61 protein-coding genes, 3 tRNA genes and 1 pseudogene (1 of these 65 cut by a window edge) are annotated in these 55684 nt (G+C 55.7%); 15 read left to right on the plus strand and 50 right to left on the minus strand.

Annotated features, from left to right (window positions below; all coding sequences use genetic code 11):
* The 3 genes and pseudogenes from B3K78_RS11950 to B3K78_RS11960 form a co-directional block, all read left to right on the plus strand.
* Positions 1–286, plus strand: a pseudogene (locus B3K78_RS11950) (glycosyl transferase family protein); the annotation flags it as partial.
* A gap of 8 nt (positions 287–294) precedes the next feature.
* Positions 295–1386: a tRNA (uridine(54)-C5)-methyltransferase TrmA gene (trmA, locus tag B3K78_RS11955; RefSeq protein WP_286695655.1), complete on the plus strand. Its 1092-nt coding sequence runs from the start codon at positions 295–297 to the stop codon at positions 1384–1386.
* Between the two features lie 35 nt (positions 1387–1421).
* Entirely contained in the window at positions 1422–1703 is a 282-nt protein-coding gene (locus B3K78_RS11960; protein ID WP_204996428.1) for a 4a-hydroxytetrahydrobiopterin dehydratase, read from the plus strand.
* Positions 1704–1705: 2 nt separating this feature from the next.
* On the opposite strand, the gene B3K78_RS11965 is transcribed toward B3K78_RS11960, so the two are convergent.
* The 7 genes from B3K78_RS11965 to B3K78_RS11995 all read right to left on the minus strand — a co-directional run bounded on the left by B3K78_RS11965 (position 1706) and on the right by B3K78_RS11995 (position 6456).
* Positions 1706–2539, minus strand: coding sequence for a hypothetical protein (locus B3K78_RS11965; RefSeq protein WP_286695656.1), 834 nt, complete (start codon positions 2537–2539; stop codon positions 1706–1708).
* Positions 2540–2542: 3 nt separating this feature from the next.
* Positions 2543–3211 carry a dUTP diphosphatase gene (locus B3K78_RS11970; protein ID WP_372879480.1) on the minus strand — a complete coding sequence of 223 codons (669 nt, stop codon included), beginning with the start codon at positions 3209–3211 and terminating at the stop codon, positions 2543–2545.
* A 24-nt stretch (positions 3212–3235) separates the two neighbouring features.
* A complete protein-coding gene (locus B3K78_RS11975; RefSeq protein WP_027873816.1) occupies positions 3236–3475 on the minus strand; it encodes a hypothetical protein in 240 nt (79 codons plus the stop codon).
* An 8-nt stretch (positions 3476–3483) separates the two neighbouring features.
* Positions 3484–3819, minus strand: coding sequence for a hypothetical protein (locus B3K78_RS11980; protein WP_286695657.1), 336 nt, complete (start codon positions 3817–3819; stop codon positions 3484–3486).
* A 90-nt stretch (positions 3820–3909) separates the two neighbouring features.
* Positions 3910–4731: an NADPH-dependent 7-cyano-7-deazaguanine reductase QueF gene (gene queF, locus B3K78_RS11985; RefSeq protein ID WP_286695658.1), complete on the minus strand. Its 822-nt coding sequence runs from the start codon at positions 4729–4731 to the stop codon at positions 3910–3912.
* Between the two features lie 10 nt (positions 4732–4741).
* Entirely contained in the window at positions 4742–5515 is a 774-nt protein-coding gene (locus tag B3K78_RS11990) for an ABC transporter permease (RefSeq protein WP_027873819.1), read from the minus strand.
* Between the two features lie 26 nt (positions 5516–5541).
* Entirely contained in the window at positions 5542–6456 is a 915-nt protein-coding gene (locus tag B3K78_RS11995; RefSeq protein ID WP_204996424.1) for an ABC transporter ATP-binding protein, read from the minus strand.
* A 100-nt stretch (positions 6457–6556) separates the two neighbouring features.
* Between B3K78_RS11995 and B3K78_RS12000 the strand changes: the two genes are divergently transcribed.
* A complete protein-coding gene (locus tag B3K78_RS12000; protein ID WP_204996423.1) occupies positions 6557–6955 on the plus strand; it encodes a PA2817 family protein in 399 nt (132 codons plus the stop codon).
* Between the two features lie 85 nt (positions 6956–7040).
* Here B3K78_RS12000 and B3K78_RS12005 read toward each other — a convergent pair.
* The 4 genes from B3K78_RS12005 to msrB form a co-directional block, all read right to left on the minus strand.
* Positions 7041–7116: transfer RNA gene (locus B3K78_RS12005), tRNA-Gly, on the minus strand.
* A gap of 139 nt (positions 7117–7255) precedes the next feature.
* A tRNA-Glu gene (locus B3K78_RS12010) sits at positions 7256–7331 on the minus strand.
* Positions 7332–7506: 175 nt separating this feature from the next.
* Positions 7507–7582: transfer RNA gene (locus B3K78_RS12015), tRNA-Glu, on the minus strand.
* 159 nt (positions 7583–7741) lie between these two features.
* Positions 7742–8140: a peptide-methionine (R)-S-oxide reductase MsrB gene (gene msrB, locus B3K78_RS12020; protein ID WP_204996422.1), complete on the minus strand. Its 399-nt coding sequence runs from the start codon at positions 8138–8140 to the stop codon at positions 7742–7744.
* A gap of 103 nt (positions 8141–8243) precedes the next feature.
* On the opposite strand from msrB, the gene B3K78_RS12025 reads away from it, so the two are divergent.
* Positions 8244–9476 carry a pyridoxal phosphate-dependent aminotransferase gene (locus B3K78_RS12025; RefSeq protein WP_204996421.1) on the plus strand — a complete coding sequence of 411 codons (1233 nt, stop codon included), beginning with the start codon at positions 8244–8246 and terminating at the stop codon, positions 9474–9476.
* Here the strand turns inward: B3K78_RS12025 and B3K78_RS12030 are convergent.
* Complete coding sequence (locus B3K78_RS12030; protein WP_286695659.1) at positions 9469–10410, minus strand: class I SAM-dependent methyltransferase; 942 nt, start codon at positions 10408–10410, stop codon at positions 9469–9471. The two genes, B3K78_RS12025 and B3K78_RS12030, sit on opposite strands and share 8 nt — an antisense overlap.
* Positions 10411–10414: 4 nt before the next feature.
* Positions 10415–11548 (minus strand): ATP-NAD kinase family protein, encoded by a 1134-nt coding sequence (locus B3K78_RS12035; RefSeq protein WP_286695660.1) that lies wholly within the window; start codon positions 11546–11548, stop codon positions 10415–10417.
* A 137-nt stretch (positions 11549–11685) separates the two neighbouring features.
* Here B3K78_RS12035 and B3K78_RS12040 point away from each other — a divergent pair, with 137 nt between their 5' ends.
* Positions 11686–11886, plus strand: a complete 201-nt coding sequence (locus B3K78_RS12040) for a hypothetical protein (protein ID WP_286695661.1) — start codon at positions 11686–11688, stop codon at positions 11884–11886.
* On the opposite strand, the gene B3K78_RS12045 is transcribed toward B3K78_RS12040, so the two are convergent.
* Genes B3K78_RS12045 through B3K78_RS12060 form a run of 4 tightly spaced genes read right to left on the minus strand, consistent with a single transcriptional unit; the run spans position 11852 to position 14967 of the window.
* Positions 11852–12994 carry a 4-phosphoerythronate dehydrogenase gene (locus tag B3K78_RS12045; protein ID WP_286695662.1) on the minus strand — a complete coding sequence of 381 codons (1143 nt, stop codon included), beginning with the start codon at positions 12992–12994 and terminating at the stop codon, positions 11852–11854. The genes B3K78_RS12040 and B3K78_RS12045 overlap by 35 nt on opposite strands.
* Positions 12995–12996: 2 nt before the next feature.
* Entirely contained in the window at positions 12997–13896 is a 900-nt protein-coding gene (locus B3K78_RS12050; RefSeq protein WP_286695663.1) for a 5'-3' exonuclease, read from the minus strand.
* Positions 13893–14477 carry an elongation factor P hydroxylase gene (locus tag B3K78_RS12055; protein WP_286695664.1) on the minus strand — a complete coding sequence of 195 codons (585 nt, stop codon included), beginning with the start codon at positions 14475–14477 and terminating at the stop codon, positions 13893–13895. The genes B3K78_RS12050 and B3K78_RS12055 overlap by 4 nt, the downstream gene beginning before the upstream one ends.
* The gene (locus tag B3K78_RS12060; protein ID WP_286695665.1) at positions 14470–14967 is read right to left on the minus strand and encodes a gamma-glutamylcyclotransferase family protein; all 498 of its coding nucleotides are present in this window, start codon (positions 14965–14967) and stop codon (positions 14470–14472) included. The genes B3K78_RS12055 and B3K78_RS12060 overlap by 8 nt, the downstream gene beginning before the upstream one ends.
* A 123-nt stretch (positions 14968–15090) precedes the next feature.
* On the opposite strand from B3K78_RS12060, the gene B3K78_RS12065 reads away from it, so the two are divergent.
* The gene (locus B3K78_RS12065) at positions 15091–15771 is read left to right on the plus strand and encodes a hypothetical protein (protein WP_286695666.1); all 681 of its coding nucleotides are present in this window, start codon (positions 15091–15093) and stop codon (positions 15769–15771) included.
* On the opposite strand, the gene tusA is transcribed toward B3K78_RS12065, so the two are convergent.
* The 3 genes from tusA to B3K78_RS12080 form a co-directional block, all read right to left on the minus strand.
* The gene (tusA, locus tag B3K78_RS12070; protein WP_286695667.1) at positions 15761–16003 is read right to left on the minus strand and encodes a sulfurtransferase TusA; all 243 of its coding nucleotides are present in this window, start codon (positions 16001–16003) and stop codon (positions 15761–15763) included. The genes B3K78_RS12065 and tusA overlap by 11 nt on opposite strands.
* 74 nt (positions 16004–16077) lie before the next feature.
* The gene (locus tag B3K78_RS12075; protein WP_204996411.1) at positions 16078–16299 is read right to left on the minus strand and encodes a YheU family protein; all 222 of its coding nucleotides are present in this window, start codon (positions 16297–16299) and stop codon (positions 16078–16080) included.
* A 20-nt stretch (positions 16300–16319) separates the two neighbouring features.
* Positions 16320–16628 carry an MTH1187 family thiamine-binding protein gene (locus B3K78_RS12080; protein ID WP_286695668.1) on the minus strand — a complete coding sequence of 103 codons (309 nt, stop codon included), beginning with the start codon at positions 16626–16628 and terminating at the stop codon, positions 16320–16322.
* Positions 16629–16732: 104 nt separating this feature from the next.
* On the opposite strand from B3K78_RS12080, the gene B3K78_RS12085 reads away from it, so the two are divergent.
* Positions 16733–17254 carry a glycine cleavage system transcriptional repressor gene (locus tag B3K78_RS12085; RefSeq protein ID WP_286695669.1) on the plus strand — a complete coding sequence of 174 codons (522 nt, stop codon included), beginning with the start codon at positions 16733–16735 and terminating at the stop codon, positions 17252–17254.
* A gap of 10 nt (positions 17255–17264) precedes the next feature.
* Here B3K78_RS12085 and B3K78_RS12090 read toward each other — a convergent pair whose 3' ends face one another.
* The 5 genes from B3K78_RS12090 to prmB all read right to left on the minus strand — a co-directional run bounded on the left by B3K78_RS12090 (position 17265) and on the right by prmB (position 21287).
* Entirely contained in the window at positions 17265–17471 is a 207-nt protein-coding gene (locus tag B3K78_RS12090) for a hypothetical protein (protein WP_286695670.1), read from the minus strand.
* 20 nt (positions 17472–17491) lie between these two features.
* Positions 17492–17923, minus strand: a complete 432-nt coding sequence (locus B3K78_RS12095) for a hypothetical protein (protein ID WP_027873832.1) — start codon at positions 17921–17923, stop codon at positions 17492–17494.
* A gap of 62 nt (positions 17924–17985) precedes the next feature.
* Complete coding sequence (locus tag B3K78_RS12100; RefSeq protein ID WP_286695671.1) at positions 17986–19140, minus strand: MFS transporter; 1155 nt, start codon at positions 19138–19140, stop codon at positions 17986–17988.
* Between the two features lie 11 nt (positions 19141–19151).
* Positions 19152–20249 carry a chorismate synthase gene (gene aroC / locus B3K78_RS12105; protein ID WP_286695672.1) on the minus strand — a complete coding sequence of 366 codons (1098 nt, stop codon included), beginning with the start codon at positions 20247–20249 and terminating at the stop codon, positions 19152–19154.
* A gap of 126 nt (positions 20250–20375) precedes the next feature.
* Positions 20376–21287 (minus strand): 50S ribosomal protein L3 N(5)-glutamine methyltransferase, encoded by a 912-nt coding sequence (gene prmB, locus B3K78_RS12110; protein WP_286695673.1) that lies wholly within the window; start codon positions 21285–21287, stop codon positions 20376–20378.
* A 150-nt stretch (positions 21288–21437) separates the two neighbouring features.
* On the opposite strand from prmB, the gene folE reads away from it, so the two are divergent.
* Positions 21438–21977 (plus strand): GTP cyclohydrolase I FolE, encoded by a 540-nt coding sequence (gene folE, locus B3K78_RS12115; protein WP_286695674.1) that lies wholly within the window; start codon positions 21438–21440, stop codon positions 21975–21977.
* 160 nt (positions 21978–22137) lie between these two features.
* Positions 22138–23127 carry a 1-aminocyclopropane-1-carboxylate deaminase/D-cysteine desulfhydrase gene (locus tag B3K78_RS12120; RefSeq protein WP_286695675.1) on the plus strand — a complete coding sequence of 330 codons (990 nt, stop codon included), beginning with the start codon at positions 22138–22140 and terminating at the stop codon, positions 23125–23127.
* Between the two features lie 66 nt (positions 23128–23193).
* On the opposite strand, the gene B3K78_RS12125 is transcribed toward B3K78_RS12120, so the two are convergent.
* The 16 genes from B3K78_RS12125 to sdhC all read right to left on the minus strand — a co-directional run bounded on the left by B3K78_RS12125 (position 23194) and on the right by sdhC (position 42169).
* The gene (locus B3K78_RS12125; RefSeq protein WP_286695676.1) at positions 23194–23820 is read right to left on the minus strand and encodes a DUF2971 domain-containing protein; all 627 of its coding nucleotides are present in this window, start codon (positions 23818–23820) and stop codon (positions 23194–23196) included.
* A 150-nt stretch (positions 23821–23970) separates the two neighbouring features.
* Positions 23971–24834: an alpha/beta fold hydrolase gene (locus B3K78_RS12130; protein ID WP_286695677.1), complete on the minus strand. Its 864-nt coding sequence runs from the start codon at positions 24832–24834 to the stop codon at positions 23971–23973.
* A gap of 4 nt (positions 24835–24838) precedes the next feature.
* Positions 24839–25315, minus strand: coding sequence for a phosphohistidine phosphatase SixA (sixA, locus tag B3K78_RS12135; RefSeq protein ID WP_204996400.1), 477 nt, complete (start codon positions 25313–25315; stop codon positions 24839–24841).
* Positions 25315–26337 carry an NAD(P)H-dependent glycerol-3-phosphate dehydrogenase gene (locus tag B3K78_RS12140; RefSeq protein ID WP_286695678.1) on the minus strand — a complete coding sequence of 341 codons (1023 nt, stop codon included), beginning with the start codon at positions 26335–26337 and terminating at the stop codon, positions 25315–25317. Before B3K78_RS12140 ends, sixA begins: the two co-directional genes overlap by 1 nt.
* A 119-nt stretch (positions 26338–26456) precedes the next feature.
* On the minus strand, positions 26457–28358 hold the full coding sequence (gene htpG / locus B3K78_RS12145; RefSeq protein WP_286695679.1) for a molecular chaperone HtpG: 1902 nt from the start codon (positions 28356–28358) through the stop codon (positions 26457–26459).
* Positions 28359–28442: 84 nt separating this feature from the next.
* Positions 28443–30128: an acyl-CoA dehydrogenase family protein gene (locus B3K78_RS12150; RefSeq protein ID WP_286695680.1), complete on the minus strand. Its 1686-nt coding sequence runs from the start codon at positions 30126–30128 to the stop codon at positions 28443–28445.
* A gap of 8 nt (positions 30129–30136) precedes the next feature.
* Complete coding sequence (locus B3K78_RS12155) at positions 30137–30736, minus strand: TetR/AcrR family transcriptional regulator (RefSeq protein WP_286695681.1); 600 nt, start codon at positions 30734–30736, stop codon at positions 30137–30139.
* A 143-nt stretch (positions 30737–30879) separates the two neighbouring features.
* Complete coding sequence (gene sucD, locus B3K78_RS12160; protein ID WP_027873845.1) at positions 30880–31752, minus strand: succinate--CoA ligase subunit alpha; 873 nt, start codon at positions 31750–31752, stop codon at positions 30880–30882.
* Positions 31752–32918: an ADP-forming succinate--CoA ligase subunit beta gene (gene sucC / locus B3K78_RS12165; RefSeq protein WP_027873846.1), complete on the minus strand. Its 1167-nt coding sequence runs from the start codon at positions 32916–32918 to the stop codon at positions 31752–31754. The genes sucD and sucC overlap by 1 nt, the downstream gene beginning before the upstream one ends.
* Before the next feature lie 138 nt (positions 32919–33056).
* Positions 33057–34493 (minus strand): dihydrolipoyl dehydrogenase, encoded by a 1437-nt coding sequence (gene lpdA, locus B3K78_RS12170; RefSeq protein ID WP_204996394.1) that lies wholly within the window; start codon positions 34491–34493, stop codon positions 33057–33059.
* 53 nt (positions 34494–34546) lie between these two features.
* A complete protein-coding gene (gene odhB / locus B3K78_RS12175; protein WP_286695682.1) occupies positions 34547–35740 on the minus strand; it encodes a 2-oxoglutarate dehydrogenase complex dihydrolipoyllysine-residue succinyltransferase in 1194 nt (397 codons plus the stop codon).
* Positions 35741–35795: 55 nt separating this feature from the next.
* Entirely contained in the window at positions 35796–38630 is a 2835-nt protein-coding gene (locus B3K78_RS12180) for a 2-oxoglutarate dehydrogenase E1 component (protein WP_204996393.1), read from the minus strand.
* Between the two features lie 289 nt (positions 38631–38919).
* Positions 38920–39636 carry a succinate dehydrogenase iron-sulfur subunit gene (locus tag B3K78_RS12185; RefSeq protein ID WP_027873850.1) on the minus strand — a complete coding sequence of 239 codons (717 nt, stop codon included), beginning with the start codon at positions 39634–39636 and terminating at the stop codon, positions 38920–38922.
* Positions 39637–39653: 17 nt separating this feature from the next.
* Positions 39654–41426, minus strand: coding sequence for a succinate dehydrogenase flavoprotein subunit (gene sdhA, locus B3K78_RS12190; protein ID WP_027873851.1), 1773 nt, complete (start codon positions 41424–41426; stop codon positions 39654–39656).
* A gap of 3 nt (positions 41427–41429) precedes the next feature.
* Positions 41430–41801 carry a succinate dehydrogenase, hydrophobic membrane anchor protein gene (gene sdhD, locus B3K78_RS12195; RefSeq protein WP_036256246.1) on the minus strand — a complete coding sequence of 124 codons (372 nt, stop codon included), beginning with the start codon at positions 41799–41801 and terminating at the stop codon, positions 41430–41432.
* A complete protein-coding gene (gene sdhC / locus B3K78_RS12200) occupies positions 41795–42169 on the minus strand; it encodes a succinate dehydrogenase, cytochrome b556 subunit (protein ID WP_204996392.1) in 375 nt (124 codons plus the stop codon). Before sdhC ends, sdhD begins: the two co-directional genes overlap by 7 nt.
* A gap of 507 nt (positions 42170–42676) precedes the next feature.
* Here sdhC and gltA point away from each other — a divergent pair.
* The gene (gltA, locus tag B3K78_RS12205; protein ID WP_204996391.1) at positions 42677–43960 is read left to right on the plus strand and encodes a citrate synthase; all 1284 of its coding nucleotides are present in this window, start codon (positions 42677–42679) and stop codon (positions 43958–43960) included.
* A gap of 63 nt (positions 43961–44023) precedes the next feature.
* Here gltA and B3K78_RS12210 read toward each other — a convergent pair whose 3' ends face one another.
* Entirely contained in the window at positions 44024–44473 is a 450-nt protein-coding gene (locus B3K78_RS12210) for a hypothetical protein (RefSeq protein ID WP_286695683.1), read from the minus strand.
* Positions 44474–44602: 129 nt separating this feature from the next.
* On the opposite strand from B3K78_RS12210, the gene B3K78_RS12215 reads away from it, so the two are divergent.
* Together B3K78_RS12215 and B3K78_RS12220 are read left to right on the plus strand one after the other, a co-directional pair.
* Positions 44603–45376, plus strand: a complete 774-nt coding sequence (locus B3K78_RS12215; RefSeq protein ID WP_204996389.1) for a glucose 1-dehydrogenase — start codon at positions 44603–44605, stop codon at positions 45374–45376.
* 45 nt (positions 45377–45421) lie between these two features.
* Complete coding sequence (locus B3K78_RS12220) at positions 45422–45655, plus strand: DUF2789 domain-containing protein (RefSeq protein ID WP_286695684.1); 234 nt, start codon at positions 45422–45424, stop codon at positions 45653–45655.
* A 12-nt stretch (positions 45656–45667) separates the two neighbouring features.
* On the opposite strand, the gene B3K78_RS12225 is transcribed toward B3K78_RS12220, so the two are convergent.
* On the minus strand, positions 45668–46033 hold the full coding sequence (locus B3K78_RS12225) for a hypothetical protein (protein WP_286695685.1): 366 nt from the start codon (positions 46031–46033) through the stop codon (positions 45668–45670).
* A gap of 88 nt (positions 46034–46121) precedes the next feature.
* On the opposite strand from B3K78_RS12225, the gene B3K78_RS12230 reads away from it, so the two are divergent.
* Complete coding sequence (locus B3K78_RS12230; protein ID WP_286695686.1) at positions 46122–47399, plus strand: CinA family nicotinamide mononucleotide deamidase-related protein; 1278 nt, start codon at positions 46122–46124, stop codon at positions 47397–47399.
* On the opposite strand, the gene B3K78_RS12235 is transcribed toward B3K78_RS12230, so the two are convergent.
* Positions 47396–47821 carry an SRPBCC family protein gene (locus B3K78_RS12235; protein WP_286695687.1) on the minus strand — a complete coding sequence of 142 codons (426 nt, stop codon included), beginning with the start codon at positions 47819–47821 and terminating at the stop codon, positions 47396–47398. The two genes, B3K78_RS12230 and B3K78_RS12235, sit on opposite strands and share 4 nt — an antisense overlap.
* A gap of 159 nt (positions 47822–47980) precedes the next feature.
* Here B3K78_RS12235 and B3K78_RS12240 point away from each other — a divergent pair, with 159 nt between their 5' ends.
* A complete protein-coding gene (locus tag B3K78_RS12240) occupies positions 47981–49909 on the plus strand; it encodes a B12-binding domain-containing radical SAM protein (protein ID WP_286695688.1) in 1929 nt (642 codons plus the stop codon).
* A gap of 265 nt (positions 49910–50174) precedes the next feature.
* Here the strand turns inward: B3K78_RS12240 and B3K78_RS12245 are convergent, their stop codons facing one another.
* The 6 genes in view from B3K78_RS12245 to B3K78_RS12270 are tightly spaced (at most 27 nt apart) and all read right to left on the minus strand, a layout consistent with a single transcriptional unit that may run on beyond the window.
* On the minus strand, positions 50175–50573 hold the full coding sequence (locus B3K78_RS12245; RefSeq protein WP_286695689.1) for an HIT family protein: 399 nt from the start codon (positions 50571–50573) through the stop codon (positions 50175–50177).
* 2 nt (positions 50574–50575) lie between these two features.
* Positions 50576–52672: a GNAT family N-acetyltransferase gene (locus B3K78_RS12250; protein WP_286695690.1), complete on the minus strand. Its 2097-nt coding sequence runs from the start codon at positions 52670–52672 to the stop codon at positions 50576–50578.
* Positions 52672–52965 carry a hypothetical protein gene (locus tag B3K78_RS12255; protein ID WP_286695691.1) on the minus strand — a complete coding sequence of 98 codons (294 nt, stop codon included), beginning with the start codon at positions 52963–52965 and terminating at the stop codon, positions 52672–52674. The genes B3K78_RS12250 and B3K78_RS12255 overlap by 1 nt, the downstream gene beginning before the upstream one ends.
* Before the next feature lie 13 nt (positions 52966–52978).
* Complete coding sequence (locus B3K78_RS12260) at positions 52979–53293, minus strand: DUF2288 domain-containing protein (protein WP_204996380.1); 315 nt, start codon at positions 53291–53293, stop codon at positions 52979–52981.
* Between the two features lie 27 nt (positions 53294–53320).
* Entirely contained in the window at positions 53321–53992 is a 672-nt protein-coding gene (locus B3K78_RS12265; RefSeq protein WP_286695692.1) for a TIGR01621 family pseudouridine synthase, read from the minus strand.
* Between the two features lie 11 nt (positions 53993–54003).
* Positions 54004–55684, minus strand: partial view of a type IV pilus assembly protein FimV gene (locus B3K78_RS12270; protein ID WP_204996378.1) — the 3' portion only. 89 nt of this gene lie beyond the right edge of the window; only the last 1681 of its 1770 coding nucleotides appear in the window; its start codon lies off the right edge, out of view; it ends in the stop codon at positions 54004–54006.

A 55684-nucleotide genomic window follows, 5' to 3' on the forward strand; every position in this document is an offset into this window, starting at 1 on the left:
AAAGCCGGAGGCTATCTGCAAGGTGAAAACGGTACACAACGGCGTACTGGGCGAACAAGAGTGGCCAAAACTGCTCGACGGCCGCCAAACCTGGCAAACCGAGCTCAGCAGCCTGTGCCTTCGCGAGGCGTGGTGTGACGACAACATCAGTGAATACGGCAAGTACGCCGTATTAGGCAGCATTGCCATTGCCGTGCAACTTCGCACTCCCCAACTTGATATCGATGCAGCCTACGCAAAAGCCACCGAGATCTGGTCTGCGCGCAATCGTAGCCGTTTAGGATAACCACCAATATGACCAGCCAGTTCATTCAGCCCGAGCAATACCAACACTTATTAGACGAAAAAGTAAGTGCTTGTCGCAGCCTGTTTGGCGATCTCGGCCTGCCCTCCCCTCAGGTTTTTCCGTCTTCCCCCAAGCACTATCGTATGCGTGCTGAATTTCGTGTGTGGCATGACAATGATGACCTGTTCTATGCCATGTTCGACCCTAACGACCCCAAAGTACCGCTGCGTGTCGACGACTTCCCCGTAGCCAGCGAGGCGATCTGCAAGCTGATGCCCGTGCTGCGCTCCGAGCTCATTAGTACCCCCGTGCTGCGCCACCGCCTGTTTCAGATCGAATTTCTAAGCACCCTCAGCGGCGGCATGCTAGTCAGCCTAATTTACCACCGGCGGCTTGACGACGCGTGGCAGACGGCAGCCACGGCCTTAACGGAGCAGCTTGGCATCAGTATCATCGGCCGCAGCCGAAAACAGAAGTGTGTTATCGGCCAAGACTATGTGGAAGAGACCCTCCCAATCGGCAACAGCCAATACCACTATCGCCAATACGAGGGCGGCTTTACGCAACCCAATGCTCAGGTGAACTGCAAAATGATCGAGTGGGCCATCGCACATGCCGGAGGCGACGAAAAGCGCGATCTGCTGGAGCTTTACTGCGGCAACGGTAACTTCACTGCCCCGCTTTCACGCAGCTTTCGCAAAGTTTTGGCCACAGAAATATCCAAAACCTCAGTAAAAGCCGCCAGGGAAAACTTCGCTCACAACGGCCTGGATAATATCGATATTCTGCGTATGTCGAGTGAAGAATTTACCAGCGCACTCAATGGTGAACGGCAGTTTCGGCGAATGGAAGGAAAAGACCTCGCTGACTACGATATTGGCTGCGTGCTTGTCGACCCTCCCAGAGCAGGGCTCGACGCCGGTACGCGCGAGCTCATTGCCCGCTTTGAGCGCATCATCTACATTTCATGCAATCCGCAGACATTGCGCAGAGACCTAGAGCAATTACGCGGCACACATCACACAATCGCCTTCGCGCTGTTTGACCAGTTCCCCTACACTGACCACATGGAATGCGGCGTGATTCTGCAAAGACAGTAAAGCTGCCAATAATAGCAACAAGGATTCTGACAATTATGACCGTCAAACTGACAGATAAAGAAATCGCCGATGCATTGAAACAGCTGCCTCACTGGCAATTAGAAGGCGATAAACTCACTCGCCAGCTGGAGTTCAATCATTTTGTCGACGCCTTCGCCTTTATGACGCGCGTCGCCCTGCGAGCAGAAAAAATTGATCATCACCCCGACTGGAGCAATAGCTACAACCGCGTCGATATTGCCCTGACCAGTCACGACGCTGGCGGCCTTACGGCCCGCGACCTTGCCTTAGCGGCCGCTATCGATAAGGAAGTCTAGGTTTACAGCACATGAACGCCGGCCTCGATAAGACGGCGGCTTAAATATTCATCCAGCGCATCGAGGTCTTCTGGGTGAATATCGATGACGGTCATGCCGCGTTGCGCGCAAATCTCGGCACGCGCCATTCTGGCAGACAGCACATCGGGGTGCTCAGTCCCCCCCCACACCTCTAGGCAAAGCTGGTATTCCGGTAGAAAAAAGTCGACATCGCCTGCCGTTGGCGCGGCCAGGGGCTGCTCACTGGCGTAGCGCAAACCGGCAAAGTACAGCCAGTTGGCAACCTGGCGGTGAGCATCGCTACTGCACTGACGGCCATCAGCACTGCGACACTCACTCAGCAAATCATCACCGCGCTGACTGCGCCGGTGGAGCTCACGTAACGGTGGATGCGCCAGCATGTCCTCAGGCCACATCACATAGCTTTGGCCGCTTTGCGGGCTATCACAGGTTTGTCCACCTAATGCCTGACCACTGCCACTTGCCTCCCAGCCACGGCGACCTGAGACGATATAACCGAGCGCACACAACAGCCGGTTTGTCTGCCTGGCGGAAATACCCAGCGGTTTGCCGAGTTCTGCCGCCGACAGCAAACGCTGACTCTCCATCGCTTGAAACAGGCGGTGTTCGATAATTGCCGGCGGCCAAACAATATAACGCCCATAGCGCTTACTGTTTACGTAACGCCCACCTTCAAATTCACCCTTTGCGGTCAGCGCCCAACCATCGTCAATTTTCCGTATCCAGCCATAGTCCTTTAACGTGGCAAACAGCTGCTGCACGGGCAGCTCCAGCTGACGCGCCAGGGCCGAAGTCGACAAGCCGTCCTGACTCACGATCTACGCCCCCGGGTAACGCGATGCCAGCGCCGCATAGACCTGGTCGGCAAAATCCGCCGCGTCGCTATCTAACTCAGTCAGCACTTCCACGAGGTGGACATTATCTTCCTTGCCCGCCCAGGTTTTTATGTAGCTACCGTCTTTGTAGCCGTGGTCTTGGCGGAAGAAATTCAAGACATTCTTGCCAACATATTGGCGATAGAGGGTGACAAAATCCAAACCGACGGCCAGCAGTAGATCCCTGAATAGCGCCACCGAAAATGAACGACTAACCAAGCTGTGACTGGCCAGCGCCTCTGTTGCGGTTAACACATCAGTCGACTTTTGCTCGCTATTCTCAAGCTCTGCAAGCATCTCTGCGGCAATAGCCTCGTGCGATTTTCCAGCGGCGAATAAGGCGCTCATACCGAAGTGCCAAATATCGACAACTTCCAGCTGAACCTGCTCGAGATCCGTGTCCTGTTTTTTCCACCACTTATATCCTTGGTGATCCATCAACTCACCGCACTCGATCCAAACAGCGCGGTACCACTCGTACTGCTGGTCGATCCACTGCGGATGCACGCGCTGGTTCATCCGGTCTTGCATCGCAAGCATGGTACAAAAAGCCTGTTGTTGAGCGTGAGTAGACACCAGCATTTCCCCGTAATTAAAAAACGGGATCATCATAAACAATTGATGGGCAAAGAGCACTTACGAAGCGGCTATGCAACGCTCTCGAAATGTCTCTGAGGCATTAAGCAGGCGCCGCATCGTCGCACTGTCGAGGCTGGCGCGCTCGTCGCTCTCTACCAGAGGAAGGATGACAGCAGGGATCTGTGCGGCAAAATTTGCGGCATACACCAAGCGCCGCGGCTCTGACCAGATCATCACCGACGAACTGGGGCCATGCATAGTGTAGCGCTTACTGCGCACACGGTTAGGCTTCCACATGAGGCCTCCTAGGCACAGTCGCGCTTGTGTTGTGCGGGCTTGGACGAATCGAGCACAACGCGCACATTGCGCCCGCAGGCAAAATCAACCACCGGCAGGGGAATGTCGTGAAGCAGCACTGCCACGGCCGCTTCTGGGAGATCCGGCAGGCAGAGCATGTCCTTGGGCTCTTCGCCCTGAGGGAAGAAGATCAGCAGGTCGTAAATGCTCACCCGCCCATCCTCAATGATTTTGTGCAACTCAAAGCAGGCACCATCAATTACGCGAGGAAAAACATGATCCACACCCAGGTGGTTCACGTTTCCTTTGTCGTCGTAACCGAGGAGATAACTGGCAATGAGCATTTGACCTCCTGACAAGGCCTGTGGCGATGACAAGATTGTCGCTATTAGCGGCTAAAACCACTATCCGGTCATTTACTTACCGGCCTAAGATTACTGCCTAAACGCCCGCGGATTAAGCGGCTCAGCCGGCTCACTACTACCCCGCCAAGGGTTGATATCCAGACCACCACGCCGCAAATAGCGTGCGAAGACCGTTAGTGTTTCTGTGTGGCATGCTCGCTGAATGTCGCAAAAAATCTGCTCGACACACTGCTCGTGAAAATCGTTCTGCTGGCGAAAGGAAACTAAATACCGCAGCAAACTTGCTTCATCGATTTTGGGGCCTCGGCAGCGAATGCTCACGGAGGCCCAATCCGGCTGTCCCGTCACCGGGCAGCGCGATCGCAACAGGTGGCTGTAGTATTGCTGATCGACGACCTCACCGTCGTTACAACGCAGCAATTGTGCGCTTGGCTGATAATCGCTGATGTCGATATCCAGCGAATCCAGGCACTGCCCTTCCATCGACTCGGGACATAAGGTTTTATCCCAGTGCTCCGGTCGGTGCAAAATGACCTTTACCTCGGCGCCACAGGCCTGACTGAGATCCTCCGTCAATGCCGACAACACCGCTTTCTCTGAATCAAAGGCGGTTTGGTTGAAGGAGTTCAAGTACAGCTTGAACGACTTTGACTCGACAATAAACGGTGACGCCGCCGGAAAATGAAACTCTCCCACCGCAACATGGGGCTTTCCACGGTGGTCTAGCCACGACAGCTCGAAGGCGTTCCAAACGTCTACACCGTAGAAATGAGTCGCGCCGTCAATGCCGAGGCGCTGGCGCCCCTCGCTGCGCGCAATGGGATGCAGCACAGAGGGATCATAGTGCTCCGGGTAGTCTACCTGCGCGCCCAGCGGCCCGTGAATGCCCATAATGCCTCCCCTACTGGCGCAAGCGCTTACCGGTGTTAAGCAGATACATGCAGTAGCCATAGGCCAACAGCGTAAATACCCCCACCATCAAGAAAGCGGTGCCCACATTCACATCCGAAACCCCTAACACCCCATAGCGAAAGGCATTCACGATGTAGAGCATGGGATTTAAACGCGACACATCCGCCCAAAATTCTGGCAGCAAATCTATCGAGTAAAAAACACCGCCCAAGTAGGTCAGCGGCGTTAACACAAACACCGGCACAATCGACACATCATCAAAGTTATTGGCGTACACCGCATTGATAAAGCCAGCCAACGAAAACATGATGGACGTCATCAGCACAATGCCAACCGTAACGCCAATATGCTGTATATGCAGGCGAGTAAAAAACAGTGACAGCAAGGTGACGATCAGGCCAACCAACAAGCCCCGGGCCACGCCGCCCAACACATAGCCCCATAACACCGTGTTGTTGGACATCGGGGATACCAGAATTTCCTCAACAAAGCGCTGAAACTTCGCCCCGAAGAACGACGACACCACATTGGAGTAGGCATTGGTGATTACCGACATCATAATCAGGCCAGGCACCACAAATTCCATGTAAGTAAAGCCGCCCATCTCGCCAATGCGGGAGCCGATCAAGGCACCAAAAATTATAAAATACAGCGACATCGTAATGGCTGGCGGCAACAGCGTTTGCATCCATATTCTCAAAAACCGCCGGATCTCCTTGCGCACAATTGTGATAAAGGCGATCCACTGTTCACGCGTTGTCATGTTTTATAACCTCGTAGTGAGCCGCGCTAGCTCTTCGCTAGCAACGACACAAATAATTCTTCAAGACGATTCGCCTTGTTACGCATACTGGTAACTTCAACGCCCTGCTCGCTCAGGGCCGCAAACACCGCATTGAGGGAACCGCCCTTCTCCAGCGCGACTTCCAGCATTTGCTCATCCGTTTTGTGGGTTTCAAAGCCCGCAATTGAAATGGTATCGGGCAGCGGCTCTTTGGTATCGAGCACGAAGGTCTCTCTGTGAAGCTGCTTAAGCAGTGTCTTCATCGCCGTGTTTTCAGCAATTTCGCCGCTGTCGATAATGGCAATGTTCCGGCACAGGCTTTCCGCTTCTTCGAGGTAGTGCGTCGTTAAAATGATGGTCGTGCCGCGCTGGTTGATTTCCTTCAGAAAGGCCCACATCGAACGGCGCAGCTCAATGTCCACCCCAGCGGTGGGCTCGTCGAGGATCAATAGGCGCGGCTCATGTACCAGCGCGCGAGCAATCATCAAGCGGCGCTTCATACCACCCGACAGCATGCGTGAGGCAGTGTTGCGCTTTTCCCACAAATCCAGCTGCCGAAGGTAGGTCTCGGCGCGCTGCTCGGCCAACTCTCTGGTCAAGCCGTAGTAACCCGCCTGATTAACGACAATATCCCAAACGCTTTCAAAATTCGAAAAATTGAATTCCTGAGGGACAATGCCAATCTCTTTCTTGGCGAGCGCTAATTCGCTATCGATCGAGTGGCCAAACACACTCACCGAGCCCGCCGTCTTCTTTACCAACGAGCAAATAATGCCAATGGTCGTCGACTTTCCTGCGCCATTGGGGCCAAGCAGAGCAAAGAAGTCGCCCTCCTCAACACATAAATCGATCCCTTTCAGTGCTTCAAAGCCATTGTCGTAGACCTTGCGTAACCCTCGTATTTCTAGGGCTTTGCTCATAGTGATTTCCCATCGTTTAGATAGTGAGAAGGGCCGGTATTTTGCCACGGTGCAGAGATCGAATACACTGGCGCGCCGAATTCATTGCTACGGAGCCACTGTGAATAGTCGATCGCTGTATTTCCACCAACTCTTCGACCAACTCTTTCAAACCTGCAAAAACGGCCTGGAGGGCCACGGTGCCTACACACAAGACGCTGTCGACGACTTACTAAATGGCTTTGAGTCACTGCAAAAGCAACTCAGCGGCGACGATGCCCTGGCGCGAGGCCAGGCCCTGCTGTGCCAAATCATTGCGCACTTCCCCGACATCACCCCGATGATGCACCGCGACCTGCTGTGGTATTTCGGTGGTGATTGCCTGCACTACCTCAGCGACGCTGAACTTGAGCAATATCAGCAGCTCGAGGAACGCTACCACGCCGCTACGGCGTATGAGGATGGCGCAGACAGCGGTCAATACCGGGACTTGCGTGCCAAGGTATTCGGCATGCATTAACCCTTTAGTCCCTCACTGCCCACCGCGCGTGGGCAAAAAGTACAGACGAAAAAAAAGCGAAACATGTGTTTCGCTTTTTATTTTTTGGAGCGGGAAACCGGGTTCGAACCGGCGACCTCAACCTTGGCAAGGTTGCGCTCTACCAACTGAGCTATTCCCGCAAATCTGTTTTGCGCTTACTGCGCAGCGGAGAAATAATATTTCTCCCTTTTTCTTTTGTCAACAGCGACTTAGAGCAATCTCTTTAAGTCATTTTGCCGACACCGCACCGGTATTTCACAACCGATGAAGCAGAATAAATGGCGTCCCCTAGGGGACTCGAACCCCTGTTACTGCCGTGAAAGGGCAGTGTCCTAGGCCACTAGACGAAGGGGACGCCGCAAACCTCTCACTAGAGCTGCTACCCTGAGCAAGAGCGGCGGCAATTTTAAGAGTTGCCCTTGAGCGCGTCAAGGTGGCAAGTCTCTGTCATTACCGCATTCTGGCGAAAGAAAAAACGGCCGGTCTTTTCTTCCCTGCTCTGCAGTGCAAGCACTACAGGGCGAAATAAATGGCGTCCCCTAGGGGACTCGAACCCCTGTTACTGCCGTGAAAGGGCAGTGTCCTAGGCCACTAGACGAAGGGGACGCCGCAAACCTTCCAGGCTGCGAGTCACTGTTGCCTGAAAGTGGCGCGAATTTTAGGGAGCCTGCTCGCTGCCGTCAAGCCTGAATTTACCGCAAACGCAAAATAATGCGTTTTTTCAGTAATTCTGTCGATTTTTTATTCAAGCTGCGCAGAAATCGGTCAAGCTTCTGATTTATCTAGAGTTAGCGACACCGAGTTGATGCAATACCGCAGCCCTGTGGGCGCCGGCCCGTCACTAAACACATGCCCCAGGTGAGCATCGCAGCGAGCGCAAACGACCTCTTCGCGGATCATGCCATGACTGGTATCGCGATTGATTCCGAGAGCGCCTTCGTCGGCTGGCTGGTAGAAGCTCGGCCAACCTGAGCCGGAGTCGTATTTCGTTGTTGACGAGAACAGCGCCTCACCACAGCAACGGCATCGGTATACGCCTTCGGCAGACTCTTTATAGTATTTACCGGTGAACGCGCGCTCCGTGCCCTTCTCGCGACATACATGGTATTCCTCCGGGCTGAGAAGTTCCCGCCACTGCGCCGCGGATTTTACGACTTTTTCCATCAATATCACTCCACTTGCAAGCCTTTGAAGACGTATACTGTTGCTAACTGTTGATCGCGAGGCAATCCCGCCAACACCAATCACTTACGATTAGAAGATCGCCATGAGCCATTATTACAAATCCAGCAAACTTCAGAACGTCTGTTATGACATTCGCGGCCCGGTTTTGCACCGCGCCAATGAATTGGAAGAGGAAGGCTATCGCATCCTCAAGCTCAATATAGGCAACCCGGCCGCATTTGGATTCAACGCGCCAGAAGAGATCATTCAAGACGTGATTCGGCTGCTGCCGGAGAGTGAGGGCTACAGCGACTCCAAAGGCTTGTACTCAGCCCGGAAAGCCATCATGCAGGAATGCCAAAAAATCGGTATTCCCGGTGTTGAAGTTAATGACATCTACCTGGGCAACGGCTGTAGTGAGCTAATTACCATGGCAACGCAGGCGCTGTTAAATATCGGCGACGAGGTGCTTATCCCCTCCCCCGATTATCCGCTGTGGACAGCGGTGGTATCTCTGAGTGGTGCCAAGCCGGTTCACTACCTCTGCGACGAAGAGAATGACTGGCAGCCGTCACTTGACGATATTCGCGCAAAAATCACCGACAAGACCCGCGCCATCGTTATCATCAACCCGAACAACCCCACCGGTGCGGTGTATAGCCGGGAGATGCTCGAAGCGCTGGTCGATATTGCAGAAGAACACAATCTGGTGGTTTTTGCCGACGAGATCTACAGCAAAATTCTCTACGATGATGCCGTGCACATTCCTCTGGGTAGCATTAGCCGCGACGTGCTATGCCTGACCTTCAATGGCTTGTCCAAAGCCTATCGACTGGCGGGTTTCCGCAGTGGCTGGATGGTGGTGTCCGGTGCTAAAGACCGCGCCGCCGATTACATCGAAGGTTTAGATATGCTGTCGTCAATGCGGCTGTGTGCCAACGTACCGGCTCAGCACGCCATACAAACGGCATTGGGCGGTTATCAGAGTATTAACGAGTTGATCCTTCCCGGTGGGCGCCTGCTTGAACAGCGCGACCTCGCATGGCAGATGCTCAACGATATTCCCGGCGTCAGTTGCACCAAGCCCGCCGGCACTATCTACATGTTCCCCAAGCTGGACCCCGAGGTTTACCCCGTGGCCAATGACGAGCAACTGGTGCTCGACCTGCTAAATCAGGAAAAAATACTGCTGGTGCAGGGTACCGGTTTCAACTGGCACACCACGGACCACCTGCGTATCGTTTTTTTGCCCAATAAGCTTGATCTGGCAGACGCTATTGAGCGCTTTGGCCGCTTCTTGCAGGGTTACCGCAAAAAACTACGCGCCGTTAGCTAGGCGCGCGATAGTGAAGCACCTTGAGGGCGGCATCCGTGTCGCGCTCAGGGAAATCTGCTCGCCCTGCCAAACGCTCACAAAACTGTGCCTCCGGCCAATATTCTGCAACGCGGTCGCGAAGAAAAGCCTCATCCAGCAGCGGCGAATTCAAACAGATCAGCACATCGGCCCCCGGCGCGCAGAGGCTACTCATCCTCGACAGCAGACGCCCGTAATCTCGCGCCGCATCAAAACTGCCGGCCTGCCGCGATGGCGGATCACAGATCACCACATCATAGGGGCCGAGTTTTTTTAGCTTTCCCCAGCTCTTAAAAATATCGTGACCGAGAAACACCGGCGCGCCGCTGTCGGCGTCGTTCAGGCGATGGTTCTCCCGCCCGGTGCGCAACGACGATTTACTCATATCGATATTGACGATCTGGCTCGCTCCGGCCTTGCTGGCCGCGACCGAAAAAGCACAGGTGTAGGAAAATAAGTTCAGTACCCGACGGCCATCTGCCCGCGCCGTCAGCCAGCGCCGCGCCGGCTGCATATCCATAAAGTAACCAATGTTCTGCCGTCCGCCCAATTGCAGCGCGAATCGTAAACCATCCTCCACGGCATACATTGGGCTCGGCACGTCGCCCCAGAGAGTTTGCAGATCAGCATCGCGCTGATAGCGATGTTGCACTATCGCCGCGGTAAAATGTGGCGCCAGCGTCTCCGCAAGAGCCGTGCAGAAACCAGCCCAAAAATTCCCCGGTGGCTCGCGATACAGCACGATCCACAGCAGTGGAGAGAAGTAATCCACCGTCAACCACTCGTAGCCGGGATAGCATTGCCCGCGGCCGTGAAACAAACGCCGGCTTTCACCGTCTGCGCAGCGCTGCGGCCATTGCTCAAGCTTTGCCAGGCTCAATAAGCCCTCAACATTTGCCTCTACCCGCTCGGCCATCACGCTACACCTCACCGGCACTGACGCGGTACATCACCTGATCGCGATAGCCCGTGGTTACCGCAATAAAGCCCTGCCACTGCGCATCTAGCGCCGCGTCGTTGCTGTCGACCAGCAGCGGACGCCCCGCCAACCCGCTCAGCTTGCCCTTGCTCGCCAGCACCTGAAAATTGTCTCGACCAATACGGCGAATAAGCGCAGGAGTGAGCTGCTGATTGCCCCGCCCTAAGATATGCCCTTGGCCACCTATCGCGGTAATCAGCACGGTTATCGGCCCCTGGTGATGATCCATCACCTCACTAATTTGCTGGGCATTGGCATCGGCCTGCAGCAATTCACCGCCGCGTACCAAGTCAAAACCGAGCAAGGTATAGGGCAGACCCAGTGCCTCCATAAACCCGGTTGTGGTACTGCCCGGGCCGACGATGTAAAGGCAGTCCTCGTCATAGTTTTCCATTAATTCATCAGCGATATCGGCAATTACCAATTCTTCAACTTCCCGGCCGCCCTGTTTCACTTGCTGCAGAAAACCGCCCAAGCGCGGCACCATCAGTTCGCCGTAGTGACGTGAACGTACTCGCCCCTGGGCGAAGGCGGCCTCGTCGATATCCCTGACCTCCTGCAGCCCGATATCCACCAAATCACCATCGATCAGCGCCCGCAATATCGCCGCCGCTGCCTGAGGGTTAACGGCATAGACCGCCGAATGCATTTTCACTCCTGCTGGCAGCCCCAATACCGGCAGGCTTTGGCCCACGGCACTGTAAATATCTCTGGCGGTGCCATCGCCGCCAACAAACAGCACAATATCGACCTGTTCGCTTAGTAAACACTGGGCGGCGCGGCGCGTGTCTTCCGCTGAGCTCAGCGCCTCAGCGCGGCCAACCGACGTAAATGTAAGCCCCGCTTCGCGGCACGCCTGCTCAGCCATAGCACCATCAAAGCCATACACTGCAAGCTGCTCCGCCACGGGTGCTAGCGCAGCCAAGCAGCGCACAGCTCTTGGCAGAGAACGGCTATTCGCCATTTCTTCAGCCACCGACTGGCGGAGCCCGTCGGGCAGTGTATCGCTGCCTTTTAAGCCCTCAGGACCTCCCAATCCAGCGTAGGGGTTAACGATCAAGCCCAGCTTAAACATCTATTACCTCAACTTCTGCCGCGATCTGCGGCCAATACTTAGAGACAGCCAATACGGCAGCGCCATAGCATAGCGGTCATAATTTGCATTTACCCTCGGTAGAACTAACCTTGGAGTAAACTTTTAGGATTTTCGCTATGTCCAGACACAACCCACCAGCAAGCTCGCCAAGCCACGCCGCTCAGGAGCGCTTTGAAAAACGCTACGGCGCGTGGTTGATCGATGATAACGGCCGGGAAATCCCCATCGACGCTCACAAAGTTGAATCCTGCCTCGATGCACTCAGCGGCAGCGACGACGAATTTATTTGCTACCTTGCAAAGCAGCGAGCAAGTTAAGCTGCGCTGCGCTCAGCGCTTTACCCACTCCCCGGTAATCGCAATACGCAAACTCCCGGCGCTCCGGGTAGTGTTTGCGTAACGCATCAAATTGCTTGGCGGGGTTCTCCGCCAGTAGACTCTCTCGAAATCGTTTGTCGTCGGCGCAAACGTCGTACACCGCCGCAACTGCTTCGCGCAGCAGCGCGTTGTCACCCTCGGCCTTCAAATCAATACTCGGGCGCGGTAGCGCTAACTCAGGCAGAGCAAGTTCCCCACTGCCACTATCTGCCACATAGTCTGCTAAGCGCTCGACAATCATGCGCGTACCAGCCACTTTACCGTCGAGACTGTAACCCGCGATATGCGGCGTTGCGATCAAGCATAAATCCGCCAAGCGCTTATCGACGCTGGGCTCGCCCTCCCAGACATCCATTGCCAAATGAATATCCGGGCGCTGCTGTTTAAGGGCCAACAAGTCGTTAGTTGCAATCACTCCGCCGCGACCAGCGCTGATCAATAACGCCCCGTCCGGCAAACCGCTTAGCTGCTTCGCCGTAAGCATATGATAACTCGGGTAGTTACCGCCGGTAGTCAGTGGCGCGTGCACGCTCATCACCTCACATCGCAATACCTCGTCGAGTGTACTCAGGCGTGGATCGCTGTCTTGGGCCAGCAGGGGGTCGTAAGCCACGCTATCGATGCTCAGGCGAGCCAAACGCTCAGCAACCGTTCGCCCCACATTCCCAAACCCAACAAGACCGACTCGCCCGCCGTGTCGCAATACCTCCAGGCGATCACCGCAGGCACAAATAACGCTGATGACATAGTCCGCCACTGAATTGGCATTGCAACCGGGGGCGGTATAAGCGGCAATGCCGCTACGCGCCAAATAGTCCATATCCAGGTGATCTGCGCCAATGGTGCAGGAGCCAACAAACTTAATTTGACTGCCGGCAAGCAAAGCGCGGTCAACCCTGGTGACTGAGCGCACAATCAACGCTTGGGCGTCTCCGAGCTCGGCCGCAGAGAGCGTGCGCCCTGCAAAACGGCGAATCTCGCCAAAGGGCGCGAACATGGCGTCAGCGTAAGGCACATTCTCGTCGACCAATATCTTGAGTGGCAGCACAACTATCCCCAAATTAAAGCGCGTGAATACCGCGCCAGTAAACGTTCGATAAGCGCCTCGGGCAAACCGCCGCTGGCCGCGCCAATTGCAGATACCTCTGCCGGGTTACGCAGCCCCTGTAGACAGCGCTCGTCCAGTGGCACATCGCGGCGCAGCCGCGTGAGCTGACGGTAGAGAAACAGCGCGTCCCGATGTTGCGAAAATCGCTTAGCAAGGCCTTTGGCACCGCGCACAGGCAAACTGGCCAGCGCATCAAGGTTGTTAAAAATCGCCTCGAGTGAGCTGAAATGCTGGAATATCACCTTCGCGGTTGCCTCCCCCACTCCTGGCAAACCGGGAATACCATCGACACGATCGCCCGCCACCGCCAGATAATCAGCTAAGGCCTCGCAATTCACGCCTTTTTCCGCTTGCCACCCCAGGCGAGTCTGCGCATCGCCGCCGATATCCTGCAGGCGATCAGCATCGCTGCGAAGAATTTGCGCCAGGTCCTTATCGCGACTTAACACTGTTACCGCGTCGCCCCGCTGCTGCGCGGCACTCGCCGCAGTCGCTAGCAGGTCATCCGCCTCGAATTGCTCATCAGCACAGCAGGCAAGACCCAGCGCCTCCGAAACGGCGCGACAACAGCGCAGTTGAAACGCCAGCTCGTCGTCCGGCAGTGCCCGCTGCGACTTATAACCACTATACAAGGCCTCACGAAAGCCCTGCCCCAGGCTTTCATCAAAGGCCACCAGCACCCGACTCGGCTGCTCGGCATGCAAAAACCGCAGCAAACACGTCAAATAGCCCTGCACCGCATGCAACGAGTAACCCTGCTCGCTATAAAATTGCGCTGGTTGAGAGAAATAGGCGCGAAAGATATAGATCGATGCATCCAGGCAGTAGAGACGCGCCGTCATCGCCACAGTGCCGCCAAGGGTAAATCGCGCTCAGACGGCGCCGCGATCCCGCCAAACTCAATGGCTAGCGCCTGCTGAAAGCTTGCCGCTCGACCGGGCAAACCCTCGCGCGAATACCTGCGCGCTTGCTGCCACACGGCCAGGGCGAAGGAAAAATTATCACCCGGCGCGGCATCTAAATTATCAATACTCAACGCAAAAGGCAGGCCAGAGGCCAAGCAAAAGAACCACTCTAACGCTTGGGGTTTGCGCTCTACTAACTCAAACTGCTGTTGCTGCTCAGCGCTGCGGCCATCGGGCTCATACCAATAACCATAGTCCAGCAGTTTTCGGCGCTGCTCGCCGGCAATGCACCAGTGCGCAACTTCATGAAGGGCGCTGCGAGCAAAGTCGTCGCGGTAAAAAATCGTATTGGCCTGCTCCCCGCTTGCCGGCTGGTATAGGGGCTCATCCGCGCCGCCGCACAGCAGGCAGTTTTCGCCGCGAGCAAAGCACCTGGCAAACACCTCGGCGATACGCTGATCTGCTGCGGGTGCAACTGCGGGTGCAACGGCAGCCGCGTGTATGGCCCGCTCAGTCATTATATTGCAAGCCGCGCTGCGGGCAGCCGTCCTCTACTTGATGGCAAGGCTGGTGCTGTAGCCACTCCAGGTAGCCTTCGCTCAAAAACTCAGCGCCGGCAAGCAGGTGTTGAATATAGCGGCTCTGCGGCAGCAAGCCGCGAGTGATGTAAGCCGGATTCGCCATATACACCCATGCGTTTTGCGTTGTCTCGATGGTCTGCACGCGCAGCACCTCGCGGCTATACCGCACAGGCGTCCCCTCGTAGTGATCCATCAGGGCAATATCGTCCTGGCCCCGTAAACGGTAAAGCACCCCTTCAACGTGTTGGTCGTGGGCAGGCACCACATTGGCGTAGGCAACACCGGGGTTATTGTGCGCTTCCTTGTTAAAACACAGCACAAAATTCGTCAGGCGCGCCGCCTCAGCGGTAAGGAAATCAAGGCCCCTGGCACGCATTCGAGCCGGGTTCATATTTGAGCCATAGGCGAAGTAGTAACAACTGCTCACTGCAAGACTATCCAGAAAAACTTGGCAAAAGGGGAAACTACAGGTAATTTTATCAGAAAGGGATAGCACCGCGCTTGGCGCGTCAGCCGCTAAGTGATCGCCCCCGCTACGTGAGGATGCATCATGGCTACACGTAACCTAGGCAATACCCCCTCGGCGCAGATCTTGCCCTTCCCTACCAACGCCGCCCGCACCGAGCCGAGCATCGTCGCGGTATCACCGGAATTTCAAGGCTATTGCCTGTTATACGCTCATCACGCACTGTCCACAGACAAACTCTATGCCCTGCGCATCTTATGCTGGGCGCGGCTCGATAACGGCGACGACGTGGCCTTGGTGCCCTGGCTCGACGGCGTTGCTCGCTGCAGCGAGCTCAACGATGCCCAAACGGGTTTATCTCAGGGTTACTTTGACCCTATTGCAGAGCAGCGCTTTGATGTGATGCCCGCCCACCACAGCGCCATACTGGACAGCCTGTGTCCCAAACAGGCGTCTAGCGATAATAGCGTGATTCAAGAAATTCCCGACCTGATAGGCAGCCACGCCGCTCTGCTGAACGACGGCCACGAATTCCAATTAGAGCCGGTAGTGAGTTGGCAGTTGCTCGCTGGCGGTCGCCTGCAGGCGATGATCGCTGACCCTGAAAAAATCACCCAACACCCGGTGCTGCCCGGCGACCCCTGCCTGTACCCGGCAACCGAAGCCGAAGGCCTGCGCTACTACTTCCAATACCATATCGCCAACCAAATAAAACGCGGCGGCGAAATGACGGCGCGCGCGTTACACAGCCTGATCAAGCACTAGGAGGAGCTTTGCGCACCCAATAGCGGTAGTGCTCGCCTTCCTGTTGCTGGTCGATAAGCTCGTGGCCTAGAAAGGCGCAGAATTTTGGAATATCGCGGGTCGTGGCAGGATCTGTTGCCAGAATTTCCAGCACCTCACCAGCCGCAATATCACGAATTTTATTGTGCAGCATCATTACCGGCTCGGGGCAGGTTAAACCACTGGTATCCAGATTGTGATCGACCTTCGTCATGACTTACTCAACTCTGTATGCGGGCAAACGGGCGAGGTATTGTGGCGGCGTGGCCCCAAAAATCAACACGCGGCTTAAGGGCGGCGCGGCAAAATAGACCAGCTCTCGGTCTCGGCGCAGAAGGCGATAAACGCCTGGCCACTTTTTAATGCCGCCCGCAGTTGGGCGATTTTTTCTTCCTGGCTCAGCTCGCGCTCGCCATAGTCAGTGCCGTCGCGGCTAACCAGCTCCTCCAGCATGCCCTGAAAGGCATCCTCGCTCAGTTTCTGCCAGGGAATTTCCAAATAATCTGCCATTCCAACCTCGTTAAGTCTGCTCAGCACTCACTGCCCTGAAAGCCGGCAACACTATCAATTTTATCTTGTAGGCTCTGTTCTCTGTCTACCCGCGTGCCAATTTTTAACTGGCTATGGATACGCGGCGCCCCCATCTCGTGAATGCGCATATGGCACAGCTTCACCGCCGCCATGACTGCCTCCCACTCACCTTCGACATTGGTGCCAAAGGCATGCAGTTGGTAAGTCAGGCCGCTGTCATCAAAAATTCGCTGACACTCGGCAATATACGGTGACAGCGACTCGCCGACATTGAGCGGTATTACACAGAGTTCCACATGTACATGCATTTCTTAACCCACCGGCCTACTCAGCAGCCATCGCTGATGATATGTTCAAGCAGATATCGTATCGTTACTGCTATAACGTGTCTCTATACTTACAGGATTTACCATTGAATACGTCTGTTGTTTTTACCTTTATCAGCAAGGACCGACCCGGGTTGGTTGAATTGGTTTCCAGCGCCATTGCCAGTGTCGGTGGAAGTTGGCAGGAAAGCCGAATGACACAATTGGCGGGCCAGTTTGCCGGCATCGGCCGCGTAAATGTGGCAGGCGATCAGCGCGATGCCCTGATCAGCGCCCTGCGCGCGCTCAGCACCGATGGCATTCAAGTCACCATTGATAGCGCCAATACCAGCGACGGCAGCGCCGAACAACACGGCTGCCAACTGCATATTTTGGGCAACGACCGGCCGGGAATCGTGCGGGAAGTGAGCCGCGCCTTGAAAGATCGCCAGATCAATGTGACCGAACTCAGCTCGAATATCACCAGCGCGCCGATGAGTGGCGAGGCACTGTTCGACGCTCATGTGAAAGCGGACTTACCCGCCGGTTGCGACCTGGACGAATTGAACGACGCCCTGGAAGAGATTGCCGAACAGCTGAGCGTCGATATCGATATTGAGCGCGCCTAGAAACGGCCGCTCAACGCAATTTTTTCATCACAAACACCGTCGCGGTCGCCGCCGCGACGATCACCACAACACCGAGCACGCACATCAGCAAATAGCCGAGCACTTCCCGCCACGGTACATCAAAGCTCCAAACCGCCGAGCACACCAGCATCACTGTTGCCAGCACCGCCAGCACCGGCGTACGGTAGCGTTTAAACAGTACAAACCACTCAGCCACCTTCGGCAAACCCTCTTCGCTTAAGCAAAACTGTCCTCTCGCAGCCACTCACAACGCAAGCGACCGGAGTCATCTCCGGGGGCATGGTAATCCCCTTCGGCTTGCCATACAAAGGTATGTGTACCGTTATAGGCCGTTTGCAGGTGCACCGTTGCCGATACCCAATACATTTTGCTAAGCATCTTCTCAAATAAACGCAGCCATGCATCCCACTCGTGCTCTATCGCCTTGTAGGAACTGCCAAAGTGAATGACATCGGTTTGGCAGTCGCCAAACTCCACGGCGCGGCGTGGCACCGAAAACATTTCCCGGCACAGCAACGGCCAGTCCTCGGCCGAGGGCAAGGTATCGGTAATTTGCTGATTCACCTCGCGGCGTTCCTGCAAATCGACACCATCTCGCACAAACAACATATCCGTAATGCAGCCGTAAACGACGGATTCTTGAGCCATAGTTGATCTTCCGACTTTTTCTTTCAGTCTACCGCTGCAATGACGCCGACGCGACGACACACTTAACGAGGCGTGTCCGGGGTCTCAAAATAGCGCCAGGCAATTATCGCCGCCAGTGCTGCGGCGCCGCTGGCCACCCAGAAACACTGGGCCGGGCTGATGTCCCAGGCGTAACCACTCAGCACCGCGCCCAACGCACCACCGGCGCCAAAGCTCAAGCCACTGTACAGCGCCATACCCTGGCCGTGGTGAGCGGTAAAAAACCGCCGTATCGTTTCGACGGCGGCAGCGTGAGCACTGCCAAAACTGGCCGCGTGCAAACACTGGGCAAACACCAAAATGACCACTGACTCGACAAATTCAGCAATTAACCACCAGCGCAACGCCGTTAGCGCCAGGCTGGCGATCAAAATCTGGCGCAGGCTAAAGCGCTCCAGCAGCCGGTGCATACCCATAAACAGCAACACTTCAGCGAACACCCCTAGCGACCACAACATCCCCGTTGCCGACTTGCTATAGCCCTGCGCTTCCAAATGAATACTGAAAAAGGTGTAGTACGGCCCGTGGGAGAATTGCAGCAGAAAACTGGTGGCAAAGAAGGCAATCACCGCTGGCTGCTTTAATATTCGCATCAGCGAACCGGGGCTGCGATCCCCCCGCGTTAAGCCCTCGGGGTTTTCTGCCACCAACAAGCTCCCCAGCCAGATAGCCGACAACAATGCGGTAATGATGTACAGCAGATGCACGATCGGGTGGTGGTCCAACCAGGCACCCACCGCCAATACCGCGGCGATAAAACCAATCGAGCCCCACAAACGGATCAATGAATAGCGGCCATGCTGACCGCTCAAATGACTGAGCGTTAGCACGTCGAACTGCGAGAGCACCGCATTCCAAAAGAAGCTGTAGCCCACCACCACGGCGGCGAGCCAGTAGAAGTCCTGCCGGAAGTACACTCCACCAAAGGCGATAACCGCCAGCAGCGCCCCCAGGCGAATAATTCGCGTGCGGCAGTCATAGCGGTCAGCGAGGTAGCCCCATAAGTTGGGCGCCAGTACCTTGGTGACCATCACCAGCGCCGAGAGAATCCCGATCTCGCCAGAGGAATACCCCAGCGACTTCAGGTACAGCGACCAATACGGCAGCCACGTGCCCAGCAGGGCAAAGTAGAAGAAATAAAAGGCGGAAAGCCGCCAATACGGCACTGCCTGCGCCATAGCCGCCTAGCCTAGCGGCGCGCCGGAATCACCGGTGTTTGGCACTGAACATCGGCATTCTGGCCACGGTTACGCAACAGGTGGTCCATCAGCACAATCGCCAGCATCGCCTCGGCGATAGGTACCGCGCGAATGCCCACACAGGGGTCGTGGCGGCCGGTGGTTATCACGTCCACAGCCTCGCCCTGCTGGTTAATGGTTTGGCCGGGAATCAAAATGCTCGATGTCGGCTTCAGCGCCATATGGGCGACAATATCCTGCCCACTGGAAACTCCGCCCAGCACGCCACCGGCATTATTTGAGGTAAAGCCTTCAGGAGTGAGCTCGTCTCGGTGTTCGCTGCCGCGGGCATCTACGCAGTCAAAGCCTGCGCCAATCTCAACCCCCTTCACCGCGTTAATCCCCATCAGGGCATGGGCGATATCGGCATCCAAGCGATCGAAAACTGGCTCGCCCAGGCCTACTGGCACTCCGCTGGCCACCACCGAAATTTTGGCCCCTACAGAATCGCCGGATTTACGCAGCGCCTGCATATAGGTTTCCATTTCGGGAATTTTATCAGCGTCCGGGCAAAAGAAAGGATTCTCTTCAACAATGTCCCAATCGAGCTTATCTGCCTTAATCGGCCCCAGCTGCGACAAATATCCCCTCACCTGCACGCCGTGATGCTCCGCCAGGTACTTTTTGGCGATTGCCCCGGCAGCGACTCGCATCGCGGTTTCGCGCGCCGACGAACGGCCACCGCCGCGATAGTCGCGCTGACCGTATTTTTGCTCGTAGCTGTAGTCGGCATGCATGGGGCGGAAACGGTCTTTGATCTTGCTGTAGTCCTTCGAGCGCTGATCCTGGTTCTCAATCAACAGTCCAATAGAGGTACCGGTGGTCTCCCCCTCGAAAACTCCAGACAGAATTTTCACTTCATCGTTTTCACGGCGCTGGGTGGTATAGCGCGAGGTGCCGGGCTTGCGGCGGTCTAAGTCGCGCTGCAAATCACTTTCGGAAATTGCCAGCCCCGGCGGGCAGCCATCGATAATTGCGCCCAAGGCAAGGCCGTGGCTTTCGCCAAAGGTGGTGACGGTGAACAACTTACCGATGGTGTTACCTGACATGAAACAATCCTGCGTTGGGACAATAGGGCCGGCAAAACTGCCTGGCCGTAAATCATTACTCTACAAAGCGCGACAAACCGTGCCGAACGAACAGCGCCTGAATTATACGTGAAAGCGGCGTCTGAGTCAGAGGCTATCCGCGGCCTCTACCAACTGCTCTCGGGTCAGCGCAAACACGCCGTGACCGCCGCGCTCGAACTCGAGCCAGGTAAATGGCAATGTCGGGTAAGCCTGCTCAAGTGCCACCCAGCTATTGCCTACCTCGACCACCAGTAAACCGCCCTCTTCCAAATGGTCGGCCGCGTCGCGCAGGATTCGGCGGGTCAGATCCAGGCCATCCTCGCCCGACGCCAACCCCAGCGCGGGCTCGCGATGATATTCCGCGGGCATTTCCGCGAGGTCTCTGGCGTCTACGTAGGGCGGGTTGCTAACGATCAGGGAATAGCGCTGCCCCTGCAAGCCGCTAAACACATCGGAGTGAATAGCCTTCACCCTGTGGCCGAGTTCGTGGCGGGCAATATTGATGCCGGCGACATCCAGCGCATCGCCGGAAATATCCGCAACATCCACCTCGGCATCGTCAAAGGCGTAGGCGCAGGCAATACCAATACAAGCGCTGCCGGTGCACAGGTCCAATATGCGCTGGGGCTCGCTCGCTAACCACGGTTCAAAACCGTTTTCGATCAGTTCTGCAATGGGCGAGCGCGGTACCAATACTCGCTCATCCACATAAAATGACAGCCCGGCAAACCACGCCTCATGAGTCAAATAAGCGGCGGGTAAACGCTCTTCCACTCTGCGCTGTAGCAGCTGCACAATATGCTCGCGCTCACTGGGCAGCAAGGTGGCATCCAGAAACGCGTCCGAGCTATCGAAGGGTAACTCCAGGGCGTGAAGCACCAGCAGCCGGGCCTCGTCCAGGGCATTATCGGTGCCGTGACCGAAAAACAGTCCAGCGCGGCTGAATTCACTCAGGCCCCAGCGGATGTAGTCCCGAACCGTGGTCAGGTGTTGGCAAATCTCATTGTTGTGTGCCACCGCAGCGCCCTTCTATAAACCCGTTTTTAGCAAGCAATAATAACCAGCGCGAAGTTTACACTGCCCCCAAAGCGCTGCCCAGCATGCTTGGGAAAGCGTAAGGGCTCTGATACCATTGCGGCTCGTTTATAGGACATAAAAGAGAAGCTGGTGGAAAAAGCATTCGAAGAGATCATCAAACAAATTGGTGAAGACCTGGAGCGTGACGGCCTACTCGACACGCCAAAACGCGCGGCAAAAGCCTTTGAGTTCCTTACCGAGGGTTACCGTCGCAGTGTTGACGAAGTCGTGAACGACGCACTGTTTGAATCCGACGCCAACGAAATGGTCGTGGTCTCCGACATCGAACTCTACTCGCTCTGCGAGCACCACCTGCTACCCTTCATCGGCAAATGCCACGTTGCCTACATTCCCAACGGCAAAGTTTTGGGCCTGTCTAAAGTGGCTCGCATTGTCGACCTCTATGCTCGCCGCCTGCAAATTCAAGAAGGCCTGACCACGCAGATCGCCGACACCGTGCAACAAGTGACTGGCGCCGAAGGCGTGGCCGTGATCATTGAAGCCCGCCATATGTGCATGATGATGCGCGGCGTGCAAAAGCAAAACTCCGTTATGCGCACCAGCGCCATGTTGGGCGTGTTTAAAGACAACGCCGCCACGCGGGCAGAGTTTATGTCGCTGATCAAATAAAGCGTTGCTTTGGCCCGCTGGGCAACAAGGAAAATAAAAGGGCCGAATTGGCCCTTTTTTATTGCCACATCATTGACCAAATTACGGTATGCGTCGCCGCGACGGAGCCAAACAGCTATCCTCTGTCTTGTATACCACCCCAGAACGAGACATAAATGGCGTGACCACGACAAGGCCCATGTTCGACAGCTACCCGCAACTGAGCGGCGCCCTACCCTGGCTCCCCCTCGCTGACCTACCCACGCCAGTTGAACCAGTATCCGGAATTGGCAGCAATGCCTGGATTAAACGCGACGACCTTTCCCACGCGGTGTATGGCGGCAACAAACTCCGCAAGCTGGAATTTATCTTGGCCGATGTTCTGGCGCGTGGCAAAACGCATGTAATCACCTTCGGCGCCACGGGCACCAACCACGGCGTTGCCACCGCCATGCTGTGCCAACAATTGGGCCTGCGCTGCACGGTGCTGTTATTTGAACAACCGCCCTCTACCACCGTGCGCGACAACCTCGCGCGAATGCGACACTTTGGCGCCGCGCTACAATTTTGTGGCTCACTCGCCAATACCGTGCGGCATTACTACCTTCACCCCAAGCGCCTGTCACACAGGCACTACTTTCTGTTTGCTGGCGGCTCCAACGTTGCCGGAACCATGGGTTTTATCAACGCAGCATTTGAGTTAAGGCAGCAAATCGACACCAGCCAGTGCCCATTGCCCAGCCAGATATTCGTGCCCGTTGGCTCCTCTGCCACCCTTGCCGGCTTAACCGTTGGCGCTGCGCTAGCAGGCATAGAAAGCGATATTATTGGCATAAGAGTCGCCCCTTCCCACTTGGGCATCATTCCCACCTGCACCCCTGCCACGGTGAATCAACTCATCAGGCAAACATGCGCTGCGCTGACAAAAGCAGGCCTCTCACTGCCAACAATACCCACCGCCAAACTGATCGACAGTTACTATGGCGATGGCTACGGCGTGGCCACCAAAGCGGGAAGCAGCGCCACGGAAAAATTCGCCGAGTGCGGTATTACCCTGGATCAAACCTATACCGCCAAAGCGGCGGCCGCGTTTTTAGACGCCGCAAGCCAAAGTACTGAGGTGAAGCTTTACTGGCACACGTTTAATTCGCGGCCGGTTGACGGGGCTTAGATAAGTATCGGGGTAAAGGCTGTCATTAACTTGAATTCAAACCTACAATTCTGGCTAGTTGATTTATTATTTATTCTTATGCTCCACGATCTTAAATGATTTAAATGCAGCTCTGGCGTAAATTATTGGAACGTCGGAGTCTTCTTTAGATAGGTGACCGAAAACATCTCCTCGCACTAACTTTGATTGACACCCAATTATGACTTTCCTCAGCTTCATTTCGTGTGAAAATGGCTCAAAGTAAAGCCCATCCTCATACTTAAATTTTTTTAACTGGCCTATCTTTCTGTATTCTTCTTCGTATTGCCAATGTTTGAACTTCGACAACAATAGTTTTTTAGGAAAATTTACATCTCCCATAAGGGCATCATCAAATCTTTCATTCACGTACTCCACCCTTCGCGCAGCATCAATGCCTTTCACCTCAAGCTCAATACACATCCCTCGGTGGTTATTCGCATAGTGTGCCCACTGAACAGGGTTCGACCATATTTTGCTAAAACAAAGTATTCCAAATTCTTTAGATACAGCATTTTTCATTCTCTGCAGCCGCGCCCTGACACCCCTGTCCTTTGTGTTTATACCTAATAATTCAAAAGGATCGTTCAGATTGTCAAAAGTAGAAACTTTAATTCTTCTGTTTGACAGATTCTTTAGTCCGTAGTGCTCATCCATATAGTGATAAAGCTTCATTAAACCTCCTGCTAGTGGCATATGCACTTGAGGCCGGCATAGCCTCTCCTCAGTTAGGAGCTAAGGTTGAGCCACACCGAGATACAAACTAACAGCCCCGGTCAGACCTAACCGAGCGACAGCCAGTTCTTCGCTAGCGAGCAACTAGACCTACACCAGAAAATGCCCCTTAACCGCTTCAGCCACCTCCTTAACGCAGCTATCCATATGGCTGTGATGGTCGCCATCAACATCCAGTGTGCTAAAGGCCTTCGGTCTGGCGTCGCTTAGTGCGAGTATTTCCTGGCCAAAGCCCTGTTTGGCGGCAATAAACAGCAGCGGCGCGTGAATGCCTTCCAGCACGGCCCGCCATTGCTCTGCGGTCAGTTTATGCGGGGAGGCGAGTGCAAGGCGGCGATCGCTGCGCCAATAAAATTTGCCGTCGTCACCCTGATAGGTACCGCGCTCGGCAATGGCGCGAGCCGAACGCTTGCTCATGGGCATTACTTTAATACGCGCGGCGGCAGCGTCTTCCGGGGTATCAAACGCGCGTGGCGGTCGGCCCTGGTTGGAAAACCCGTTTAGATAGCGCTGCAGCTGTTTGGGGAATTCTTCACCCGCTTGCGGGTCGGCCAGCAAGCCGTCGATGCAGACGACCGCGCGAATATTGTCTGGCATAGCCGACGCCAGCAGCGCCGCGATCATCGCGCCGCGTGAGTGGGCCAACAGGCTGTACTGGGACCAGTCGAGTTGTTCGGCCACACCGCAGATAATTCGCAGATCGTCCCAAATGGCGTAGTTACCCGACGGCGGTTTGTGATCGCTATTCCCGTGGCCGGGCAGATCGAGCGCAACAATGCGCAGCGGGTTGCCCTGCTGCTGGAGATACTCGGCAATGGCGGCAAAACTGGCGGCATTGTCCAGCCAACCATGCAGGGCAAGCACTGGAATACCATCGGCCTGGCCCCAGGCTTGCGCGGCTATGTGCAGACCTTCCACCTCAAAGCTGAGCGATTCTGCAGAGACAGTCGTCATAGTACTAGCGGCCATTGTGAGCGTAGTTCGGAAAGTGACGCAGCCATTGCAAGTTGCCACAGCCCGGGGCGAACACCTCGGCGTCAACACGGGCCATACTGGCAGTTTGCAGCCCCCAATAGGATTGTGACTCGCCCTGCCAGTGAGCCAACGCATTACTGAGTAGTGGGTTGTGCCCCACTAGCAGCAGGCGCTGACCGCGAAACGTCGACAGCATGGTATCGAGGTCTTCGAGTCGGTTATCCGGGGTCAGACAGGCTTTATTGCGCTGGGGTAGCTGCCAATCGGCATTGATAATGGCGGCGCTTTGCTGGGCGCGGCGGTAAGGGCTTACCCAGATTTCCTCGGGGCGCCAATCTTGCTGGCCAAGCCACTGCGCCGCGGCTTCAACTTCGGCAATACCGCGCTCGGTGAGTTCGCGCTCCATATCGGTAGCAGCATCCCACGATGCCGCGCCGTGGCGAATTAAGACTATTTCCATCAGCTTTTCTGCACTGCAAATTCAACGTCGCGGTTTTGCTCCGCCCACATCATATCGCCAATCACTTCTTGCACGGTTTTGCCCTCGTAAATGATGGCGTACAAACCATTGACCAACGGCATGTATATATCCAGCTGCTGAGATTGCTGTTTGAGCAGCCTGAGGGTATTCACCCCTTCCGCCACCTGCCCAAGCTCAGCGACGACTTCGTTTAGATCCCGCCCCTGCCCCAGCGCATAACCCACACGGTAGTTGCGGCTCAGTGGTGAGGTACAGGTTACGAACAAATCGCCCACACCGGCCAGGCCCAAAAAGGTTAAGGGGTCAGCGCCCTTTTGCACGGCGTAGCGGCTCATTTCCGCCAGGCTGCGGGTAACCAGCATGCTGATCGTGTTGTGCCCCACGCCCAGTGCCGCCGCCAAACCCGCGACGATGGCGTAGACGTTTTTCAGGGCACCGGCCAGCTCCACCCCGTAGATATCGCTACCGGCGTATACACGAAAATACGAGCACTGCAGCAGGTCTTGAATACACTGAGTAAGCTGCTCATCAGCACTGGCGATAACCGTGCCGGTAATTTCCCGAGCTGCCAACTCTTTGGCAAGGTTTGGCCCACTCATCACGCCGATGCTGACGTTGCCCAGCTCTTCTCGCAAAACTTCGCTCATCAGTTCATTGCTGTCGACCTCGATACCCTTGGTCGTGCTGACCACCATAGTGCCGTCGGCTAATAACGGCGCCAGTTGGCGAGCCACATCGCGGCAAGACTTGCTGGGCACGGCAACGAAGACCACGTCGCAGCCCTTTACGGTTTCGGCCAGATCGGTGCTGGCGCGCAGGGCGGGGTTCAGGGAAATATCGGGCAGGTAGGCGCTGTTACTGTGCTGCTCGTTCACCTCGGCGACGCGCTCGGCGTTACGCATCCACAGGCACACATCATGGCCGTTATCGGCAACAATATTGGCGATTGCCGTACCGAAACTGCCCCCACCCACTATGGCTACTTTATGCTTGTCCGTCATTGCGGCTCCGCTTGTTGTTTTTCATGCAGTTTATCATTGCGCTGCGGCGATGAAGAACGGCGTCGAAAAAAAAGCGGCGCCGAAGCGCCGCTCTATTCACTGTGGTTCTTGCGCTTACGCTAGGCGCTGAGTTCCAGCAGCAGCTTATTCAGCTTGTTAACGTAGTCCGCAGGGTCTTCCAGCTGCGCGCCCTCGGCCAAATGTGCCTGATTAAAGAGAATGTCGACAAGGTCGGCAAAACGGTCTTCATCGGGCTCTTTGTCCAGTTTTTGCACCAGCGGGTGCTCTGGGTTCAGCTCGAAAATCGGCTTGGACTCGGGCAGCGCCTGGCCAGCGGCTTCAAGAATACGCCGCATCTGCGCGCCCATATCGTGGTCACCCACTACCAGACACGCCGGCGAACTGGTCAGTCGGCTCGTCGCGCGCACCTCTTCAACCTTTTCACCCAGCGCCTTGGCAACGCGCTCAATCAGGTCTTTGTGCTCTTGAGCCAGCTCTTCCTGCGCTTTTTTCTCCTCTTCGTTTTCCAGCTCACCAAGGTCCAGCTGGCCGCGACCAACATCCTGGAAGGCTTTGCCATCGAACTCAGCGAGGTGATTCATCAGCCAGTCGTCGACGCGATCAGAAAGCAGTAAGACTTCAATACCTTTCTTGCGGAACACTTCCAGGTGAGGGCTGCTGGACGCAGTGCGATGGTTTTCAGCCACCACGTAGTAGATTTTCTCCTGCCCCTCTTTCATACGTGCTACGTAATCTTCCAGCGAGTGCAGCTGTTCGGCCTTGTCATCGTGGGTGGTGGCAAAGCGCAGCAGCTTGGCAATCTTTTCGCGGTTGCTGAAGTCCTCAGCCGGGCCTTCTTTCAATACCTGACCAAAGGCCTTCCAGAACGTTTGGTATTTCTCAGTATCGTTCTTCGCCAGCTTGCCCAACATGTCCAGCACGCGCTTGGTCAGCGCCGTTTTCATTGCATCCACAGCGGGGTCTTGCTGAAGAATTTCGCGCGATACATTGAGCGACAGGTCGTTAGAGTCCACCACACCTTTTACAAAGCGCAGGTACAGCGGCAGGAATTGCTCAGCGTCGTCCATAATGAAAGTGCGCTGCACATAGAGCTTAACGCCCCGCGCCGCGTCGCGGTTCCACATATCCATCGGTGGCTGCGATGGCAGGTATAGCAGGCTGGTGTATTCCAGCTTGCCTTCAACCTTGTTGTGACTCCAGGTGAGCGGCTCAGCAAAGTCGTGGCTCACGTGCTTATAGAAGGCTTGGTATTCGTCGTCCTTCACTTCGTTGCGCGGGCGCGTCCAGAGCGCTGTGGCGGAGTTGATGCTTTCAAACTCTGGCTCGGGGGCTTCTTCACCCTCTTCCGCGGTAACCGTTTTTAGCATTTCTACGGGAATGCTGATGTGGTCAGAGTATTTCTTGATGATGGAACGCAGTCGCCAATCATCGGCAAATTCTTTGTCTTCTTCGCGCAGGTGCAGTACCACCTTGGTACCACGCTCGGCGCGCTCGCAGCTTTCAATGGAGAAATCGGCTTCGCCAGTCGACTCCCAGTGCACACCTTCCGAGGCATCGGCACCTGCGCGACGGGTGAATACTTCTACGCGCTCAGCAACGATAAAGGCCGAGTAAAAACCCACACCAAACTGGCCGATGAGCTGCGAGTCTTTCTTGTTGTCGCCGCTGAGATTTTTCAAAAATTCTGCGGTGCCTGAACGGGCGATAGTGCCGAGGTTGGCCACCACTTCCTCGCGGCTCATACCAATGCCGTTATCGCTAATGCTAACCGTGCCGGCCTCTTTGTCGGCCTCTACACGCACACGAAGATTGGGGTCGTTTTCAAACAGGCTGTCATTGGAAAGCGCTTCAAAGCGCAGCTTGTCAGCCGCATCGGAAGCATTAGAAACCAGCTCGCGAAGGAAAATTTCCTTGTTGCTGTACATGGAGTGGATCATCAGCTGAAGCATTTGCTTCGCTTCGGTTTGAAATCCCAGAGTTTCTTTTTCTGCTGTGGACATGCCTATCACCTGTAAAGCTAATTTATCGTTCGCCCAGCGGGACGTGTAAGCTTTATGGGGACAGGCTGTCCAATTTCAAGACCTTTACAGACGTTCAGGTAAAATACGGCGAACAATATGTGCCACATCCACGCCTTTGGGCAGGCAACCATACACGCCGTGGGGCTGCTGCAAACGCGAGGCGATAAAGGCCTCGGCCACCACAGGGTCGCCATTTTTTAGCAATAGCGCCGCTTGCAGACACAGCGCCATTTGCTCAACCAAGCGACGGGCGGCGTATTCAACGCCATCGCGATCGGCCAGCGATTGCCGCAGCGCATCGATACTCTGGTCCAGCACTGCCGATTGACCGCGAACCTGTTCCAATTCAGTAAACCAACGCTGCTGAACCTCGGGCGATTTGTTAAAGGCGCGCAGCACATCCAGCGCCTGAATATTCCCCGAGCCTTCCCATATCGCATTAATCGGCGCCTCGCGGTACAAACGCGGCATAATACAATTCTCAATGACGCCGTTGCCGCCGAGGCACTCCATGGCCTCGTAGGCATGGCCGGGTGTGCGTTTGCAGATCCAAAATTTGCCTACCGCGCAACCCAAGCGGAGCAGCAGCTTTTCGTCGTCGGTCTTGGCGTCCAGCGCGGCGGCCATGCGCAGGGTCATGGCCAACGATCCCTCCACCTCCAACTGCAGGTCTGCCAGCACGTTTTGCATGAGGGGCTGCTCGATTAAGCGCTTGCCAAAGGCTTCACGCTGGCTGGCGTGGTGCGCGGCCTGGGCAACGGCTTGGCGCTGGCCCGCGGTAGAGCCCACCATGCAGTCGAAGCGGGTCAAGGCGACCATTTCTATGATGGCGGGAACGCCCCGGCCTTCCTCCCCGACCATCCAACCTTGAGCAGCGCGCATTTCGACCTCTGAGGAGGCGTTTGAAACGTTGCCCATCTTGTTTTTTAGGCGCTGTACAAACAACGAGTTCTTCTCGCCATCCGGTCGCCAGCGCGGCACCAGAAAACAGCTCAAGCCGCCCGCCGACTGCGCCAGCATTAAAAAGGCGTCGCACATCGGTGCGGATAAAAACCACTTGTGGCCGGTAATTTCGTAGAGTTCACCCGGGCCCTGAGCGCCAACAGCGCGGGCGACCGAGGTGTTGGCACGCACATCACTGCCACCCTGTTTCTCGGTCATACCCATGCCAATGGTGACGGCCTGCTTTTCAAAATAGGGCTTGTTCTCGGGCTCATAGCCCTGCGCCAGCACTTTGGGCAACCATTGCTTGGCGATACTCGGCGTGAGATTCAAGGTGGGCACCGAGGCAAAGGTCATGGTCAACGGGCAGCCGTGTCCGGCTTCAACCTGACTTTGCATATAACTATACGCAGCGCGCTGTGTGTGGGCCTGAGCAATGTCGCCCTGCCAGGGCATCGCGTGAATGCCCTGCTCCAAGGCCATTTTCATCAGCTTGTGATACGAGGGGTGAAAGCGCACCTCATCCACGCGATGACCAAAGCGGTCGTGGCTGTCGAACTGGGGCTTTTGCTCATTGGCGTCAAAGCCCCAGGCAATCACCTCAGCGCTGCCACAGCGCTGACCATAGTCGCGTAGCGCATCGAGAGCAGCGCCCGGCGCATAGCTGGTCAACGCCTGCTGCAGGGCGATGTCGTCGTCGAAGAGATTGGTGTTTTCCAGCGCTTGAGATTGGTTGAACACCGAATGGGTATTCACTGTGTTATTGGCGTCATCGCTACTGGGGTTTTGATTCTTCAACGGCTCCATAAGCCCTCCTAGTCTTTCGCCCCCACCGCTCGCAAGCAGAACAGGCAAAGTTCATCAATCATGTCGCTACTGCGCTCGGACTCTGCCAACGGCCCGAGCAAACTTTCTGCCAGTGCACCAACCAGTGCGGGTGCTACCAGCGCCGCTGGTTGTTGGCAAAACTCTCCGCTCTCAACCCCGCGTTTGACTACTTTCGCGAACAGCGCGGTGTAGTCGCGGCGAAAATTAATACGCGCCTCATCCACGGCTGGGTCGACCGGCTCGGCGATCAACGCCCAGGCAAACTGGGGCGCCATAAATGCGCGCTCGGCAAAACAACGCGTGCCAGCGACGATCTGCCCCCTTGCATCGCCAACGCCCTCCAGGGCGTCGGCAACGGCCCGCACTTCGCGGCGGCTGGCATGGGAGAAGACTTCCGTCGCCAGTTGGTCCTTGTTTTTGAAATACCGGTAGACCGACCCCACACTCACCTGCGCATCGGCGGCGAGGGCTTGAATGGTCAGCGCTTTAAAGCCCCCTTCCCTTACCAATGATTCAGCGCTTTTCAGCAGCCGCTCACGCAATTCGGCCTTACGTTTGGCGATGGGTGGCGTTTCTCTGTAAGCCATAACACTATCTCACCACAAGGAGTGAATCATAGTTCACTTTTTAACACAAGCACGACTTGAAGACGATGCGTCGGATTCAAGCCACAAAATAAGCAGACACAAAAAAGGCGGCCGAAGCCGCCCTCTTAGCGTTACAGCCGAACTTACCAGCCAGTAACTTCTTTCAGTGCATCACCGATTTGCGCCAGTGAGCGCACGGTTTTAACGCCTGCATCTTCAAGTGCAGCAAACTTCTCATCGGCAGTACCTTTACCGCCCGAGATGATGGCGCCAGCGTGGCCCATACGTTTGCCTGGAGGTGCAGTCACACCGGCAATGTAAGAAACCACTGGCTTGCTTACGTTTGCTTTGATGTAGGCTGCCGCCTCTTCTTCTGCAGTGCCGCCGATTTCACCGATCATAACGATCGCTTCAGTGCCGGGGTCTTTCTCGAACATTTCCAGAATGTCGATAAAGTTAGAGCCCGGGATCGGGTCACCACCGATACCTACGCAAGTAGATTGGCCGAAACCGTAATCAGTGGTTTGCTTAACCGCTTCATAGGTCAGTGTACCGGAGCGCGATACGATGCCCACTTTACCCGGCAAGTGAATGTGGCCTGGCATGATGCCGATTTTGCACTCGCCCGGAGTGATAACACCTGGGCAGTTAGGGCCGACCAGGCGAACGCCCAGCTCGTCACACTTCACTTTACACTCGAGCATGTCCAGTACGGGGATGTGCTCGGTGATACATACGATCAGCTTGATACCTGCGTTTGCCGCTTCCAGGATGGAGTCTTTGCAGAATGGCGCAGGTACGTAGATAACAGACGCTTCTGCGCCAGTCGCTTCTACGGCTTCTTTAACGGTATTGAACACGGGCAGGCCCAGGTGCTCAGTGCCGCCTTTGCCTGGCGTAACACCGCCAACCATTTTCGTGCCGTAGGCAATCGCTTGCTCAGAGTGGAAGGTACCCTGACCACCGGTGAAACCCTGGCAGATAACCTTGGTGTCTTTATTGATCAGAATAGCCATTATTTACCCTCCGCTGCTTTAACAGCCTGCTGAGCCGCGTCGGTCAGGCTGGTTGCCGCGATGATGTCCAAGCCAGACTCTGACAACAACTTAGAGCCTAGGTCGGCATTGTTACCTTCGAGACGCACAACTACAGGTACGCTCACACCCACTTCTTTCACTGCGCCGATAATACCTTCGGCGATCAGGTCACAGCGTACGATACCGCCAAAGATGTTAACCAATACGGCTTTAACGTTGCTGTCTTCGAGGATGATTTTGAAGGCTTCGGTAACGCGCTCTTTGGTCGCGCCGCCACCTACGTCGAGGAAGTTAGCGGGAAAACCGCCGTGCAGAGATACGATGTCCATAGTGCCCATTGCCAGGCCAGCACCGTTTACCATGCAACCGATGTTACCGGTCAGGGCAACATAGTTCAGATCCCACTCTGCTGCGCGCGCTTCACGCTCGTCTTCCTGTGAAGGATCGTGCATGGCTTGCAGGTCTTTGTGGCGGTATACCGCGTTGCCGTCGATAACCACTTTGGCGTCCAGGCAGTGCAGGTTGCCTTCAGTGGTGATAACCAGCGGGTTAATTTCCAGCAGCGCCAGATCTTTTTCCTGGAACAGCTTAGCCAGGCCCAGGAAGATGTTTACAAACTGCTTAACCTGAGTGGGGTTCAGACCCAGTTGGAAAGCCAGTTCACGGCCCTGGTAAGGCTGAGCGCCAGTCAGGGGATCGATGATTGCTTTGAGAATCTTCTCTGGAGTCTCTTCGGCAACTTTCTCGATTTCAACACCGCCTTCGGTAGAGGCCATGAAGACGATACGGCGAGTACCGCGGTCAAGCACGGCGCCCAGGTACAATTCCTGGTCGATATCGGTGCAAGACTCAACCAGGATTTTAGAAACTGGCTGACCATTTTCGTCTGTTTGGTAGGTAACCAGGTTCTTGCCCAGCCACTGCTCTGCAAACGCCTTGATTTCGTCGGTGCTGCTGACCAGCTTTACGCCACCAGCTTTACCACGGCCACCAGCGTGGACTTGAGCTTTTACAACCCACTTGTCTCCGCCGATTTTTTCAGCCGCAGCAGCGGCCTCTTCCGGGGTATCACAGGCGTAGCCTTTAGACACAGGCAGCCCGTATTCAGCAAACAGTTGTTTGCCTTGGTACTCGTGAAGGTTCATGTTGGATTTACCATCTCGGTCTGTGGAAGTGTTAAGCGGGCAATACGCTGTCAGTGAATGGCCCGCTCCCTCTGCACATTGCGGCACGCCGCAAAATTCGGGTCAGTATTTTCCCGAATTTTGCGAACTACCGCAAATCTATTTGCGCTTCTTGCGATTCGGCATGTGTATGGCGCGGCCGTCGACGGCCAATGCCGCCTCGTGAACCGCTTCCGACAAGGTCGGGTGGCCAAACACTGTCAGGGCGATATCTTCGGCTGAGGAACCGAATTCCATCGCAATAACGATTTGTTGAACAAGGTCGGCGGCGCTCGGGCCAATGATGTGACAGCCCAAAATGCGGTCCGTCTCTTCGTGGGCGAGAATCTTCACCATCCCTGTGGTGTCGTTGGCTGCCAGAGCGCGGCCACTGGCAACGAAGGGGAAACTGCCTGATTTGTAGGGTACACCGTCAGCTTTCAACTGCTCTTCGGTGGCGCCGACCATAGCAATTTCCGGGTGCGTGTAAATGATGGAAGGAATGCAGTCGTAGTTCATGCTGACTTTGTGGCCAGCGATGCGCTCGGCGACCATCACGCCCTCTTCCGAACCTTTGTGAGCGAGCATCGGGCCGCGCACAATATCGCCCACCGCGTAGATGCCAGGTGCATCGGTTTCGCAGTGGTCGTTGACGAAGATGAAGCCGCGCTCGTCGAGGTTCACGCCGCTGTCGGCGGCCAACAGACCATTGCTCAGCGGACGGCGACCCACGCACACGATCAGCTTGTCGAAGGTTTCATCCTTCTCTTCGTCGTTCAGTGTGTAAGACACTTTAACTTTTTTACGGCTGATCTCGGTGTCGGTAACCCGTGCACCCAAACGAATATCCAGCCCCTGCTTTTTGAAGACTTTGGCAGCTTCTTTGGCAATTTGCTGGTCCATGGCCGGCAAGAAGCTATCCAGCGCTTCCAACACCACAACCTCGCTGCCCAAGCGGGCCCATACACTGCCCAATTCCAGGCCGATAACACCCGCGCCGATAACGCCAAGGCGTTTGGGCACAGATTGGAATTCCAGCGCGCCCGTTGAGTCGACAATCACCTCTTGGTCGATGGGCGCTGGTGGAATTTCAACCGGCACTGAACCAGCCGCGATAATGATGTTTTCTGCTTCCAGCGTTGACGTCGAACCATCTTCCGCGGTGACTTCCACCTTCTTACCCGCCAGCACTTTGCCGTAACCTTCGATGGTGGTTACGCCGTTGGCCTTAAACAGGCCGCCGACACCGCCGGTTAGCTGATCGACGATCGCGTCTTTGCGCTTGATCATCTCGGGCACATCGATGCTCACTTTGCCGGTAGAAATACCGTGTACATCAAAGGCGTCTTTCGCTTCGTGATATTTGTAGCTGCTATCGAGCAGCGCTTTAGAAGGGATACAGCCAACGTTCAGGCAGGTGCCACCCAGGGCAACCTTGTCCGCCTTGTTGCGGTTTTTCTCAACGCAGGCCGTTTTCAAACCCAGCTGCGCAGCGCGAATAGCGGCTACGTAGCCTGCCGGTCCTGACCCGATTACGACAACATCGTACTTAGACATATTTGTTTCCTGTAATACCTAAACCATGGATTCCATTGACGCTAGCAGCGGTCTTAAACCTCAAGCAGAATGCGCGCAGGATCTTCGATAAGGTCCTTAATGGTGACCAGGAACTGCACGGCGTCTTTGCCGTCGATCAAGCGGTGATCGTAAGACAGCGCCAAGTACATCATGGGAAGCACTTCAACCTGACCATTCACAGCCATCGGGCGCTCCTGGATTTTGTGCATACCCAAAATGGCCGTTTGCGGCGGATTCAGAATGGGCGTCGACAACAGCGAACCAAACACACCACCGTTGGTAATGGTGAAGGTTCCACCGGTCATGTCTTCGATACCCAGCTTGCCATCGCGAGCGCGCAAGCCGAAGTCGCGTACTTTGTCTTCGATCTTGGCCAGGCTCATGTGGTCGGCATCACGCAATACCGGCACTACCAGACCTTTATCGGTCGAAACCGCCACACCAACATCCTGGTAACCGTGGTAAACGATATCGTCGCCGTCGATCGAGGCATTCACTGCGGGGAAGCGTTTCAGCGCTTCGCAAGCTGCCTTAACGAAGAAACCCATAAAGCCCAGGCGCGTACCATTGTGGCTCTTTTCAAACAGGTCTTTGTACTGTTTGCGCAGCTCCATCACTGGCTTCATATTGACCTCGTTAAAGGTCGTGAGCATCGCTGTGGTCTGGCTGGCTTCAAGCAGGCGCTCGGCAATGCGCTTACGCAGGCGGGTCATCGCCACACGTTTTTCAACGCGCTCACCGGCAGGCACATCTACCTCGGCTGCGGGTGCAGGTGCTGCAGCGGCCGGTTTGGCAGCTGGCGCCTGGTAATTCATCACATCTTCTTTCGTGATCAGGCCACCTTTGCCGGTGCCTTTTACGGCGCTGGCATCAATGCCCTTTTCTTCCAGCGCTTTGCGCGCCGCCGGGCTGATCTTCAGATCTTCACTGGCAGCAGGTACTTGCGCTGCTTCGGGTGCGCTTTCCGCTTTGGGGGCTTCCCCTGCGGCGCCCTCTTCAAACACGGCCACGACTTCGTCGCTCAATACCGTGTCGCCTTCATTTTTGATAATTTCCTTCAACACACCGTCGGCTGGTGCAACAACCTCGAGCACGACTTTGTCGGTTTCGATGTCTACCAGCGGCTCGTCGCGGCTTACCGCCTCTCCGACTTGTTTATGCCATGTTGCAATAGAGCCATCAGCAACAGATTCTGGAAACGTTGGCGCTTTGATTTCAGTACTCATTTTTCATCCTGTCGTTAGTTCGCTGCACGCGTCTATGGTTATGCGCTGGTCCGGCCTAGAGTTTCAAAGCCTGACTGATGAATTTTTCTTGCTGTTCAATGTGCAAGGCCATGTAGCCCGCAGCCGGCGACGCTGACGGTTCGCGACCGACGTAGCCCAACAGCAAATTCTTCTCGGGTTTAAAGCTGCGAATTACCCTCGCCATACGGTGGCGACTGTTGTACCACGCCCCTTGGTTGCGCGGCTCTTCCTGACACCAAACCACTTTCTTCAGGTTTGGATACTGCGCAATAACTTCACGCAGATCGTCGTAGGGGAAGGGATAAAGCTGCTCTAAACGAACAATAGCGATAGAGTCTTTGCCATGCTCACGGCGAGCGTCGCGCAGGTCGTAATAGACCTTGCCGCTACACAACACCATGCGCGTCACTTTTGACTTATCGATATCGTCGGTTTCATCAATCACATTCTGGAACTGGCCATCCGTCAGCTCTTCCAGCGTTGATACCGCTTCCTTGTGGCGCAGCAGACTCTTCGGTGACATAACCACCAGTGGGCGGCGCAGCGGGCGGATAACCTGGCGGCGTAACATATGGAACACCTGCGCCGGCGTCGAGGGCACACATACTTGAATGTTGTGCTCGGCACACAATTGCAGGAAGCGTTCTAAGCGAGCAGATGAATGCTCAGGCCCCTGGCCTTCATAGCCGTGGGGTAACAACATGGTGAGACCGCATAAACGGCCCCATTTCAGCTCACCACTGCTGATGAACTGGTCGATTACCACCTGTGCGCCGTTGGCGAAGTCACCAAACTGCGCTTCCCAGATCACCAATGCATTGGGCTGGGTGGTCGCGTAACCGTATTCAAACGCCAGTACCGCCTCTTCGGACAACAGCGAGTCGTAAATATCAAACGACGGCTGATCATCACTCACGTGTTGCAGTGGCACATAACGGCTGGCGTCTGTTTGGTTGTGCAATACCGCGTGGCGGTGCGAGAAGGTTCCGCGGCCCACATCTTGCCCGGTAAGGCGAACCTGGTGGCCAGCATTGAGCAGGGAACCATAGGCCAGCGTTTCGGCAAAGCCCCAGTTGATTGGCATGGCACCGACAGCCATTTTGCGGCGATCTTCATAGATCTTCGCCACTTGGCGCTGCACGCTAAAGGCCTCTGGCACGGCGTTAACCGCCTCTGCCACTTCTTTGAGTTCTTTGGCGTCGATGCGGGTATCACCCGAGACATCCCACGCATGTCCAAGATACGGCGTCCAATCGACAAACAGCTCGGTATTCGGCTCTTTCACCAAGCTCTTGGCAACGTGCTGACCGTCGTCCAGGGCCTGACGGTATTCAGAGGCCATTTTGTCGGCAAGCGCTTTGTCGATAGTGCCATCGTCAAGCAGTTTGTTGACGTAGAGCTCACGCGTGCTCTTTTGCTTGCTGATTTGCTTGTACATCAGCGGCTGGGTGCCTGACGGCTCGTCCGCTTCGTTGTGACCGCGACGACGGTAGCAGATCAAATCGACCACCACGTCTTTCTTGAATTCCTGACGGAAGTCGGCGGCCAACTGCGACACGAACAATACCGCTTCGGGGTCGTCACCGTTAACGTGGAAAATCGGCGCCTGTACCATTTTTGCAACGTCAGTACAGTATTCCGTGGAGCGCGCGTCTTCCTGCAAGCTGGTGGTGAAACCCACTTGGTTGTTGATGACGACGTGGATCGTGCCACCGGTTTTGTAAGCGCGGGTCTGGGACATCTGGAATGTCTCCATGACCACACCCTGACCGGCAAAGGCCGCATCGCCGTGGAGTACTATCGGCACGACCTTTTCACCGACGGGATCAAAACGACGATCCTGCCGTGCGCGCACAGAGCCCTCGACCACTGGCGATACAATTTCCAAGTGAGACGGGTTGAAGGCCAGTGCCAAATGCACTTCCCCGCCCGGGGTCATCACGTTGGAAGAAAAACCCTGATGGTATTTAACGTCGGCCGAGCCCTGGTATTGAACCTTGCCCTCGAACTCGTCGAAAAGTTCAGCGGGGTTCTTGCCCAGAATATTGACCAATACATTGAGTCGACCGCGGTGGGCCATACCAATGACAATTTCTTTGGCGCCGTATTCGCCGCCGCGCTGGATCATGGCGTCGATCATTGGGATCAGGCTCTCGCCGCCTTCCAAGCCAAAGCGCTTGGTACCGGGGTATTTTGAACCCAGCGATTTCTCCAGCCCCTCTGCGGCAGTCAAGCGCTCCAGCAGATGGCTGCGCGCCTCAAAACCGTATTCCGGCTTTGAACGTACACTCTCCATACGCTGCTGAATCCATGCACGCTCGCGGGTATCCACAATGTGCATGAACTCTGCGCCGACTGAGCGACAGTAGGTTTCACGCAGCGAGTCGTAGATCTCGCGAAGGGTCGCTTGGTCTTTACCGATGTACAGACTACCCGTCTGGAATACGGTATCGAAGTCCGCTTCGCTGAGCTGGTGATATTGCAGCTCCAAATCGGGTACGCCCGGGCGCTGCCACAGGTTCAGCGGATCGAGCTGCGCTTCCTGATGGCCCCGCTGACGATACGCGCTGACCAGCTGGATAACCCGTACCTGCTTGCGCTCATGCTCGCTGACCTCGCTACTGGCCGAGGCAGCGGCGCGAACCGGCTGTTTGGCTAACTGAGCGAAGTGATCTCGGATCGGAGAATGAGGGATATCGCGAATAGCGGATTCGCTGACGCGAGGGAGCTGTTGAAAATAGTTTCGCCATTCCTCGGGAACAGCATTGGGATCAGTGAGGTAGGTTTCGTACAGGTCTTCGACGTAACCCGCATTTCCACCAGATATGTGGGAGCTCTTCCAAAGAAGCTCCATTGACGCTTTCTGCATTCCTGTCCACCTAATAACGAGAGGCGTGGCTGCCGGATGCTGCATCGCCCGATAAGGCGTTTTGCATCGTCTTACGCCCGCAGCGCTCAGTGTACGCCGCGAGGCCGGCTTAAACCACAGGCCTTAGCCAATCCCTCTCAATACGTTTTTTATCTCGCTAGTGCCGGTAAGCACCGAGTTGTATTTTGTTCCGGTGTCACGTTGTGACACCAAAGGACACAATACGCGCAGATTTTAGCCCTATCTTCGCAGGGTCTAATAAGTGGGGCTCTCTCGAGCCCCTCAGCGATTAGCTCGCCCGATTCAGCAACATGTTGCGAATATGGCCGATAGCCCGGGTTGGGTTCAAGCCTTTAGGGCAAACATTGACACAGTTTTGAATGCCGTGGCAACGGAAGACGCTAAAAGGATCGTCCAGTTCGCTCAAACGCTGTTCAGTTGCCGTGTCGCGGCTATCCGCAAGGAAGCGGTAAGCTTGCAATAGGCCGCTGGGGCCGATGAAGCGGTCTGGGTTCCACCAGAAAGACGGACAAGCCGTTGAACAACATGCACAAAGAATACACTCGTACAGGCCGTCGAGCTTGGCGCGCTCTTCAGGTGATTGCAGACGCTCGATCGCGGGCGCTGGCGTGTTGTTAATCAGGTAAGGCTTGATCTTCTCATATTGCTTGTAGAACAAGCTCATATCAATGATCAAGTCACGGATTACGGGCAAGCCGGGCAGCGGGCGCAGCACCAAGGTGTTACCACCCTTGCCGTTTTTCAAGGCTTCCGAAATTGGCGTAATACACGCCAAACCGTTTTTACCATTGATGTTCATACCATCGGAACCGCAGACACCTTCGCGGCAAGAGCGGCGGTAGGTCAGCGAAGGGTCCTTCGCTTTCAGCAGTTCCAATACGTCGAGTACCATCAGGTCTTTGCCGCCGGTGTCGAGCTCGACATCCTGCATGTACGGCTCCTGATCGACTTCAGGATTGTAGCGATAGAGACTGACTTTCAACATTTTCTCTTCTCCCCTGATCAGTAGGTGCGTACTTTAGGCGCGAAAGCTTCGCGGGTTTTCGGCGCGAAGTTAACCGCACGCTTACCAACACGCTTCTCGCCAGGGAAGTACATGGAATGACACAGCCAATTCTCATCGTCGCGGTCTTGGAAATCTTCGCGAGCATGAGCACCGCGGCTTTCCTTGCGCTCCTCAGCGGCGATAGCCGTTGCTTCGGCCACCTCAAAGAGGTTTTGCAGTTCAAGCGCTTCGATACGCGCTGTGTTATACGCGTTGCTCTTGTCTTCCAGATGCGCGTTTTCAATGCGACCACGAAGATCTGCCAATTTCTTCACGCCCTCTTGCATGAAGTCACCGCGGCGGAATACACCGAAGTGGTTCTGCATGACGTTTTGCAGCTCGGTACGCAGATCGGCAACTTTCTCGCCGCCTTTGCTGTTGTTAACGCGGTTCAAACGCTCGTTGGCCTGCTCGAGATCGCTCTCTGAGGCGTCGCGCATATCGATGCCTTCGCGCAGCGCTTTCTCAATGAACAGACCTGAAGCGCGACCAAATACCACCAGATCAAGCAGCGAGTTACCACCCAAGCGGTTCGCGCCGTGTACCGATACACAGGCCACTTCACCACAGGCGTACAAGCCGGGAATCACTTGGTCGTTGCCGCTGGCGTCAACCGTCAATGCCTGGCCGTGAATATTGGTGGGAATACCGCCCATCATGTAGTGACAGGTTGGTACCACAGGCACTGGCTCTTTAACTGGGTCAGCGTGGGCGAAGGTGCGGCTCAGCTCACAAATACCCGGCAGGCGGCTTTCCAGCACTTCCTCGCCAAGGTGGTCGAGCTTGAGGAATACGTGGTCGCCATTGGGGCCACAGCCACGGCCTTCGAGAATTTCCAGTGTCATTGAGCGAGCAACGACGTCGCGGCCGGCCAAGTCTTTGGCATTCGGCGCGTAACGCTCCATAAAGCGCTCGCCATCTTTATTGATCAGATAGCCACCTTCACCACGGCAGCCTTCTGTTACCAGAACCCCTGCGCCGGCAATACCGGTGGGGTGGAACTGCCACATCTCAATGTCTTGTACAGGGAAGCCAGCACGCAGGGCCATGCCCACGCCGTCGCCCGTATTGATGTGAGCGTTAGTGGTAGATGCGTAGATACGCCCTGCACCACCAGTCGCGAATACGGTTGCTTTCGCCTTCACGTAGACAACTTCACCGGTTTCGATGCAGATCGCCATCACACCGACAACCGCGCCGTCTTGGTTCTTTACAATGTCAGTGGCGAACCACTCATTAAAGAACACGGTGTTGTTCTTCAGGTTGCCCTGATAAAGGGTATGCAGCAGGGCGTGACCGGTACGGTCAGCTGCTGCGCATGTCCGCGCCGCCTGGCCGCCTTCACCGAAATTTTTAGATTGGCCGCCGAAGGGACGCTGATAGATACGACCTTCTTCTGTACGCGAGAACGGCAAACCCATGTGATCCAGCTCGAAAACCGCTTCTGGGCCAACGCTGGTCATGTATTCGATAGCGTCTTGGTCACCGATGTAGTCAGACCCTTTAACGGTATCGTACATGTGCCACTGCCACTGATCCTGAGGGTCGGCACTCGCGATCGCGCAAGTGATACCACCCTGGGCTGATACTGTGTGAGAGCGCGTAGGGAATACTTTAGAAATTACCGCAGTTTTGTAGCCTGACTGGGCCAACTGCAGTGCAGCGCGCATACCTGCGCCACCACCGCCGACGATAACGCCGTCAAAGGTAATAGTACGAACATTAGCCATTACTTAACTCCACAGAATCTGGATGCCCCAAACGAGGTAGGTGAACAGAACAACTGCTGATGCAGCCTGAAACGCCAGGCGCAAGACAAGGCCCTTGCCACCCATCATACGCTCGGTCAGGTAGTCAGTAGAGACCGCCCACAAACCTATCCATGCGTGAGCAATTACCGACAGCACCGCTGCAGTACTAAAGACACGCATAAATGTCGAGGCAAAGAACGCGCTCCACTGGGCGTAATCCATCGTGCTGCCTTCGCAAACCAAGTAGCCACCTACGACTAAGAAGTAAGCCAGCAGAACAACACCGGATACTCGCTGAACCAGCCAGTCTGAAAGACCGCTGCGACCAAAACTTGTTACTGATTTAACTACCATACCCATAACCCCGTCAGTACAACCAGAACCGCTGTAGTCAGCAGCACCAGTTTGGACCCTCTCTCGCCACCTTCCATAGACTCACCGATACCGGCGTCCATGACCAAATGCTTCACTCCCGCAGCAGCGTGGTAACTAATACCCACTAATACTGCCCAGACGATCAGCTTGCCCCAGAACGATGACAAACACTCTTTGGCTTGAGCGAAACCTTCTGGACCACTGAGGCTAGTGCCCAGCAACCAGAATAAGACGGCCATACCGGCCACTAGGAAAACACCACTGACGCGGTGCATGATTGAGGTATATGCGGTAATCGGCAGTGCGATTGTCCCGATATCCAGGTTCACAGGTCGTTTATCGTTCACGGTTTTCCACACTTTATTTCAGGCCCTTTTACTACGGGCGGTTCAACGGAAGTGGATCTATCAAGTTTGCCGGGCTCTCCTTCCCGGGCTTCTTCCTAAGAGGTGCAAGCACTGGGGCTCGAGAAGAAACGCCGCGCATTATAGGGCTATACATACGCAATTACAAACACGCCTTTAGTCGAAATTGCCCTCCAAAAAAGCGCTATATCAAGGGTTTGCGGGACTATTTCGCGCCATTATGGCGCCATAAGATTTGCGGCGCACCAAAACCGCGCACGCATCGACGGGGGCAGCATAAAGTACAGAAAACATCAAACATTCCCACGGCCGCAATCACAGGGTAAAATGTGGTCAGCGTTGACAAAACGTTTTAGCTCTCTATATTTGTGACTCCCTAATTTTGCAGGGAGCCTTTCTGCCTGTTGCGCTCAGCATCACCACGCCGATTGTCAGACAGCAGAAACCACCGCCACAAGCTATGAAAAGAAAGTAACAGGAGCCCGTCAAATGAGCGATAAGAAAGCCACTCTGAGTATCGATGGCAAAACGCTGGAGTTGAATGTCCATTCCGGCACCATTGGCCCGGACGTGATTGAAGTTAGCCCCCTGACGGGTAACGGATATTTCACCTACGACCCCGGTTTTGTTTCCACCGCAGCCTGCGAATCAAAAATCACCTATATCGATGGTAATGCAGGTGTTCTGCTTCACGGCGGTTACCCCATCGAACAACTGGCAGAACAGTCAGATTACCTGGAAACCTGTTACCTCCTGCTCTACGGCAAGCTCCCCAACCAAACTGAAAAAGAAACCTTCGTCAACAAAGTGCGCATGCACACCATGGTCAACGACCAGATGAGCACGTTCTTCAAAGGCTTCCGCCGCGACGCTCACCCAATGGCAATTATGTGTGGCGTAGTTGGCGCCCTGTCAGCGTTCTACCACGACTCTCTGGACATTGCTGACGAACACCATCGCGAAATTTCTGCAATTCGACTCATTGCAAAAATGCCAACACTGGCTGCCATGACCTACAAGTACACCATCGGCCAGCCCTTCATGTACCCGCAGAATCACCTGAGTTACTCAGAAAACTTCCTGCACATGATGTTCGGCAACCCCTGCGAGCCCAGCAATGTTAATCCTGTACTGGCTAAGGCCATGGACAAGATTTTCCTACTGCACGCTGACCACGAGCAGAATGCTTCTACCTCTACTGTGCGTTTGGCTGGCTCGACTGGCGCCAACCCCTTCGCCTGTATTTCTGCTGGCATCGCTGCCCTGTGGGGACCTTCTCACGGCGGCGCGAACGAAGCTGTTCTGGATATGCTGGAAGAAATCGGCGATGCCTCACGCATCGACGAGTTTGTTGCCCGCGCTAAAGACAAGAACGATCCATTCCGCCTGATGGGCTTTGGTCACCGTGTTTACAAAAACTTTGACCCACGCGCCAAGGTAATGAAGCAAGCAGCTGATGAAGTACTGGCTGAGCTTGGTTTGGAAAATGATCCTCTGCTGAAGATTGCCAAGCGCCTTGAGCAAATCGCCCTGGAAGATGAATACTTCGTTGAGAAGAAGCTCTACCCCAACGTAGACTTCTATTCAGGCATCATCCTCAAAGCGATCGGCATCCCAACCAGCATGTTCACCGTTATCTTTGCACTGGGTCGTACCCCAGGCTGGATCGCGCACTGGAACGAGATGATCAGCGGCGCCTACCGCATCGGTCGCCCACGTCAGTTGTATACTGGCCCGGAAAAACGCGATTTCGTCCCACTGGACAAGCGCTAAAAACAAAAAACCCTGCCTCGGCAGGGTTTTTTTTGCTCAACGTTTCTGACTTTGCCAGCGTGCCTACGGCGTTTTGTACTCAAAGCCCATTTCCACACCATCGACCTTTTCATCGTAAGCGTTGAAACTTTTATCCAGCGTTGCATCTTCTTTAAGGTAGATTTTACTTTTCAGCTTTAATTTTGATTCCGGCTTATCGCCCTCTTCAAACCAACGCTCAACACCATAGCGACTCGTTTGAGGCTCAAATGGCGTCGCGTCCTCTGTGTAGTCAGCCGGCAAACGCAAATCCAGTGGCGGCGCCGAATCCAGTGGTGGCGCAGTTGGCACACCGTCTGCTGTTTTTGTTGCCTGTTTTTGCGATGGCGGATTAGCAGTCACCCCGGGGGAGGATTTGCCCTCTGTCATGGGCAGCGGTTCAAGGGGCGCAACGCAACACGCTTGTTGTTGGTAATAAAACCACATTAGACCTGCCGCCAGCAGCAACAGCGCGATGCCGATTGTACTTTTCATCTACCCTCCCTTAACTGCGGCGCACCGATATTGAATAACACCTACGCCCTACTCCTATTGGACAATTGACCGCACAGTTTGTCACCGATTAAATGCGCAGAGAATTTAACAAAATAACAGGAGAAATCGATGGCTAGGCTCGCGGGAAAAGTCGCAATTATCACCGGTGCTGCGCGCGGAATGGGCGCCCTCACCGCCAAACGTTTTGTAGAAGAAGGCGCCAAAGTGGTAATCGCCGACCTACTGGATGAGCCCGGGCAGGCACTGGCCCAACAGCTAGGCGAGAATGCTCGCTACGTGCATGCCGATGTATCGCGCGAACAGGATTGGCAAACACTGATTGCCGAAGCCGAGGCCTTTGGGCCGCTCAATATATTGGTAAATAATGCGGCGATACTCCACGCAGCCGCCATTGCCGATTCGGACGGCGATGACTACATGCGCGTTATCAAGGTTAATCAGCTCGGCCCCTACCTCGGCATACGCGCTGCCATCGAGCCAATGAAGCGCAGCGGCGGCGGTTCAATTATTAATATTTCGTCTATCGACGGCCTGCAAGCAAAAAACGGCTTGAGCGCCTATGTATCGTCGAAGTGGGCGGTTCGCGGCCTAAGCAAGTCGGCCGCCATTGAATTAGGCCCCTACAATATTCGCGTGAACACGGTTCACCCAGGCGGCATTTACACCGACATGCACGGCGCGGGAGAAGGTGCCCAGCCCAGCGACGAGGACAATGCCTTCTACGTCAATCACCCCCTACCGCGGGTCGGCCTTCCCGCCGAAGTGGCCAATATGTCGCTGTTTCTGGCCTCCGACGAAAGCAGCTACTCAACAGGCTCTGAGTTTATTGTCGACGGCGGGTGGAATGCTGGGTTGAGGCTGGATTTACTGCCGACCTCCTAATCGTTTAGGCTGACAGCTGACTCACCATGAATAACGGAGGGTAATATGGAAGCAGAATTTCACAGCATGTCAGCACTGTTTCAGCAACTCGGCCTGCCAGCAACGCCCAGCGACATTGAAGCATTCATTGGGCGTCATCGGCCGCTCCCCAAAGACCTGGCCCTGCACCAGGCTCACTTCTGGTCGCCGAGCCAGGCCGCCTTTTTGAAGCAGGCCCTGGACGACGACGCTGAGTGGGCTGAGCTCGTAGACGAGTTGGACGCGCAATTGCGCCACTGACACGTTCGCGACTCAGAGCGCCCCGGGACCGTAGTGGCTCTGCGGCGTCTCGGGAGGCGCTTCTGATTTCGGCTTTTTACTTTCTTCGATCTGCTGTTGCGCGCGTTGCAATTCGCGCTCAACCGCATCGACCATCACCGACCAACCATCAACCAACGCTTTGTTGGCTTCCTCGAGAAGATTCCCCAGCGAACTGGCAGCGTCCTCTTCCTTGGCACTGTTTAGCTGCAGGCTCAGGGCGTCCACGCTTTGCTGTAAGGCAACGAGTTGCTGCTCCAAACGCTGCGTTTCCGCTTGATTATGGCGGTACTGCCAATATTCAAAGCCAATCAACGCAACAATCGCTACGGCAAATATCGCGTTTAACGATGATTTCATACTATGCTCTCTCCGAGCTTTTTCGACACAGGCATTGTATGCCCGTTTTAGGTGATAATCGCCAGTAAACTTGAAAAACCGGAACGCTATGAAGCTGAATTTACTGTTAACCGGCAATGAACTTATGGCCGGCGATATTATTGATTCAAACTCCGCGATGGTTGCCCAGCAACTGGCGCCACAAGGTTGGAGAATACATAAAAAGGTCACCGTAGGCGACGACAGCGCGCTACTGCAAAAGGAAATTGATCAGCTGTGTGAAGAGGGCGATGTACTGATTATTAATGGCGGTCTCGGCCCCACCGTCGACGACCTAACCGCCGCAGTACTGGCCCAGCTGTGCGACCGGCCACTTACCGAACACCCTGAGGCATTGGCGCACTTATCACATTGGTGCGAGCAACGCGGTTTCAGCATGAACGCCTCTAACCGCAAGCAAGCCATTCTCCCCGGGGGCTGCGATATTATCGCTAATGCCCGAGGCAGCGCCGTGGGAATACGGCTTATGTATCGCAACTGCCTGGTATTGGCCACGCCGGGGGTACCCAGCGAATTGCGTCAGATGCTGACCGACGAACTCCTTCCCCTGCTCCAGCAGCGTTTTGAGTCGGACCATATTCACACCCTTCGTCTTGGCGTTTTTGGCCTAGGTGAGTCCGGCATACAGGAACTGTTTGACCGCGAGTTACCCAATTGGCCCGACAATATCGAACTGGGTTTTCGCGCTTCGATGCCCGTGCTGGAAGTAAAGTTAACCGCGCGCGGTGAACACGCAAACACGGCCTTAGCCGAGTGGCGCACGCCCGTTGAAACCCTGCTCGGCGAACATTTACTCGGCGAACTGCCGCTCAGTTTGCCCTCAGTATTGGTCGACGAGCTCAGCAAGCGAAACCAAACCCTGTGCACGGCAGAGTCCTGCACAGGTGGCCTGATCGCCTCCCAAATCACCAGCATCGCTGGCGCATCGAAAGTCTTTCCCGGTGGCATTGTCAGTTATTCAAATGCGATGAAAAGCAGCCAGTTGGGTGTGAGTGAGGCGCTGCTGCAACAGCACGGCGCGGTAAGCAGAGACGTTGCCCTGGCCATGGCGCAGGGCGCCCTACGCGTTGGCCACGCCGATATGGCCTTGGCCGTCACAGGCATTGCCGGGCCCGATGGTGGCTCTGAAGACAAGCCGGTCGGCACCGTATGGATAGCCTGGGGCAGCGAAGACCACCTAAAAGCGGAATGCTTGGTGCTGCCTTTTGACCGGCAGGCCTTTCAAATGTGGGTGTCGGCGCTGGGTATGGAGCTGGTGCGCCGCCACTTACTGGGCATTGCCACAATGCCCAGCTTGATACAGCGCTACTGTAAAAAAGCGCATTAAGCGCGCGATTTCAGGTGCTCGTCCACCCATTGCAAAAGCATTTCATAGGCACCGCGAATCATCGCGGCCGCCTCTTCGTCTGATGCGCCCTGTGGTGTTGCGCGGCCGTACCAGTCTACATGGCAGCGGCCGTCATCAATGGCCGTCACCTTGGCATTGGCCGAATAATCGGCTACCGGCATGGGAATACCGCGAGGGATCGTATAGCCAAAACTCATGGTACTGGCGTCCATACTTTCGAGCTGCTCATCAATCGGCTCCATGCCCGCCAGGTGCAAACGGCGAATCATGCCAATGCCCTCACCGATTACCTCAATCTTGTCGATACCCGGCGCCCAGTTAATGTCGCCAAAATCTTCCAATAAGGCCCAAACCGTTGCGGCGGGGAAATCTAAATCGCGCTCTACGTGTACTTCAACCATCCGACTCTCCGAAGTTTTTTTATTCAGCGGCGATCTTGCCGCATAATAGGCGGATCAACCTCACCCGAACGGCTTAGTTAACCCTCGGCTTACTCATGAGCAAATGGCGGCGCAAGATGCGACAATAGCGCCATAATCACAACAAGGCATTCCACCCACATGAGCTCAGCGCACTCCCCTCGCCCCGTTTGTTTATTCAGCATGGACTCGGACGGCTTTTGGGCTGTTCCCACCACAACGGGCGGCTTGAAAGCGTACTACCAGCATTACGGCAATAACCCAGCCGGCAACGACATACGCCTGATACATTTTCGCGACAGCCACGCGGCTGACGCCTGGAAAGCCACATGGCCCGAGCTTAGAGAGGAATTCATCGCCTGCATCGCACGTGGCGGTGTACCGGTGGTGGGCTTCAGTATGTACACCTGGAATGCAGCGGAATTTCTCGAGTTGATCGCGCTAATCAAGTCTGACTGCCCGCAAGTCCTTTGCATTGCCGGCGGGCCCCACGTTCAACAAGCTGAGGATTATCTGTACGACGACCCGATTGATGTTATTGCTCTGGGCGAGGCAGAAACCACCTTCGCCCAGTGGCTGGACTGCGAGAGCCGAGAGCAGTGGCAAGACGTGGATGGCCTCGCGTATTTGCGCGATGGTGAACTGGTAAAAACTGCCGAGCGCAAGCGCCGCCAGGATCTCGACGCCCTCCCCTCGGCCCTCGATGTAGTGCCGCTGTGTGATGATGCGGGTAAGCCGCTCTACGACTCAGTTTCCTATGAAAGCAGCCGTGGCTGCCCCTTTAAATGCGCGTTTTGCGAATGGGGCACCGGCGCTATCGGCTCGAAAATGTACCAGTTTTCCATGGAGAGGATTGAGCGGGACTGGCGCAAAATTGTGGCCGCTGGCATCAAGGATATCTGGCTTGCCGATTCCAATTTTGGTGCATTGAGAGAAGACTTAGACAAAGCCAAACTCATTTGCGAACTGAAAAACACCACAGGCCTACCCAGCAGCTTCGCCACCTCGTGGTCAAAGAAACACAGCCCGCGGGTGCAGGAAATTGTCTTGCTGCTTAACCAGCACGGACTACTGCCGCACTATCAACTCGCCCTGCAAACCCTAACGCCAAAGGCCCTTGAGCTTAGCAATCGCAAAAACATGGCCGCCAATAAGTACGAGCCCATTGCCAAAGATATGGCCAGTAAAGGGGTGCCTATTGCCGCCGAGCTCATTTGGGGCCTACCCGGCGATAATCTCCCGGATTTTGAGCGCAACCTCGATGAACTGCTGCAGGTTTTCCCCAACCTCAATATTTTTGCCTACACCCTGCTGCCAGGCACGGAGTTTTACGAAAAACGCCAGGAATATCAGATCGAAACCATTCCGGTGGCCGGCTACGGCAAGGCGAAGGGCGAATACGTGGTCGCCTGTCACAGCTTTAGCCGTGAACAGGGCTTGCAGGGCTACCTATTAATTACCGCGCATATGTTATTTGCTCACGGCCATATTCTGCCCTACAGCATTCGCTACATCGCCCAGCAAGAGGGTATTACGACCGCAACACTGATGCGCGAGCTACTACTGGCGGTGTGCCGGGAATTTCAGGACGCTTTGCCTAGCGTCGATGTTGACGATGCCCTTACGGTTTACGAGTCACGCAACGCCATCTTCACCGAGTGCCTGCGCGATCCACAGCGCCTGTATCAGTGCGTGCAAAGGGTAATGAACCACTATGTGAGTGATTACGCCGGCGCCAGTACCACACTGCCGATCAAGGCGCGCTTGCACAGGCTGCTCGAGCTTGACCAAGCACTTTCACCTCGCTGGGGAGAAGCCAGCGAACGCGACGTTACCTTTAGCTTCGACGCGCTGGGCTGCAAACGGGCGCTGGACGAGATGTCATCGCCTGACGAAAGCTGCTTTCAGTCCGGCCCGAGCTCAGCGCGAATACGCACCCCGGGCGGCGTCGGTAGCATTCTCCACGAACCCGACGGCGGCGCCTGGCTACGCGGCGAAATTCAACACGACACTGAAGAGCAAGTGGTACGCGTGATCCACCCCGGACAGGAAGCGCTCGCGCACTCTTAAGGCACCTCTGATTAATTCGGTGATAACTCAGGCTTTGCCTTATTTCGTTTGGCAGGGCGCGCTCAGGCAGTAAGGCTGGTTGCCTTTCAAATGAGCGCAACGCCGCCAGGCGAAATAAGGCAAAACCCCGAAGGGCGGGTCTCTCGCGCCCCCTGGCCGTCGTTGCAACACTCGTCAAGGAGAACCACCCTTGACCTTCGCGCTGCGCCTCGCCAGTGCACGCGAGAGGCTCCGCTGAGCCATTACCGAATTAATCAGAGGTGCCTTAACCTGCCGCGAGTGCCTCACGTATTTTTTCTGCCTCAGCCGCCAACGACGCAGCGTCGGCCATTTCAGCCCCGGCAAAGTCGATGTCACGCATCTCGTCAATTGGCACGAGATGCAGGTGGGTATGTGGCACCTCCAGCCCGACGATCTGCAAGCTCACGCGACGGCATTGATACACCCGCTTCTGGGCCTTCGCCAGTTTTCTGGACACCGCCAGCAAGTGAGCACTGAGCGCCTCAGGCAAATCGTCCCAGTGATCAATTTCCTCTTTGGGAATGACCAAAATATGGCCCGGCTTAATCGGCTGAATGGTCATAATCGCCACACAGTCATCGTCCTGCCAAACAAAATGTCCGGGCAACTCACCTGCAATAATTTTGCTGAAAATACTCGCCATGATTACTCCTGTTGATCATCGCCAGTGTCAACACCGGCAAAATACTGTTTTATTTGTCGCTCGCAATCCGCTCGCCCTGTTAGGCGGTACGCGGCTGCCAAAGCAAGCCAATCGCGGCATTGGTACAAGCGTTCTACAACCAGCGCGGACGGCGATGGTGTAGCGCCAATGCAGGCGCGCTTTAAATGCACTGCCGCCTGCTCAAAGGGCAGCTCACCCGCTACATAGCGCCGTTGTTGCTGTCTGTCGTATTCAGTCCCCTGCACCGGCAGCGCCGCCAATAGAGCCGCCAGCGCTGGTGTCGGCATGTCCCGGCGCAGTAGCTCTGTACAGCTCAGCAACTCATCGCAAAGCACCTCACGCAGGGCGTCAAGGTGGGGCAAATTATCACCGAGGGGGCGAACCACCATCAGTGAATAGCTGCCGCTACTGGTGTCTCGCCGACTGGCCAGGTGGACAGCAGCAAAACCCTGCCGCAGCCAAAATGCCAACAATTCCGGCTCGCAAGAGAAGCTGCTACTCAGGAACGCGCAGCCGCTCCCGCGAGCATTGTGCAGAAGCTCCCGTAGCAATGCGCTAGCAATCCCCCTTCGTCGCTGCCCTTCGCTCACCGCGATACGATTGATACGCAAGCTCGGCGCTACCAACCACTGTGTCTGCCCGCACCGCTGTGCCAGGGCCTGAGCCAGCAAGTGGCCCTTTATGCGCCGCTGACCGCGGCTAACCCGTTCACATTGTTCATCGGCCAGCTCCCCTTCCGGAAGCGCCTGACAAACCCCAACGATCGCTGTACCGATACGCGCGATCATCAGCTGAGAAGGAAGGTCGAGCAAGTATTGAAGATCCTGCGGCGTCGTTTGGTAATGCGCTTCCATCAGTAACTGAAACACCTGCGCCAACGCCAAGTCATCGTTCACCAGTGTCGCCGCACTGACGCTATTGACGCGCAAGCCTCCTTTAACAGTGTCGGGTGCGGCGTCGGCAGTGCCCAGCAAAAAAATGGCGTTTAACGTGGTCTCAAGGGGGTCGTCGTCAGCCCAGCGCAGCGGCGTCGCTAAGAACTGCCGGCGCCACTGCGGCCGTAACTGGTCAAGACAGCGCCGGAAACGAATATCGAACCCTCTTCCTGTGCCTTCGTATCCTGACACGGTTGTGGAAAATACTAGCCTCGGTAAGCGCCCTAGCAGCGTTTCCAAGACTGGCAGCGGCAAGTGAGCCGCCTCGTCAACCATCACCAGCTCGGCTTGAAAGTCGTCGCAGGCACTGGCAGACAGCAAGTCAGCCGGCGTGAGATATTCCAGCGCCGCGCCCTGCCACACCAGCTTATCACCTTCGCGCACCGCGCCCGGCAACACCTCCATCGCGCGGCGAAAGGCGATCTCAACCATGTCGGCTCTGGCCGCGGATATCACCACTTTTTGGCTTCCGCTGCGCAGCAGTTCTGCAGCGGCTATGCCGAGCGCTGATGTTTTCCCCCGACCACGGTCGGCGCGAATAACAAGGGGGCGCCCCGACCGACCTCGCGCCGCGCGAACAATGGCAGTAACGGTGGATAATTGATCTGCACTGGGTACCTCGGCTTGCCAGGCCTGTGCCTTATCGCCGTTGAGTGACGTCGAGTGACTCACCTGGGCTGACTCGCTGCCTTGCTGGATCAAGCAGACTGCGGGCTGCAGGGGAAGCAACGTCGTGAGCCTGGAAATGAAGGCCGAGTGCTCAACCGCGAAACCCGCCTCCCGCATTGCCAGGGCGTAGGCCTGTGGCCAATCCGCTAAAGGCGGCGTTAGTAACACCAGGGAGCCGCCGCCTCGCAATGTGCCGGCTGCTGCCAACCAGTGATTAACCGAACTGTAGCGATGGCCATCGATAATTACCCAATCACTTTCGATGCCTAAGCTGGCGGCTTTACTGCTCGGCTGAAACCCCGCCAGCGCATCGTGTGCAACAAGTAAGACGCCATCGCCGCCGTTGATCGCTGCGGATAATAATGCCTCTGCCCAACGCTGTTCACCGCTTAATACAATAAGCTGGCGGTGACCGCGGCGGACATTGCTCGCGCGCCGCGACGTGCACCACTGAGAAAAGGCGTCGGCCTGCACTATTGGCTACCGCCACTGGGATAAACCGGGGCCTCGTGCATGTGTAGATGCAACAGCAGTTGCCGGTCGTTTCGGTAAATGTCCTGCAAATTTTCGTCCAGGAATTCTTCAGCGAGATGAAGCAAATAGCCACGCAGTTCCGCCTCGGACACTAGCCCCAATTGAACCGCTGAGGCCATCGCGCCTTCCAAACGGTACAGGGTCGCGGGTGGCACATCCCAGCCCTGTGCCTGTTCAGTGAAGAACGCACGCAAACGCTTGCGCAAGTCGTCGATAAAAGCCTGAGAGTCCACTGGGCTTATCGCCTTAATCTAGATCGCGATGGGTCTGCACCAGCACCCAAGGCGCGACCACCACGGCCCATAATGATGCCTGCTCTTGCGTCCACTTCTGCGCCGACTCGGTGTCGACACGGCCAAGCTGACCGGAGGTGAGCAAAGGGCTAATGGTCTGGGTATCGTCGTTTGCCATGCCTGCGGCCACGGCAACAAGATCGAGCTTGGGTGAAACCTCCAGTACGGCGCCCTGGGCGTAGAAACGTTGCAATTCCTCCCAGGGTATCTTGGCGGTTTCGCGATTCAGCTTAGTCAGCAGCTCGTCACTTTCTTGCGGGTCAGTCATGAACAGGTAGGTCTCAAAGTCGGTGTATTAGGCTCCCCAGGGGAGCTGCCAAGGTGGCGACCATTCTACCAGCGCCGCCTCAACAGCTCTATCGCCAAAGGCCTCACCACTGCTTGGCTCGCAAGTGAATGACATCGGCACGCCTCGGTAGTCAAAACGCAGCCCCCAGGCATGCAGGTAACAGCGATCCGCCGGCGACTTACCATACCGCTCATCGCCGAGAATCGGCACGCCCAGACTGGCCATCACCACGCGCAATTGATGCGTTTTACCGGTGGCAGGTTTCAGTAGATAGCAGCGCTTGCCCGGCGCAATACTGGTGCTGATAAAGCGGGTCCGCGAGGGATTATTGCAACTGCGGCTAAGCCGGTAACTCCCCCCGCGGGCTTTAATGATATCCCCCACCACTGCCCCCTGTTTTTTTCGAGGCTTGCCGAGTGCAATGGCGATATAAAACTTATCGATACGCCGCTCACTAAAGCTGCGCCCCAGCTCGGCTGCGGCCTTAGCATTGCGGGCGATAAGCAGTAAACCCGAGGTCGCATCGTCAAGGCGATGGACAAGGTGCAAGCCGGTTTCCCCTCGCTCAGTGCTGAGGCGGTCTAACAGGCTTTCAGGGTGATGGTTGCGGTGCAAATTAGCACCGGCAGTTTTATTGAGCACAAAAAAATCACTGTGCTCATACACGAGTTCATACACGGGTGGATCGACTACTGCCCTTGCTGCTGAGTGCGGTGTTGCTGCGCGCCATTGAGCTCACGCCGCAGGATATCGATCTCTCTTAGGGATTCTTCCTCTACGCCGGCAAACTCCATCTGTAAGGCCAGTGCCTCAAAGTCCGTGGCCTGCCCCTGACGCGCGTATAGATCGAGCAGTAGCATTTGTAAGGCCAGAGACTCGTCCTCACGCAGGGCCTGTTCAACGATCTGCTGAGCACCGCGGTAGTCCCCCAACTCAATGCACGCCGCCGCGGCCGCCTGCGGCGAGTTATCCTCCTCAACCACACGAGCAGTCACTGCGGCAATATCTGCGCTGCCAGACTGTTCTTGAGGGGCATCACCCAATTCTGCGAAAACGTCTTCAAAATGTGTGGCCGACGCCTTCGGAGCAGCCTTGGCTGCGCCTGCATAATGAAACGCTTGCAAGCGGCGTTTTGCGGCGGCTTTACGGCGCCGATAAAACAATAGCCCGCCCACCGCTGCAACACCCAGCAGCAATAACGCCCAAGGACTGCCGCGCCACTCAGCATTTTCAGGCAGCGCCCCGGTGGTTTCGCCAATGGGCGCCGTGTCAGTCGCCGTAACGCCAGCTTGAATCACCTCAGACGGCGAAGCCGACGCCACATCAGCACCACGTACAAATGTGCTTGATACGGCTTGCTCCTCTGCCTGAGATGCCTCAGCCAAAGGCTCCGCGACACTCACCTCCGGCACCGGCGCGCTTTCACCAGTCTGGATCGCTGCGGTCTGGCCCTTCAGCGCAGTATATTCATCCTGCAAGCTCAGCAGGCGCGTCTGTAGCGTCTGCAAGCGGCTATTCATTGCCTCAATATTGGCGCGTACAGCTGACACTTCCTCGGTCACCGCCGCCAACGAAGCCGTCAACCGCTGCTCTTCGGTCATCGACGGAGCGGCGTTGGAGCTTAAAACGACACGTTCTGTCGTCGCTTCTGGCGCCGTTTCCACTTCATTATTTACCGTGCCATTAGGCGCCCGCGATATTTGTTTGCCCGAACCGCCAGGCCCCCCGCCCGGCAACAACACCTCGGCAAGTGCTGCCGCCTCAACATTTAGCGAGACAGATTCCTTTAGCATGTCCTTTTCGCCGCGCACAAAGGCCTGGGGGTTAAGGCGATAGACCGCCTCCATCAGGGGCAGTTGCTCACCGCCTCGGGCACGCCGAATGCGCGACGCCACTCGCCAAAGGCTGTCCCCGCGCACGGTGGTATACGTCGATGCATCAGCGCTAATAGGCCTCGCCGGTGACGATTTCGCGGGGCGATTACTCTGCGCTGGTTTTCCCGATGCCAGCCGAGTGCTCGCTGCGCCCGCTTGGGCCGCACTTGCCAACGCCGGTGCCTGCGCAGGCAAGTCGAGCAGCAATGTGTATTCGCGCTCAATCGTACCGGTCGGCCAGCGCACCGATAAAACGAAATTCAAAAAGGGTTCAACAATTGGCGTAGTGCTACGTAAATAAATTACGCCACTGCCAGAGGGACTTAATTCGCTGCGTACCGTCAGGGTTCGGGTATCGAGCCCGCCCATCGCACTATCGCTCTGCGCATCCCACACCGGCTTCACATCAATCAGAATTTGTTCGGGATCCAAGCCCTCGGCACCACTGATGACGACACGTGCGGCCAATGGCTTGCCTAACACCGAATCCAGCTCC

Origin of the sequence: Spongiibacter sp. UBA1325 (assembly GCF_002306875.1) — a bacterium.
GTDB lineage: Bacteria > Pseudomonadota > Gammaproteobacteria > Pseudomonadales > Spongiibacteraceae > Spongiibacter > Spongiibacter marinus.

Bases quoted from the DNA above. Each gene is read 5' to 3' on its own strand.
- trmA (WP_286695655.1), top strand. From the start codon at position 295: ATGACCAGCCAGTTCATTCAGCCCGAGCAATACCAACACTTATTAGAC.
- B3K78_RS11960 (WP_204996428.1), top strand. From the start codon at position 1,422: ATGACCGTCAAACTGACAGATAAAGAAATCGCCGATGCATTGAAACAG.
- B3K78_RS11970 (WP_372879480.1), bottom strand. From the start codon at position 3,211: ATGATGATCCCGTTTTTTAATTACGGGGAAATGCTGGTGTCTACTCAC.
- B3K78_RS11975 (WP_027873816.1), bottom strand. From the start codon at position 3,475: ATGTGGAAGCCTAACCGTGTGCGCAGTAAGCGCTACACTATGCATGGC.
- B3K78_RS11980 (WP_286695657.1), bottom strand. From the start codon at position 3,819: ATGCTCATTGCCAGTTATCTCCTCGGTTACGACGACAAAGGAAACGTG.
- queF (WP_286695658.1), bottom strand. From the start codon at position 4,731: ATGGGCATTCACGGGCCGCTGGGCGCGCAGGTAGACTACCCGGAGCAC.
- B3K78_RS11990 (WP_027873819.1), bottom strand. From the start codon at position 5,515: ATGACAACGCGTGAACAGTGGATCGCCTTTATCACAATTGTGCGCAAG.
- B3K78_RS11995 (WP_204996424.1), bottom strand. From the start codon at position 6,456: ATGAGCAAAGCCCTAGAAATACGAGGGTTACGCAAGGTCTACGACAAT.
- msrB (WP_204996422.1), bottom strand. From the start codon at position 8,140: ATGGAAAAAGTCGTAAAATCCGCGGCGCAGTGGCGGGAACTTCTCAGC.
- B3K78_RS12025 (WP_204996421.1), top strand. From the start codon at position 8,244: ATGAGCCATTATTACAAATCCAGCAAACTTCAGAACGTCTGTTATGAC.
- B3K78_RS12030 (WP_286695659.1), bottom strand. From the start codon at position 10,410: ATGGCCGAGCGGGTAGAGGCAAATGTTGAGGGCTTATTGAGCCTGGCA.
- B3K78_RS12035 (WP_286695660.1), bottom strand. From the start codon at position 11,548: ATGTTTAAGCTGGGCTTGATCGTTAACCCCTACGCTGGATTGGGAGGT.
- B3K78_RS12040 (WP_286695661.1), top strand. From the start codon at position 11,686: ATGTCCAGACACAACCCACCAGCAAGCTCGCCAAGCCACGCCGCTCAG.
- B3K78_RS12050 (WP_286695663.1), bottom strand. From the start codon at position 13,896: ATGACGGCGCGTCTCTACTGCCTGGATGCATCGATCTATATCTTTCGC.
- B3K78_RS12055 (WP_286695664.1), bottom strand. From the start codon at position 14,477: ATGACTGAGCGGGCCATACACGCGGCTGCCGTTGCACCCGCAGTTGCA.
- B3K78_RS12065 (WP_286695666.1), top strand. From the start codon at position 15,091: ATGGCTACACGTAACCTAGGCAATACCCCCTCGGCGCAGATCTTGCCC.
- tusA (WP_286695667.1), bottom strand. From the start codon at position 16,003: ATGACGAAGGTCGATCACAATCTGGATACCAGTGGTTTAACCTGCCCC.
- B3K78_RS12075 (WP_204996411.1), bottom strand. From the start codon at position 16,299: ATGGCAGATTATTTGGAAATTCCCTGGCAGAAACTGAGCGAGGATGCC.
- B3K78_RS12080 (WP_286695668.1), bottom strand. From the start codon at position 16,628: ATGCATGTACATGTGGAACTCTGTGTAATACCGCTCAATGTCGGCGAG.
- B3K78_RS12095 (WP_027873832.1), bottom strand. From the start codon at position 17,923: ATGGCTCAAGAATCCGTCGTTTACGGCTGCATTACGGATATGTTGTTT.
- B3K78_RS12100 (WP_286695671.1), bottom strand. From the start codon at position 19,140: ATGGCGCAGGCAGTGCCGTATTGGCGGCTTTCCGCCTTTTATTTCTTC.
- aroC (WP_286695672.1), bottom strand. From the start codon at position 20,249: ATGTCAGGTAACACCATCGGTAAGTTGTTCACCGTCACCACCTTTGGC.
- B3K78_RS12125 (WP_286695676.1), bottom strand. From the start codon at position 23,820: ATGAAGCTTTATCACTATATGGATGAGCACTACGGACTAAAGAATCTG.
- B3K78_RS12130 (WP_286695677.1), bottom strand. From the start codon at position 24,834: ATGACGACTGTCTCTGCAGAATCGCTCAGCTTTGAGGTGGAAGGTCTG.
- sixA (WP_204996400.1), bottom strand. From the start codon at position 25,315: ATGGAAATAGTCTTAATTCGCCACGGCGCGGCATCGTGGGATGCTGCT.
- B3K78_RS12140 (WP_286695678.1), bottom strand. From the start codon at position 26,337: ATGACGGACAAGCATAAAGTAGCCATAGTGGGTGGGGGCAGTTTCGGT.
- htpG (WP_286695679.1), bottom strand. From the start codon at position 28,358: ATGTCCACAGCAGAAAAAGAAACTCTGGGATTTCAAACCGAAGCGAAG.
- B3K78_RS12150 (WP_286695680.1), bottom strand. From the start codon at position 30,128: ATGGAGCCGTTGAAGAATCAAAACCCCAGTAGCGATGACGCCAATAAC.
- B3K78_RS12155 (WP_286695681.1), bottom strand. From the start codon at position 30,736: ATGGCTTACAGAGAAACGCCACCCATCGCCAAACGTAAGGCCGAATTG.
- sucD (WP_027873845.1), bottom strand. From the start codon at position 31,752: ATGGCTATTCTGATCAATAAAGACACCAAGGTTATCTGCCAGGGTTTC.
- sucC (WP_027873846.1), bottom strand. From the start codon at position 32,918: ATGAACCTTCACGAGTACCAAGGCAAACAACTGTTTGCTGAATACGGG.
- lpdA (WP_204996394.1), bottom strand. From the start codon at position 34,493: ATGTCTAAGTACGATGTTGTCGTAATCGGGTCAGGACCGGCAGGCTAC.
- odhB (WP_286695682.1), bottom strand. From the start codon at position 35,740: ATGAGTACTGAAATCAAAGCGCCAACGTTTCCAGAATCTGTTGCTGAT.
- B3K78_RS12180 (WP_204996393.1), bottom strand. From the start codon at position 38,630: ATGCAGAAAGCGTCAATGGAGCTTCTTTGGAAGAGCTCCCACATATCT.
- B3K78_RS12185 (WP_027873850.1), bottom strand. From the start codon at position 39,636: ATGTTGAAAGTCAGTCTCTATCGCTACAATCCTGAAGTCGATCAGGAG.
- sdhA (WP_027873851.1), bottom strand. From the start codon at position 41,426: ATGGCTAATGTTCGTACTATTACCTTTGACGGCGTTATCGTCGGCGGT.
- sdhD (WP_036256246.1), bottom strand. From the start codon at position 41,801: ATGGTAGTTAAATCAGTAACAAGTTTTGGTCGCAGCGGTCTTTCAGAC.
- gltA (WP_204996391.1), top strand. From the start codon at position 42,677: ATGAGCGATAAGAAAGCCACTCTGAGTATCGATGGCAAAACGCTGGAG.
- B3K78_RS12210 (WP_286695683.1), bottom strand. From the start codon at position 44,473: ATGAAAAGTACAATCGGCATCGCGCTGTTGCTGCTGGCGGCAGGTCTA.
- B3K78_RS12215 (WP_204996389.1), top strand. From the start codon at position 44,603: ATGGCTAGGCTCGCGGGAAAAGTCGCAATTATCACCGGTGCTGCGCGC.
- B3K78_RS12220 (WP_286695684.1), top strand. From the start codon at position 45,422: ATGGAAGCAGAATTTCACAGCATGTCAGCACTGTTTCAGCAACTCGGC.
- B3K78_RS12225 (WP_286695685.1), bottom strand. From the start codon at position 46,033: ATGAAATCATCGTTAAACGCGATATTTGCCGTAGCGATTGTTGCGTTG.
- B3K78_RS12230 (WP_286695686.1), top strand. From the start codon at position 46,122: ATGAAGCTGAATTTACTGTTAACCGGCAATGAACTTATGGCCGGCGAT.
- B3K78_RS12235 (WP_286695687.1), bottom strand. From the start codon at position 47,821: ATGGTTGAAGTACACGTAGAGCGCGATTTAGATTTCCCCGCCGCAACG.
- B3K78_RS12240 (WP_286695688.1), top strand. From the start codon at position 47,981: ATGAGCTCAGCGCACTCCCCTCGCCCCGTTTGTTTATTCAGCATGGAC.
- B3K78_RS12245 (WP_286695689.1), bottom strand. From the start codon at position 50,573: ATGGCGAGTATTTTCAGCAAAATTATTGCAGGTGAGTTGCCCGGACAT.
- B3K78_RS12260 (WP_204996380.1), bottom strand. From the start codon at position 53,293: ATGACTGACCCGCAAGAAAGTGACGAGCTGCTGACTAAGCTGAATCGC.